Source organism: Phytoactinopolyspora halotolerans (assembly GCF_010550675.1).
GTDB classification, from domain to species: domain Bacteria; phylum Actinomycetota; class Actinomycetes; order Jiangellales; family Jiangellaceae; genus Phytoactinopolyspora; species Phytoactinopolyspora halotolerans.
Genome location: NZ_JAAGOA010000001.1, coordinates 1 through 57,671, shown reverse-complemented (window position 1 = coordinate 57,671; position 57,671 = coordinate 1). Strand labels below are relative to the sequence as shown.

Annotated in this window: 48 protein-coding genes (1 of these 48 running past the window's edge); 15 read left to right on the top strand and 33 right to left on the bottom strand. The window is 69.1% G+C overall.

The window, feature by feature from the left end:
- The 7 genes from G1H10_RS00240 to G1H10_RS00210 all read right to left on the bottom strand — a co-directional run.
- Positions 1-2,803, bottom strand: partial view of an ATP-binding protein gene (locus tag G1H10_RS00240; RefSeq protein ID WP_163731010.1) — the 5' portion only. 554 nt of this gene lie to the left of the window's left edge; 2,803 of the gene's 3,357 nt are visible here — the first part of the coding sequence; its start codon is at positions 2,801-2,803; its stop codon lies off the left edge, out of view.
- Positions 2,800-3,705, bottom strand: a complete 906-nt coding sequence (locus tag G1H10_RS00235) for a DUF4194 domain-containing protein (RefSeq protein ID WP_163731007.1) — start codon at positions 3,703-3,705, stop codon at positions 2,800-2,802. The genes G1H10_RS00240 and G1H10_RS00235 overlap by 4 nt, the downstream gene beginning before the upstream one ends.
- Positions 3,698-5,272 (bottom strand): DUF3375 family protein, encoded by a 1,575-nt coding sequence (locus G1H10_RS00230; RefSeq protein WP_163731004.1) that lies wholly within the window; start codon positions 5,270-5,272, stop codon positions 3,698-3,700. The genes G1H10_RS00235 and G1H10_RS00230 overlap by 8 nt, the downstream gene beginning before the upstream one ends.
- Before the next feature lie 161 nt (positions 5,273-5,433).
- A complete protein-coding gene (locus G1H10_RS00225; protein WP_163731003.1) occupies positions 5,434-6,042 on the bottom strand; it encodes a response regulator transcription factor in 609 nt (202 codons plus the stop codon).
- A complete protein-coding gene (locus G1H10_RS00220) occupies positions 6,039-7,250 on the bottom strand; it encodes a sensor histidine kinase (RefSeq protein ID WP_163731000.1) in 1,212 nt (403 codons plus the stop codon). Before G1H10_RS00220 ends, G1H10_RS00225 begins: the two co-directional genes overlap by 4 nt.
- An 87-nt stretch (positions 7,251-7,337) precedes the next feature.
- Positions 7,338-8,201, bottom strand: a complete 864-nt coding sequence (locus G1H10_RS00215) for an ABC transporter permease (RefSeq protein WP_163730997.1) — start codon at positions 8,199-8,201, stop codon at positions 7,338-7,340.
- The gene (locus tag G1H10_RS00210; RefSeq protein ID WP_163730994.1) at positions 8,198-9,157 is read right to left on the bottom strand and encodes an ABC transporter ATP-binding protein; all 960 of its coding nucleotides are present in this window, start codon (positions 9,155-9,157) and stop codon (positions 8,198-8,200) included. Before G1H10_RS00210 ends, G1H10_RS00215 begins: the two co-directional genes overlap by 4 nt.
- Before the next feature lie 349 nt (positions 9,158-9,506).
- Here G1H10_RS00210 and thrS point away from each other — a divergent pair, with 349 nt between their 5' ends.
- The gene (thrS, locus tag G1H10_RS00205; protein ID WP_163730991.1) at positions 9,507-10,733 is read left to right on the top strand and encodes a threonine--tRNA ligase; all 1,227 of its coding nucleotides are present in this window, start codon (positions 9,507-9,509) and stop codon (positions 10,731-10,733) included.
- Between the two features lie 141 nt (positions 10,734-10,874).
- On the opposite strand, the gene G1H10_RS00200 is transcribed toward thrS, so the two are convergent.
- Together G1H10_RS00200 and G1H10_RS00195 are read right to left on the bottom strand one after the other, a co-directional pair.
- A complete protein-coding gene (locus tag G1H10_RS00200; protein ID WP_163730989.1) occupies positions 10,875-12,497 on the bottom strand; it encodes a cobyric acid synthase in 1,623 nt (540 codons plus the stop codon).
- Positions 12,494-13,630, bottom strand: coding sequence for a cobalamin biosynthesis protein (locus G1H10_RS00195; RefSeq protein WP_163730986.1), 1,137 nt, complete (start codon positions 13,628-13,630; stop codon positions 12,494-12,496). The genes G1H10_RS00200 and G1H10_RS00195 overlap by 4 nt, the downstream gene beginning before the upstream one ends.
- Positions 13,631-13,943: 313 nt before the next feature.
- Here G1H10_RS00195 and cobT point away from each other — a divergent pair, with 313 nt between their 5' ends.
- The 3 genes from cobT to G1H10_RS00180 all read left to right on the top strand — a co-directional run bounded on the left by cobT (position 13,944) and on the right by G1H10_RS00180 (position 19,726).
- Positions 13,944-15,845 carry a nicotinate-nucleotide--dimethylbenzimidazole phosphoribosyltransferase gene (cobT, locus tag G1H10_RS00190; protein ID WP_216852744.1) on the top strand — a complete coding sequence of 634 codons (1,902 nt, stop codon included), beginning with the start codon at positions 13,944-13,946 and terminating at the stop codon, positions 15,843-15,845.
- A 209-nt stretch (positions 15,846-16,054) separates the two neighbouring features.
- The gene (locus tag G1H10_RS00185; protein ID WP_163730984.1) at positions 16,055-18,625 is read left to right on the top strand and encodes a winged helix-turn-helix domain-containing protein; all 2,571 of its coding nucleotides are present in this window, start codon (positions 16,055-16,057) and stop codon (positions 18,623-18,625) included.
- 270 nt (positions 18,626-18,895) lie between these two features.
- The gene (locus tag G1H10_RS00180; protein ID WP_174263947.1) at positions 18,896-19,726 is read left to right on the top strand and encodes an adenosylcobinamide-GDP ribazoletransferase; all 831 of its coding nucleotides are present in this window, start codon (positions 18,896-18,898) and stop codon (positions 19,724-19,726) included.
- Between the two features lie 9 nt (positions 19,727-19,735).
- On the opposite strand, the gene G1H10_RS00175 is transcribed toward G1H10_RS00180, so the two are convergent.
- The 5 genes from G1H10_RS00175 to G1H10_RS00155 all read right to left on the bottom strand — a co-directional run bounded on the left by G1H10_RS00175 (position 19,736) and on the right by G1H10_RS00155 (position 23,673).
- Positions 19,736-20,434: a DNA alkylation repair protein gene (locus G1H10_RS00175; RefSeq protein WP_174263946.1), complete on the bottom strand. Its 699-nt coding sequence runs from the start codon at positions 20,432-20,434 to the stop codon at positions 19,736-19,738.
- Positions 20,435-20,544: 110 nt separating this feature from the next.
- The gene (locus G1H10_RS00170) at positions 20,545-21,108 is read right to left on the bottom strand and encodes a macro domain-containing protein (RefSeq protein WP_246219019.1); all 564 of its coding nucleotides are present in this window, start codon (positions 21,106-21,108) and stop codon (positions 20,545-20,547) included.
- On the bottom strand, positions 21,105-21,701 hold the full coding sequence (locus G1H10_RS00165) for an isochorismatase family protein (RefSeq protein ID WP_216852743.1): 597 nt from the start codon (positions 21,699-21,701) through the stop codon (positions 21,105-21,107). Before G1H10_RS00165 ends, G1H10_RS00170 begins: the two co-directional genes overlap by 4 nt.
- A gap of 439 nt (positions 21,702-22,140) precedes the next feature.
- The gene (locus tag G1H10_RS00160; RefSeq protein WP_163730978.1) at positions 22,141-22,599 is read right to left on the bottom strand and encodes a DIP1984 family protein; all 459 of its coding nucleotides are present in this window, start codon (positions 22,597-22,599) and stop codon (positions 22,141-22,143) included.
- 174 nt (positions 22,600-22,773) lie between these two features.
- Positions 22,774-23,673: a LysR family transcriptional regulator gene (locus G1H10_RS00155; RefSeq protein ID WP_163730976.1), complete on the bottom strand. Its 900-nt coding sequence runs from the start codon at positions 23,671-23,673 to the stop codon at positions 22,774-22,776.
- Between the two features lie 80 nt (positions 23,674-23,753).
- Here G1H10_RS00155 and G1H10_RS00150 point away from each other — a divergent pair, with 80 nt between their 5' ends.
- Positions 23,754-24,728 (top strand): threonine ammonia-lyase, encoded by a 975-nt coding sequence (locus tag G1H10_RS00150; RefSeq protein WP_163730972.1) that lies wholly within the window; start codon positions 23,754-23,756, stop codon positions 24,726-24,728.
- A gap of 576 nt (positions 24,729-25,304) precedes the next feature.
- Here the strand turns inward: G1H10_RS00150 and G1H10_RS34330 are convergent.
- The 11 genes from G1H10_RS34330 to G1H10_RS00095 all read right to left on the bottom strand — a co-directional run bounded on the left by G1H10_RS34330 (position 25,305) and on the right by G1H10_RS00095 (position 37,932).
- Positions 25,305-26,126 carry an SWIM zinc finger family protein gene (locus G1H10_RS34330; RefSeq protein WP_163730970.1) on the bottom strand — a complete coding sequence of 274 codons (822 nt, stop codon included), beginning with the start codon at positions 26,124-26,126 and terminating at the stop codon, positions 25,305-25,307.
- Entirely contained in the window at positions 26,119-29,199 is a 3,081-nt protein-coding gene (locus G1H10_RS00140; protein WP_163730967.1) for a DEAD/DEAH box helicase, read from the bottom strand. The genes G1H10_RS34330 and G1H10_RS00140 overlap by 8 nt, the downstream gene beginning before the upstream one ends.
- An 85-nt stretch (positions 29,200-29,284) precedes the next feature.
- Positions 29,285-29,842 (bottom strand): gamma carbonic anhydrase family protein, encoded by a 558-nt coding sequence (locus tag G1H10_RS00135; RefSeq protein WP_216852742.1) that lies wholly within the window; start codon positions 29,840-29,842, stop codon positions 29,285-29,287.
- Positions 29,839-30,801, bottom strand: a complete 963-nt coding sequence (locus G1H10_RS00130) for an amidohydrolase family protein (RefSeq protein WP_163730963.1) — start codon at positions 30,799-30,801, stop codon at positions 29,839-29,841. The genes G1H10_RS00135 and G1H10_RS00130 overlap by 4 nt, the downstream gene beginning before the upstream one ends.
- Positions 30,786-31,559, bottom strand: coding sequence for an enoyl-CoA hydratase (locus tag G1H10_RS00125; RefSeq protein WP_163730961.1), 774 nt, complete (start codon positions 31,557-31,559; stop codon positions 30,786-30,788). Before G1H10_RS00125 ends, G1H10_RS00130 begins: the two co-directional genes overlap by 16 nt.
- Positions 31,552-32,790 carry a CaiB/BaiF CoA transferase family protein gene (locus G1H10_RS00120; protein WP_163731978.1) on the bottom strand — a complete coding sequence of 413 codons (1,239 nt, stop codon included), beginning with the start codon at positions 32,788-32,790 and terminating at the stop codon, positions 31,552-31,554. The genes G1H10_RS00125 and G1H10_RS00120 overlap by 8 nt, the downstream gene beginning before the upstream one ends.
- Before the next feature lie 168 nt (positions 32,791-32,958).
- Positions 32,959-34,308, bottom strand: a complete 1,350-nt coding sequence (locus tag G1H10_RS00115) for an ABC transporter substrate-binding protein (RefSeq protein ID WP_163730959.1) — start codon at positions 34,306-34,308, stop codon at positions 32,959-32,961.
- Positions 34,309-34,440: 132 nt separating this feature from the next.
- A complete protein-coding gene (locus G1H10_RS00110; RefSeq protein WP_163730958.1) occupies positions 34,441-35,349 on the bottom strand; it encodes a carbohydrate ABC transporter permease in 909 nt (302 codons plus the stop codon).
- Positions 35,346-36,314: a carbohydrate ABC transporter permease gene (locus G1H10_RS00105; RefSeq protein ID WP_163730956.1), complete on the bottom strand. Its 969-nt coding sequence runs from the start codon at positions 36,312-36,314 to the stop codon at positions 35,346-35,348. The genes G1H10_RS00110 and G1H10_RS00105 overlap by 4 nt, the downstream gene beginning before the upstream one ends.
- Before the next feature lie 2 nt (positions 36,315-36,316).
- Positions 36,317-37,237 (bottom strand): NAD(P)-dependent oxidoreductase, encoded by a 921-nt coding sequence (locus tag G1H10_RS00100; protein WP_163730953.1) that lies wholly within the window; start codon positions 37,235-37,237, stop codon positions 36,317-36,319.
- A gap of 2 nt (positions 37,238-37,239) precedes the next feature.
- A complete protein-coding gene (locus tag G1H10_RS00095; RefSeq protein WP_163730951.1) occupies positions 37,240-37,932 on the bottom strand; it encodes an RraA family protein in 693 nt (230 codons plus the stop codon).
- Positions 37,933-38,196: 264 nt separating this feature from the next.
- On the opposite strand from G1H10_RS00095, the gene G1H10_RS00090 reads away from it, so the two are divergent.
- From G1H10_RS00090 to G1H10_RS00080, 3 genes are read left to right on the top strand one after another with little or no spacing between them, the layout of a single operon-like run.
- Positions 38,197-38,868, top strand: a complete 672-nt coding sequence (locus tag G1H10_RS00090) for a GntR family transcriptional regulator (RefSeq protein WP_163730949.1) — start codon at positions 38,197-38,199, stop codon at positions 38,866-38,868.
- 23 nt (positions 38,869-38,891) lie between these two features.
- The gene (locus G1H10_RS00085) at positions 38,892-39,884 is read left to right on the top strand and encodes a C-terminal binding protein (RefSeq protein WP_163730946.1); all 993 of its coding nucleotides are present in this window, start codon (positions 38,892-38,894) and stop codon (positions 39,882-39,884) included.
- 25 nt (positions 39,885-39,909) lie between these two features.
- Positions 39,910-40,752: a fumarylacetoacetate hydrolase family protein gene (locus tag G1H10_RS00080; protein ID WP_163730944.1), complete on the top strand. Its 843-nt coding sequence runs from the start codon at positions 39,910-39,912 to the stop codon at positions 40,750-40,752.
- Positions 40,753-40,805: 53 nt separating this feature from the next.
- Here G1H10_RS00080 and G1H10_RS00075 read toward each other — a convergent pair whose 3' ends face one another.
- Entirely contained in the window at positions 40,806-41,612 is an 807-nt protein-coding gene (locus G1H10_RS00075) for an aldo/keto reductase (RefSeq protein ID WP_216852740.1), read from the bottom strand.
- Positions 41,613-41,715: 103 nt separating this feature from the next.
- Here G1H10_RS00075 and G1H10_RS00070 point away from each other — a divergent pair, with 103 nt between their 5' ends.
- A complete protein-coding gene (locus G1H10_RS00070; protein WP_216852739.1) occupies positions 41,716-42,141 on the top strand; it encodes a TIGR03668 family PPOX class F420-dependent oxidoreductase in 426 nt (141 codons plus the stop codon).
- Here the strand turns inward: G1H10_RS00070 and G1H10_RS00065 are convergent.
- Positions 42,138-42,995, bottom strand: a complete 858-nt coding sequence (locus G1H10_RS00065; protein WP_163730939.1) for a class I SAM-dependent methyltransferase — start codon at positions 42,993-42,995, stop codon at positions 42,138-42,140. The genes G1H10_RS00070 and G1H10_RS00065 overlap by 4 nt on opposite strands.
- Positions 42,996-43,072: 77 nt before the next feature.
- Here G1H10_RS00065 and G1H10_RS00060 point away from each other — a divergent pair, with 77 nt between their 5' ends.
- Both G1H10_RS00060 and G1H10_RS00055 read left to right on the top strand, forming a co-directional pair.
- A complete protein-coding gene (locus tag G1H10_RS00060; protein ID WP_163730936.1) occupies positions 43,073-43,663 on the top strand; it encodes a TetR/AcrR family transcriptional regulator in 591 nt (196 codons plus the stop codon).
- 2 nt (positions 43,664-43,665) lie between these two features.
- Positions 43,666-44,568 carry a proline dehydrogenase family protein gene (locus G1H10_RS00055; protein WP_163730934.1) on the top strand — a complete coding sequence of 301 codons (903 nt, stop codon included), beginning with the start codon at positions 43,666-43,668 and terminating at the stop codon, positions 44,566-44,568.
- On the opposite strand, the gene G1H10_RS00050 is transcribed toward G1H10_RS00055, so the two are convergent.
- Complete coding sequence (locus tag G1H10_RS00050) at positions 44,529-45,524, bottom strand: DUF2867 domain-containing protein (RefSeq protein ID WP_163730931.1); 996 nt, start codon at positions 45,522-45,524, stop codon at positions 44,529-44,531. The two genes, G1H10_RS00055 and G1H10_RS00050, sit on opposite strands and share 40 nt — an antisense overlap.
- Positions 45,525-45,619: 95 nt before the next feature.
- On the opposite strand from G1H10_RS00050, the gene G1H10_RS00045 reads away from it, so the two are divergent.
- The gene (locus tag G1H10_RS00045; protein WP_163730928.1) at positions 45,620-46,240 is read left to right on the top strand and encodes a TetR/AcrR family transcriptional regulator; all 621 of its coding nucleotides are present in this window, start codon (positions 45,620-45,622) and stop codon (positions 46,238-46,240) included.
- Between the two features lie 51 nt (positions 46,241-46,291).
- Here G1H10_RS00045 and G1H10_RS00040 read toward each other — a convergent pair whose 3' ends face one another.
- Positions 46,292-47,365 carry a putative endonuclease domain-containing protein gene (locus G1H10_RS00040; RefSeq protein ID WP_163730924.1) on the bottom strand — a complete coding sequence of 358 codons (1,074 nt, stop codon included), beginning with the start codon at positions 47,363-47,365 and terminating at the stop codon, positions 46,292-46,294.
- A 182-nt stretch (positions 47,366-47,547) separates the two neighbouring features.
- Positions 47,548-51,222, bottom strand: a complete 3,675-nt coding sequence (locus tag G1H10_RS00035) for a TM0106 family RecB-like putative nuclease (protein WP_163730921.1) — start codon at positions 51,220-51,222, stop codon at positions 47,548-47,550.
- 384 nt (positions 51,223-51,606) lie between these two features.
- Here G1H10_RS00035 and G1H10_RS00030 point away from each other — a divergent pair, with 384 nt between their 5' ends.
- The gene (locus G1H10_RS00030; RefSeq protein WP_281354056.1) at positions 51,607-53,241 is read left to right on the top strand and encodes an endo-1,4-beta-xylanase; all 1,635 of its coding nucleotides are present in this window, start codon (positions 51,607-51,609) and stop codon (positions 53,239-53,241) included.
- A gap of 270 nt (positions 53,242-53,511) precedes the next feature.
- Here G1H10_RS00030 and G1H10_RS00025 read toward each other — a convergent pair whose 3' ends face one another.
- Positions 53,512-54,393, bottom strand: coding sequence for a helix-turn-helix domain-containing protein (locus G1H10_RS00025; RefSeq protein WP_163730916.1), 882 nt, complete (start codon positions 54,391-54,393; stop codon positions 53,512-53,514).
- A 101-nt stretch (positions 54,394-54,494) separates the two neighbouring features.
- On the opposite strand from G1H10_RS00025, the gene G1H10_RS00020 reads away from it, so the two are divergent.
- Positions 54,495-54,845, top strand: coding sequence for a DUF1330 domain-containing protein (locus G1H10_RS00020; RefSeq protein ID WP_163730913.1), 351 nt, complete (start codon positions 54,495-54,497; stop codon positions 54,843-54,845).
- A gap of 14 nt (positions 54,846-54,859) precedes the next feature.
- On the opposite strand, the gene G1H10_RS00015 is transcribed toward G1H10_RS00020, so the two are convergent.
- Positions 54,860-55,474 (bottom strand): TetR/AcrR family transcriptional regulator, encoded by a 615-nt coding sequence (locus G1H10_RS00015; protein WP_163730910.1) that lies wholly within the window; start codon positions 55,472-55,474, stop codon positions 54,860-54,862.
- A 116-nt stretch (positions 55,475-55,590) separates the two neighbouring features.
- Between G1H10_RS00015 and G1H10_RS00010 the strand changes: the two genes are divergently transcribed.
- On the top strand, positions 55,591-56,436 hold the full coding sequence (locus tag G1H10_RS00010; RefSeq protein WP_163730908.1) for an SDR family NAD(P)-dependent oxidoreductase: 846 nt from the start codon (positions 55,591-55,593) through the stop codon (positions 56,434-56,436).
- 16 nt (positions 56,437-56,452) lie between these two features.
- On the opposite strand, the gene G1H10_RS00005 is transcribed toward G1H10_RS00010, so the two are convergent.
- On the bottom strand, positions 56,453-57,394 hold the full coding sequence (locus tag G1H10_RS00005; protein WP_163730905.1) for a beta-ketoacyl-ACP synthase III: 942 nt from the start codon (positions 57,392-57,394) through the stop codon (positions 56,453-56,455).
- Positions 57,395-57,671 lie beyond the last annotated feature (277 nt).

Here is a 57,671-nt window from a genome sequence, read left to right as displayed (position 1 = left end):
CGCGGAGCAGCGCATCGACCTTGCGGCGGAACTCCTTGACCTCGGCCGGCGGGTTGGCTTTGTAGGCGATCTGCAGGTGCGTGCCCGGGTTGAACTCGACCCGGGACAGCCCGGTGTTCACCATGGCGATCCGGTTCTCGATCTCCCCGGCCGCGTTCTCCACCGCACGCTGCAGCACGCTGATCGATGGGACCATGTCCTCGCTGATCATCTGCTGGAAGCGGCCCATCGCATGCGGCAGGCGCCGACGCACGATGTCGGCGTGGAGCGCTGCGAAGTCGGCGCCGGAGCGGTCGACGTCGCCGGTGGCGTCCGGCGCCGAATCGGGCCACTCCTCGATGAACCGGTCGATGGCCGACTTCACCCGAGCGTGGGCGTACCGGCGCTCGGCCTCGGCGGCATCTCGGCGACGCTCGAGCTCCTTGCGGAACGCGACCCGCAGCTGGGTGAAGTTCTCCGGGGTGACCGGGGCCTCGACTCCGGCGAACACCTCGTCGAGATAGCTTCGGTGTTCCTCGTTCTCCAGCGTGTGCGGTTTGGCGGACTCCCGCTCGTACGTCTCCACCAGCGTGTTCTGCCGGACGCTGTTGGCACTGAGCTTGTTGCGCAGTTCGGAGCAGGCGTCTGACACGGACTGCCAGCGTTCCTCGGCCGCGGCGCGCTCTTCCTCGATCCGCTGGAGGTCGACGTTGTCCGCCTTCAGCTGCTCGATACGTTCCGCGTACGACGCGGCCGCCGCCGCGCTGGTCCAATGGTCGAGTTGCGACCAGCCGGTGTAGTTCGCCAGCTGTGTCGCGGCGTCGACCACCGCCTCCAGCTCGCGATGGCGGCGATCCAGGTCGTCCGCGTCGGCGCGGGTGCGCTCCTCGGCGGCGGCCAGGGCGCTGACCTCGCTTTCCAATGCGGCCAGCTTGGCCGTGACGCTGCCGCCCAGAATGAACGAGGCCGGGTTGGCGGTCTCCGACCGGTCATCCTTGCGGTAGTGGCTGCCGGGCAGCTTCACGGTCCCGCGCAGGGTCACCGCCATCCGGTGCTGCTCCAGCTCCTCGGCGCTCTCCACGCAGGCGTGGTCGAACCGGTCGGCCAGCTGTTCGGCCAGCCACGGACCGCACGGATGATCCCAGTCGACGGTCAGCTTGGCGGCCAGCGTCTCCCGCCCCGGCGTGGCCGGCGCACCCGAGACGGCCGTCACCACGCTGTACTCGACGACGCCGCGCATGTCGTTGCCGTCGATGAAGGCCTGCACGGCTTTCTGATGCCGCTTCGGCACCAGCAGCCGCAGGCCGAACGAGCGCAGCACCTTCTCCGCCGCCGGGCGCCACCGCTCCTCCCCGTCGGCGATGTCGATCAGCTCGGCGGCATACGGCAATTCGGCCACCGGAACACCGGCGCCGTCGGCGATCAGCTCCCGCCGCCGCGCCGCATGGTTCGGAATCAGCGACTCGGTGGACCGCAGCGTGGTCAGCTCGGCCGCCTTGGCCTGGTGCTGCTTGCGCGCGTCCCCGGCCGCGGCGAAGATCGCATGCCGCTGCGGCTCCAGCTCCTGCTGGTCGGCGCGGGCCTGCTCCAGCACCTGAGGCAGCCGTTCCCGCAGAGCGGCGAACTCTTCTTCGGTTGCCGGCGTGGCCTCGCCGAGCCGATCCACGAGCGCGCTGTAGGTGCGGTAGGTACGCTCGCGCGACGCCGCCTCGCTGTTGGCGGCCTCCAGCCGCAGTTTCAGGTCCTCCAGGGCCTGCCCTTCGCGGCGCAGCTGCTCGTCGAGCGAGACGTAGGCCGCCTTGGCCTCCTCGTACTGCCGATCGCGCTCCCCGAGGTCGGTGTCGAGCGCCTTCTTTTCCCGCTCCAGCTCGTCCAGGGCGTCCTGCAAGGCATGGACGTGTGCGCCGCGCAGGTAGGTCTCCATCGCCTCACCCAGCAGCGTCTCGGCGAGGCTGTGGGTGCGGCCGGACACACGGTACGTCTCCCAGTTCGGCGGCAGGTCGCGCAGCACGCGTTCCTGTGCGTGGGCGCGACGGGCCGTCTCGTACGCCTCGTTGAGCGGGGTGAACGCGTCGAGCATCTTCTGCGCGGCGCCGAACGTCTCCGGTTCGTCCAGCATGTTGCCGCGGATGAACAGGTTCAGGTCGCCGACGTTCTTCATCGCCTTCGCCTTGCCGAGCAAGGACAGCGCGGTCTTGGATCCGCCGAGACCGATGCGTTTGGTCAGTTCCCGCATGTACGCGGTCTGGCTCTCCGGATAGTGCGCCGGGTACGTGGCCTTCAGCCAGCGGGTGTCGAAGTTGCGCTGCGCCCACTCCTCCATCAGTTTGAGGTTGAAGTGGCCGTGGTGCAACTGGTGCATGGTCTTCAGCGACGACCCGTCGGTCTCCGCCCCGGTGAACCACTTCACGACGACGGCCGTGGTGATCGAGTCGACGCCGTCCGCGTAGGTGGCGGCGATCGCCGACCAGGTGGGTTTGCCGCCGCGCAGGTAACGCACCTGAGACTGCGCGTGCTCGTCGTTCGTCTCCGACCAGGCACCGCGGACGTAGTCGGCGACGCTGCGGGTGGCCTGCTTGGCGCCCCGGACGTTCAGGTCCGCCGAGGCGTTGAACCGCTGGTCATGGGTGGGGAGCAGCACCGCCGAGTGGGCGTCCATCAGCGATGACTTGCCCGAGCCCGACGGCCCGGTGAACAGGACGCCCCGCTCGTCGATGGGGAAGTCCTTGTAGCCGCTGAACGTGCCCCAGTTGATCACCTGCAGCCGGATCAGCCGGAACTGGCCCAGGTAGATCGTGCGGGCTCCGACATCGGTGCCGGTCATCGCCCGTCGCCCCCTTCGTCGTCGCCGGTTTCGTCGTCGTCGGCGAATCCGTCGGCGGTGGTGAGTCCGTCGGCGTCAGCGAATCCGTCGTCGCCGTTCGTCGCGGAGCCCGGCTCGTCGTCGGGTGCAACGTCACCGAACGGGACGTCGCTGATCGGCGCGTCGTCGTCGGCCGGTGCCTCACCGCGAGCGATGGCCTGGTAGCGCCGGGTGAGTGCTTCCACTCGCTCCGCGGTCAGCAGCGACGTGATCACCCCGTAGACAAGGTAGCGGTCGGTGCCCTTGACCGGCTTGATGATGGCGGCGTCGTCCAGCGATTTGATCGCGGCGACCACCTTCTTCTGGAACGCCGCCTCGTCCGTGTCATCGGCGCGCTTGTACGCCATCATGTGGTCGATCATGTCCGCCGTCTCCACCACCGGGTTGTCCGGCGACGCCAGATACTGCTGATAGAGATAGAGCGCCAAGGTGCTGGCTGCCAGGCTGAGCGTCTTGGCGCGCAGAATCGTGCGGCTGTGCGGGCTCGGGTCGTCGGCCTGGCGGGTGAAGGCGTACCGGTGCTCATGGTTGATCTCGAGCAGCAGACCCAGCTCGGACAGACGGCTGCGTAGCTTCTTCTCGTGCTGCAGCATCACCGCCCAGTGCCGGCCGCTGCCCGAGATGTGCGGAGCGGCGACCAGCTCCTGCAGCGTCCAGCACACCTCGGGTGGCAGCTCGCTGGTGTCGCCGTCGAACCGGGGCTCGTGATCGCCGGCGCCGACGCGCGTACCGGGGGTGTCTTCGGCGCTCTCGTCGAAGACCTCCGTCGGGTCCAGAGTGGCCGCCGGGATCGCACTCTCCTCCGAGAACAACCCGTCGGCGTCGGCGGGGATGATGTCGGTGGCGTCTGGTGTCTCAGGCATCGACGGTGTCTTCCACGAGGCTGGCTTCGAGCAACAGCGGCTGCTTGCTCAGGGTGCGGTGGTGCTCGACGGCGATCGTCGAGTCGGGGACGGGTTCGGCGAACGTGATGGCCGGCAGGGTGATCTCCCGGGCGCCATGGCTGGTGTAGGCGACCGTAGTCACCCGGACCTCGGGGTCGACGTCGCCATGGCGGGTGGCCAGGGACCACAGGCCGATCACGTCGCCGGTGCGCGGCCGGTCGATGCGCTCGAGCACGTGCGGCAGCGTCGCCCGCCCTGCGTCGTCGGCGACCGCGTCCAACGCTGCGTTCACCGCCGAGCGCAGAGCCGCCCAGTCGATGGATTCCTGCCCGACGAGCGAGGCCGGGTCGACGGTGAACTCATCGGCGCCGTCGGCGAGCGAGTCGGGCGGGTCACCCGCCCCCTCGGAGAGCCGCAGCCGCCCGACGGACGACGTGTCCGCACCGCTCATCGGGACGGCGAAGCCGATGTCCCGGCCGCCGTGCGTGTGCTGGAACGCCTCGGCCGCGGCTGCCTGTGCCTCGCTGACCAGCGTGCGCATGCTGCGGTAGTGCAATGCGTCGCCGCCGCGGACGAAGTTGTTCATCCGGCGGAACGCCACGGCGCGAGCGTCCTCGACCTCCTGCACCCGGTTCCACATCGCGTCGATGAACCCGGACAGCGACTCGGCGATGTCCGGCGGCAGCGAGTGGACGTGCGAGATGACCTCCGCGATGTCGGACTCCAGCTGTGCGCGCTGCGACGGTGTGGCGATCAGGGTGGCGAACGCGCGGAACGCCTGTCCCTCGGCCGACTCCGAGATGACGTCATGGCCCTCGAACATCCGATCCAGCGACTCGGCGAACGCGGCCGGGTCGTCGGCCAGGCTCTGCCGGATCAGTGAGGTGGTGTTGGCCTGCATCTGCTCCCCGTAGCGGGCGATGTCCGACGGGATCCTCTCGGTCAGCTGGGTCAGGGCGGTGACCTTGTCCACCAGTTCGCGCTGGTCCACGGCCGGGGCCTCGCCACTGTCCAGCGCTTCGCGCTGCGCGACCAACATGGCGATCTGCTCGTCCAGCGCCTGCCGGCGGGCCTGTGGATCCGGATTGGCATCGGAGGCGATCTGGCGCATCTCGGCCATCACCATCGAGAGCGCGGACTCGGTGGCCAGCGAGGTCTGTCGGCGCAGGTTCCGCATCTGCCGGACCGCCTGGCTGGCGCCGGAGGTCAGCTGGTAGCGCTCCAGCCGCGTCTCCGGGTCGATGCTCCGATGCACCCACCCCTTCTTCGTCCACCGCGTGAGCAGGGCGTCCGCGTCCGGCGCGGGCCCGAAGACGGGATCGTCATCGGAAGGTACATAGCTGCGCAACGGCCCGGCGAGGTCTGCCTCGATCCTTCCGGTCAGGGTCTCCCCGTCGACGATCTGCCCGTCGCCCAGGTGCGCCGCCATCAGCGCCAGGTGGAGGAGCGCGTCGTTCGAGCGCAGCAGGGACATCGTCACGTCGGCGGCGGCGTTGGCGCGGAACTCGTGCCACAGGTGCTCGGCGCTCCGGTCAGTCCCCCTCACGCTGGGACACGATAATCCATCACCCGCTCCACACACGATTCGAACGCGCATCCCCGACGTCCGGCCTCGGACACGCCGACTTCTTGAGTCTGGGTAGCGTTTGGCGTGCTTCAGCGGGCTCCAAGCGTCACGTACGCTCAGGAAGCGAGAGGTGACACCGGTTAGATCCAGCCGTGGCGTCGGGCGATCTGCACCGCTTCGTGCCGATTCGCTGCACCCAGCTTCTGGCCGGCGGAGGAAAGATGGTTGCGCACGGTGCCCGGAGCGAGCGCCAACCGGGCGGCGATCTCCTCCACTGGGGTTCCGTCGGCTGCCACCTCCAGGATGTCCGCCTCGCGGGCGGAGAGCGGGCTGTCACCCGCGCTGATCGCATCCGCGGCCAAGTCCGGGTCGATGTAGCGGCCCCCGCCGTGTACGGTGCGCACCACATCCGCCATCTTCTCCGCCGGCACCGTCTTGGGCAGGAAGCCGCGCACCCCGGTGCTCAACGCCCGACGCAGGTGGCCCGGACGGCCGTGGCCGGTGACGATGATCACCTGGCACTCCGGCACCTCGGTGCGCAGAGCCTCCGCGACGGCGATCCCGTCCAGCCCCGGCATCTGCAGGTCGAGAACGGCGACGTCCGGGCGGTGCTTGCGTGCCATCGCCAGCGCCTCGTCGCCCGATGCCGCCTCTGCGACCAGCGCCAGGTCGTCTTCCAGCGCCAGCAGCGCCGCCAGCGCGCCGCGGATCAGGTGCTCGTCGTCGGCGAGCATGAACCGGATGGTCATGGCTGCTCCTGCTCATCCACCGGGAGCGTCGTGGTCAGCCGGTAGGTACCGTCCGGCCGGGTCCCGGCACCCAGCGTCCCGCCGGCGGCCTGGACGCGTTCGCGCAGGCCGACGAGGCCGTTGCCGGGCGCGCCGGCGGAGCTGTCGCGTACGCGGTCGTTCTCCATGGTGAGCATGACGGTACCGCCGTCGCGGCCGAGCGTGATGACGCAGCGCGTGGCGTCGCTGTGCCGGAGGACGTTCGTCGTGCCCTCGCGCACCACCCAGGCCAGCGTCGACTGCACGTCCGGCGGCAGATGCTCGGCGGCACCCGTGATGGTGCACCGCACGCCGGCGGCCTCCAGGACCGCGCGCGAGCCCGCCAACTCGGTGTCCAGATCGGTGGCGCGATAGCCGCGGACCACGTCGCGCACCTCCTTCAGCGAACTCTCCGCGAGCCGTCGGACCTCCTCCGCCTGACGCGCCGCTTCGTCCGGGTCGCGCTCGATCAGCTTGCCCGTGAGCTGGCTCTTCAGGGCTACCACGGACAGGTTGCGGCCGAGCACGTCATGCAGATCCCGGGCGAAACGCAGCCGTTCCTCGGCGACGGCGAGCCGGGCCTCCGTCTCCCGTGATCGATCCAGCTCCCACAGGACCTTGGAGATCCACACGAACGTCGGAAAGGTCGATGCGAAGAACGCTGCGACGAAGGCCCAGATGACGGCGACGGTCGGCGCGGCCCCACCACTCGGCACGTGCCCGCCCGTCCAGCCGATGCCGAGCAGAGCGGCGAGACCCGCGAGAGCCAGCCACCGGCCGTCGCGGGCGGGCATCCCCGCGGCGAGCGGACCGCCGTAGAAGACCAACAGCACCGCGAGCGCCATATAGCCGAGATCCGGCGTGTCCGGGTCGGAGAGCTCCAGATACTCCCGCCACACCTGGACCATCGCCACTCCGGCGAGCGTGACCACCCCGGCGACGACGCGCAGCAGGTCTGGCCGGGGAGCGGCCCCGAGGCGGTACCGCATGCTCGCGCGCAGCAACAGGAGGCAGGCGATCGCGTGCAGCGCGCTCAGTCCGAGCATGGAGATCAAGACGTGTGACGGGGCGTCCACGGAGACTTGCCCGATGAGTGCGAGGGCGAGGACCGGCTCGATGACGATCAAGCCGTACATGCTGACCCGGTTGTACAGATCGACCCGACGTGGACCGCTACGCGTGAACTCCATGCCGTCAGTCCTCGATCCGTTGTGCACTGCGCTGGACATTATGCCTGTGGCCCCGTCCTGATGCCTGCGGAACCGGCATCGGGGCGGTCAGGTTCGCGGTTCCCAGCGGAACCAGCGCCGCACGGCGTACACGCCGAGGTAGATCCAGACCAGCAGTACGGCCGATGGGGCCAGGGCCTCACTGAACGTCCCGGTGAAATCGGCAGCAGCAGCGGTCCCGTCCGTTCCCTCCAGCCCCAGCTGGATCAACTCGACGACGGGCGTCAGCGGCAACAGCCGAGCGGCGTCGCCCAGCATGTCCGGGTAGGTGTCCAACGGAACCATCATCCCGGACAGCACCATCGAGACCAGAACCAGCGGAAGCGTGCTCACCTGCGCCGACTCGACGGTGCGGGTGAATGCGGTGCTGGCCGCTGCGAGCAGGACGAAGACGGCAGCCCCACCGAGAACGCCCACCACGACGAGGATCGGGTTGACCGGCACGCCCAGATCCAGCAGCGCGGCGGACGCCACGGCCACCAAGATCACCTGAACCATGCCGATCAACAGGGCGGGAACCGCGGTTCCGGCGAGGATCTCGAAGTCCGTCGCCTCGCTCGTGCGCAGACGTTTCAGCACCAGTTCCTCGCGACGAGCGACGTAGGACGAGACCAGGTTGTAGTAGACCACGAACAGCAGCACGAAGCCGGTCATGGCGACGGTGATGAACGAGCCGAGTTCCATCCGTTCGCCGACGGCGTCGTCGGAGGTGGCGTAGGTGAAGACCACGAGGAGTGCCGGCATGGCCAACGCGGTCACCATGGCCATCGTGTTCCGGGTCAGAAGACGCACTTCGGCGCGGCTCATCGCACGGATCCGCCGGCCGGCGGCGCGGACGGCGGCGAAGGCGCTGGAGCTGGGGCTGGGAGTGGGGGTCGAGGTGGGGGTGTGGCTCTGGTTCGGGGTGGTCATGCGGTGATCTCCTCGCGGTGCTCGCCGGATGCCACGGCGAGAAAGGCCTGCTCCAGGGATCCGGATCGGACGTTCAGACCGGTGAGTGCGATGCCGCGCTCGTTGGCCCAGCCGAGCAGGTCGGTCAAGGTCTGCTGGACCTCGTCCGTGTGCACGGTGACGCGCCGGCCGGTGGTGTGGAACTGGGCGTTCAGCGGCGGCAACTGCACGCGCGGGGAGACGGCGCCGTCGTCCGCACGGAGCAGGGCGTCGTCGAGCTCGAACGAGATCCGCGCCGGGTGGGCGGCCGCGATCTCGGCGGCGGTGCCGCTCGTGACGATCCGGCCCGCGTCCATGATGGCGATCCGGTCGGCCAGTTCCTCGGCCTCCTCCAGATAGTGCGTGGTCAGCACGATGGTGGTGCCGTCGTCGAGCAGGCCGCGGATGAGCTCCCAGGCGGCCCGCCGGCTCTGCGGATCGAGCCCCGTGGTCGGCTCGTCGAGGAAGAGCACGTCCGGGCGTCCCATCAGGGCCAACGCCAGGTCCAGGCGTCGTCGTTCGCCTCCGGAGAGGGCACGGATCTTCACGTCCGTGCGGGAGCCGAGGTCTACCACCTCCAGCGCCTCGGAGATCGGGCGGTGGTCGGCCATCATCCCGGCCCACATCATGGCCATCTCCGCCACGGTCAGGTCGGAGGGGAAACCGCCCTCCTGCAGCATGATCCCGATCCGCGGACGGACGTCGGCCCGGTCGATGTACGGGTCCCTGCCGAGCACGGCCACCGAGCCCGCACCTGCAGGAGCGAGCCCTTCGATCATTTCGAGCGTGGAGGTCTTGCCGGCCCCGTTGGTGCCGAGAAGTGCGAACAGCTCGCCCTTGTGAACCGTGAAGGACACGCCGCGCACCGCCTCGAAACCGTCGTCGGTGCCGCCGTAGCGCCGACGCAACCCGTCGACGTCGATGATGGTCTCTGTCATACGTCCACGATCGCCCGGCGACCCAGCGTTCGACCGTTGACCACGTCACCGGATCGCGTGGGTCCTTCAGGAGTGCACCGTGACATGCGTCATGGGTCGGAAGACGCGGAGCATGCCGACAGCCACGTAAACCAGGTGCGTCGGGGGCCAGGCCCGGGGTACCGTCGTGGGCATGGCACACCACCAGCATCTGACGACGACGCCGGGCACTCTGACCCGGCGTGGCTGCGGTGTGACCTGACGTTTCTCTCACCCACGAGCCCAGGGGCCAGAGGTCCCGAGGTTCCGTTGAGGCGGGCCGTCGTGGGTCTGGTCTTCGGGCTCCATACCTGCGAAGGAGCCCACCATCATGTCGATCGACCACCGCGAGCTGGGCCGCTCGCTTGACCTGTTCGCCACCCACCCCGATGTCGGTTCAGGGTTGCCACTGTGGCTGCCGGACGGCGCCGTCATCCGTGCGGAGCTGGAGAGGTTCGCCGCCGAGCAGGCGGCCCGTGCCGGTAGCCAGCACGTCTACACCCCGGTGCTGGCCAAACGTGCGCTGTTCGAGCGCTCCGGCCACTGGGGCAAGTTCGCCGACGACATGTTCCCGCCGATGCGCGTCGGCGGTGAGGAATTCGTCCTGCGGCCGGCCAACTGCCCGCACCATGCCCTGGTCTACGCGTCGCAGCAGCGCAGCTACCGAGACCTGCCGGTACGCCTGTCCGAGCTTGCCCCGATGTTCCGCAGCGAGCTGTCCGGGGTATTGGGCGGGCTGTCCCGGGTACGTCAGATCAACCTGGACGACACCCACGTCTTCTGCGCGCCGGAGCAGATCGCCGACGAAGTCGAGTCGGCGCTGCGCCAGATCCGTCACGTCTACGACGTGCTCGGCATCGAGGTCGCCTACCTGCGGCTGTCGCGCCGCGGCGAGGCAGGGAAGTATCTGGGAGACGCGGCGCTGTGGGAGCGCTGCGAGGAGATGCTGCGGGACGCGCTGGCGGCCGTCGGCGCCGAGTACGTCGAAGCCCCGGGTGAGGCCGCCTTCTACGGGCCGAAGATCGACATCGAGGTAAGGGACTCGGCTGGGCGGGAGGAGTCGCTGTCGACCGTCCAGCTCGACTTCAACCAACCTGAGCGATTCGATCTACGCTATGTGGCCGCCGACGGAAGCAGCCGACAGCCGGTGATGATCCATCGTGGGGTCATGTCGGCGATGGAGCGGCTGGTCGCGCACCTGATCGAGCTGTACGACGGGGCGTTCCCGGTCTGGCTGGCGCCGGTGCAGCTGGCGATTCTTCCGGTCGGAGAGGCGCATGCGGCCGTCGCGGGGAAGATCTACGACGACGCGGTGGCGGCGGGGCTGCGGGCTGACGTCGTCGGCGCCGAGGCCACCGTTGCGCAGCGGATCCGGCGGGCACATGAGCGGCGGGTGCCGTACGTCGCGGTGGTGGGTGATCGCGAGGTCGACGCCGGCCAGGTGGCGTTGCGGCTACGCGATGGGCGGCGACGCAACAATGTGGATATCGGGGTGCTGCTGGGCGAGCTCAGCCGGGTCAGCCGCGAGCGCTCACGCGACCTCGGGTTCTCCGGCTGACTGGGCGGCGCCTGTCAGGCGTCGCGACACTCCGCGGCCAGGTCGCGGTAGCCCGATTCCTCGAGCGCGCGCTGCGCCGAGTCCACGGCTTCGGACGCGGTGGCCCAGTCGCGCTCGATCGCGTCGGCCGTCGGGGAGCGGTCAGCCGGTGGAGGGCCTGACGAGCGGAAGGCCGTCGGGAACACCGCTCTCGATGAGCGTGAGCAGGGCGGCCGTGTCCAGGTGCTGCGCGACGGCGTCGGCGAGGTGGTCCAGCATCAGCTCGCGCTGGGCGGCGAATCCGGGTGCCGCCGCCGACGGCCGCCAGCCGTGACCGATCGTTTCGGCGACCTCGGTCAGCCAGGCACGGCGGAACCCGTCGTTCTCGAACGCACCGTGCCAGGTGGTTCCCCACACACTGCCGGCCCGGAAGCCGTCGAGGAACTCCTCATAGGATCCGGTGGAGTGTGCGCTCCCGCCCACACGTGGACGGAGGCCATCAGCGTCGGCGCGTGTCATGCGCGCCGGGTCGTCGTGGAGCGTGGCGATGCCGTGGTGGATCTCGTAGGCGTGCACGTCGTGGCCGCGCCATGACCCGAGCGGACGGCCGAGCATCTTGGCGGCGCCGAACGTCACCTCGGTGGGGAGTAGCCCGAGCCCATCCACGGTCTGTCCCGACTCGATGGGGTCGACGATGCGCTGGGCGAGCATCTGGTAGCCGCCGCAGATGCCGAGAACCGGGCGTCCGCCGTCCGCACGTGCGGCGACGGCATGGTCCAGCCCGCGTCGTCGCATCCAGTCCAGGTCGGCCACGGTGGCGCGGCTTCCGGGAAGGACCACCAGGTCGGCCGCGGCGACGACGTCGGGATCGGCCGTCAGCGTCACGGTCACGCCGGGTTCGCACGCCAGCGCGTCGACGTCGGTGGCGTTGGACACTCGCGGAAACCGCACCACGGCGACGGACAGGGTCTGCCTCGAGCCGTTGCGTCCGGCGGGGTGTGCGCCGTGACCCGCACACTGCGGGTCGTCGCCGTGGGCACCGGCCGCCCAGCCGCCGACGGCGAGTGCGTCCTCGGAGTCGATCCACACCCCGTCCAGCCACGGCAGCACGCCGAGCACCGGACGCCCGGTCAGCTCCGCGATCCGGTCCAGCCCGGGGCGGAGCACGTCGACGTCGCCGCGGAATTTGTTGACCACGAAGCCGACGAGAAGCCGTTGGTCCGCCGGCTCCAGCAGTGCGAGCGTGCCGTACATGGCGGCCAGCGAGCCGCCGCGGTCGACGTCGGCGACGACCACCACGGGCAGGTCCGCGTGCCTGGCCAGGCCCATGTTGACGTAGTCGCCCGCGCGGAGGTTGATCTCCGCCGGGCTGCCCGCGCCCTCACAGATGACCGCGTCGAACCGGCTGCGCAGGTCGGCCAGCGCCTCGAACGCGGCCTCGGCGAGCACCTGCCGGCCGCCCGCGTACTGGCCGGCACGGAGCGTCCCGTACGGCCGGCCGCGCAGCACGATGTGCGATGTGCGGTCGCTGCCCGGCTTGAGCAGCACCGGGTTCATCGCAGCCTCCGGCACCACTCCGGCCGCCATCGCCTGCACCCACTGCGCCCGGCCGATCTCCGAGCCGTCCGGGCACACCATCGAGTTGTTCGACATGTTCTGCGCCTTGTAGGGCGCCACGCGCACGCCTTGGCGGGCGAGCCAACGGCAGATGCCTGCGGTCACCAGGCTCTTCCCGGCGTCCGACGTGGTCCCGGCCACCAGCAGACCACCCCGGCGCGCGTTCATCGACGCCTCCCGTTCCTCATGGCTGCCTGCCGACGCCTCCCGCGAAGCTGCGGCATGGTGTGTTGAGTGCTCGCCCATGGTGCGGTGGTTGCTCGTCGGCGTGTCCGTTTTGTCTGGATCGTGGCGTCACTCAGCGCACCATGCGCGAGCCGGTCTCGACGGCGAACGAGCGTGCCGACCGCAAGCCTGGCCGCGACGACCGTGGCCAGGGTGCCGACCTGCACGGCGCGGGAGAGCCGCACCGCTCGTGGGATGTCCTCCACTGTGGTCTCAGGGCCGGAGCCGAGCAGTGGCCGCTCGTCGACCCCGTACGGGTAAACCGTCCGTCCACCGAGCCGTCGGCCGAGCGCACCGGCGAATGCCGCCTCCACCACGCCGGCATTCGGGCTCGGATGCCGACGGGCGTCGTCGCGCCACGCGCGCAGGGCATCGGCGGGACGGCCGCCGACGAGCGGTGCCGACGCGGCGGTCAGCAGGCCGGAGAGGCGGGCGGGCAGGAGATTGGCGGCGTCGTCCAGCCGCGCCGAGGCCCAGCCGAAGTTGCGATGACGTGCACTCTTGTGGCCGACCATCGCGTCCAGCGTGTTGACCGCGCGGTATGCGACCAGGCCGGGGAGTCCGCCGACGGCACCCCACACGAGCGGGGCGACCACGGCGTCGGATGTGTTCTCGGCGACGGATTCCACCGTGGCGCGGGCCAGCCCGTCGGCGTCGAGGCTCGCCGGGTCACGTCCGCACAGGTGCGGCAGCCGGCGTCGGGCAGCGTCGATGTCGCCGTCGTCGAGCGATCGGCCGAGGAGCGCGGCCTCCCGGGTCAGGCTCTTGCCGCCGAGGACTGCCCAGGTGGCGGCGCCGACCGTCGTCGTTCGGATCAGTGGGCGCACGGGAGCCGAGCCGGGTCGGCGGCTGCCGCCGGCGCACATCCGGTCCAGGAGTGCGGCCGCGAGCGCCGGCGCACCGACTGCGACACCCGTGTAGAGGGCGCCGCGTACCTTCGAGTCCGTCCACCAGCGGCGTTCAAGGCGGTCGGCCACGTGTCCGAAGCCGGCCACGGGATGCCCGCGGCGTGGGTCTCCGACGATCGCGTCGGCGATCGCACCGGCGGCCAGGCCGGTCGTCGTCGCCCAGGTCACTGTTCTCCTGTCGGGTCGGGTCCGTTGGGGGTCGCCGTCGCCAGCGCACCACCAGGGTTTCTCGTGCCGTACCACCTCTGCAGGCCTGTTGGGGCACGAAGAAACCTACTTCACATGATCATTTAGGCCGGGGGTTTTGGGGTGGGGTGGTGGGATGTGGCATTGTTCCATCTTGGTGGGCGATGTCGTGCCGGCGCCCGGCGGGGGTCGGCGAGGACACGTTCACCGAGGTCTTCCGCGTTCGGGGAAAGCCGGTCCGAGTCCGGCGCTGTCCCGCAACCGTAGACCGCCCGCGTGCTCGACGATGCGGGTGGTGAGCCGGAACGCCCGGCGTGGAAGCGGCTCGAAGCTCGTCGAGGACTGCGGGTGGGCCGGGAGGGACCACGTGCACATCGGTGCCCCTTTCCGTCTTGACTTCACAAGTCCGCTGGCCGGAAGGGAAGTGGTGTCGATGGAGAAGGTCCTGGTGCTGGGCGGCGCGCGTTCGGGGAAGTCGACGTTCGCCGAGAACTGGGTGCGTTCGCTCGCCGAGCCGGGCGTGGTCACCTACGTCGCGACCTCCCGGCCGGCCCCCGACGACGCGGAATGGGCCGAACGCATCCGCCGGCACCGGGAGCGGCGCCCGGCGTCCTGGCAGACGCGCGAGACCACCGACGTCGCCGCCGTGCTCCGCGCCGCGACCGGCACGGTGATCGTCGACTGCCTGACCCTGTGGTTGACCACGGTGCTCGACGACGCGGGTGCCTGGGATGACGACGACGCTGTGGCCGGCCCCGCAGCCGGTGCGGCCGATGCCGACGCCGGTGCGGCCGCTGCCCTGGATCCGGCGGTGGAGGTCGCGGTCGACGCGGCGGTCGCGGAGCTCGTGGACGCGTGGCGCTCGTCGTCGGCGACGATCGTGGCGGTGAGCAACGAGGTGGGCTGGAGCGTCGTCCCCGCGACCCCGTCCGGCCGGCTCTTCCGAGACCTGCTCGGCACGCTCAACCAGCGATTCGCCGCGGAAGCGGACCGCGCTGTGCTGTGTGTCGCCGGCCGGGCGCTGGAATTGCCGGGGCGGACGCCGTGGCCGGACGCGGCGTCGGGGCACGCGGCGGCGACCGTGGTGGACGGTGGCCAGACGGGTGCCGGGCGGGCCGAAGCGACGCCGGGGACACCGGCGCCGATCGATCGAGACGTCGAACGGCACGCCCGCGAGAAGGTCGATGGCCTGGCCAAACCGCCCGGCTCGCTGGGCCGGCTGGAGGAGATCGGCATCTGGCTCGCCGCCCGGCAGGGCACATACCCGCCACGCACACCGTCCCGCATCGGCGTGACGGTCATCGGGGGCGACCATGGCGTGGCCACGCAGGCGTCGGCATATCCACCGGCGGTGACCGGGGCGATGGTCCGCACCGTGCACGCCGGACGTGCCGGGATCAGCGCGCTGGCGGCCGCGCACGGCGCCACGGTCCGCGTCCGCGACCTGGGTGTCGACGCGGAACTGGAGGATCTCCCGGCCGAGATCACCGAGCACAAGGTATGCCGCGGAACCGGGCGGATCGACTCCGAGGACGCGCTGACGATCGACCAGGCGCGGGCGGCTATCGCGGCGGGGCGTGCGCTGGCCGCCGAGGAGCTGGCCACGGATGGTCGGGCCGCCGAGGAGCTGCGCGCACCGGGACGTCCGGCGGCAGACCTGCTCGTCGTCGGGGACCTCGGGATCGGCAACACCACCGTCGCCGCGACGTTGATCGGTGCGATCACCGGCCTGGACGCGCGGAAGGTCACCGGCCGCGGCACCGGCGTCGATGACGCCGGCCTGGCACGCAAGACGGCGATCGTGGCGGCCGCGATCGAGCGGGCGACGGCGGTCCGCGACGATCCGGAAGCGCTGCTGGCGACGGTCGGCGGTGCGGACTTCGGCGCGATGGCGGGGTTCCTCGCCGCGGCGGCCGAGCACGGCGTGCCGGTGCTGCTGGATGGCGTCGTCGTGACGGCGGCCGCGCTGGTCGCGGAGTTGATCACGCCAGGCGCCGCCGCGTGGTGGCTGGCCGGGCATCGCTCCGTCGAACCCGCGCACGACGCCGCGCTCGACCGTCTGGGCCTGGAGCCGATCGTCGATCTGCGGATGCGGCTGGGCGAAGGCACGGGCGCGCTGGCGGCGCTGCCCACGGTGCGGTCGGCGGTGGCGATCTGCACCGGTATGGCCGCCCTGAACGACCTCGACCTTGGCTGAAACCGGCCGGTCGCCGACGCTCATACGAACGAGTCGGGCCAGACGGCCGACATTACCGGTAATGGCTTGCGCGGTGCTGATACGTCAGTAAATATCGGCGTGTGGTGGGTGCTCCCATGGAGGGGGTGCGTGCGGCGGTCCTTGGTTCGAAACTGCGAGTGCCTCGCACGCCGGGAGTGGCTGTCCACCGAAGTCGGCTCTTGCGGGCCATGGCGGCCGAAGAGGCCCAGGGCTCCGCCGTCTTCGTGCTCTCCGCACCGCCCGGTGCCGGCAAGACGATGCTGATGACGCAGCGCTGCCAGGAGTTCGATGCTCGCGGTATCCCGGTGGCGTGGCTCTCACTCGATACCGAGGACAATGACCCGTACACCTTGTGGTCCGGCGTCCTCGCGGCGTGCGCGGCGGCGGTCGGCAGTCGGCAACGGCAGGTGCAGCGCGCACTCGCCTCGATGCGTCCGCTCGGCGGCGAGGTCGACAAGGGCTTTCTGCGCACCTTCTATGCGGCGATCGAACCACTGCCGGACGGGTTGCTGCTGGTCCTGGACGATCTGCACGAGGTGGTGTCCCACTCCGCGTTGGCCGGACTCGGGCGGCTGCTCAAGACGTTGCCGCGCGGGCTGAGGGTCATGCTCGGCTGCCGGCGAGATCCCGCCCTGCCGATCCCGCGGATGATCCTGGATGGATCCGCGACGGAGATCCGGGCTGCCGACTTGGCCTTCGCCGATGACGAGGCGCGGGAGCTGCTTCAGGGCCACGGCATCCAGCTGGCCGACGATGACCTCGCCATGCTGCTGGAGCGGACGGAAGGCTGGGCGGCAGGCCTGAGGCTGGCGACACTGTCGCTCGCTCAACGAGAAGACAAGCGCGGCTACATCGCGACCTTCGCCGGTGAGGACCGTCCGGTCAGTGACTACCTGGTATCCGAGGTGCTGGCGCAGCAGCCGGCCGACATCGAGGCGTTCCTGCTCGACACGGCCGTGGCTGAGTGGTTGCTCCCGGAACTGGCCGGAGCCCTGTCGGGCCGTCCCGATGCGGGCGCCGTACTGCGCCGGCTCACCCGGGACAACATCCTGGTGACCGGGCAAGACGTCGCCGCCAGGTCATACCGCTACCATGCGTTGCTGCGCAGCTATCTCCTGGCGGAGCTCGACCGGCGAGACGTGACGGCGCGGCCCCGGCTGCACCGGGTGGCGGCGGACTGGTTCGCCCACCACGACATGCCGTCGATGGCGCTCGACCATGCCGTCGACGCCGAGGACTGGGATCTGGTGGCAGAGCTGCTGGACCGCGAAGGGTTGCGGTTGCTGATGGCGGGCGAGGGCGCGAGCCTGACATCGAAGCTCGACATGCTGCCGGCGGAGGTGCTGGCTCGGCCTGTGGTGGGGCTGCTCGCCGTGATCTGCGCCGCGCAGAGCGGAGATCTGGCTCGTGCCGGAGATCACTTCGACACGGTCGGCCGCGATCCATACCGGCACGCCGACGCGCGGCTGCGCAGACTTCACATGGCCGCCGTCCTCTGCGAAGCACGGCTGCGTGGGGTGCGCACACCCGCGGTGATGGACGCTCTCAACACGATCAGTGCGCCCATGGACGGCGTGCGTGACCGGCCGTTGGAGCTGTTCGCGCTGGCCAATAGCGGCATGCTCCGGACGTCGATGGGTGACGTCGATAGGGCGGAGGCCGATCTCTCCGCCGCGCTGGGGTTGGCCCGTGAGCTCGGCTGCGACTTCCTGGCGCTGGACTGCCTGGCGCATCTGGCCGGGAGCGCCGCGAGCCGACAGGACTTCGGGACCGCATCCGCATGGTCGGCTGAGGCCTTGAAGCTCGCCGCGGACCGTGGCTGGCGTTCGTCCAGCCGGATGTTGCCTGCGTACCTGGTGGCAGCCTGGGCGGCCTGGCAGATGCACGACATGGCCGCAGCCGCGGAGTACCTCGCGCTCGCGGCGGCGATCGACGCCGACGTGGAGCCGGAGGTGGTGTTCGCCACCAGGCTGTTGCGGGCGTTCGTGGAGTTCGTGGAGTCCCAGGATCGCCGCGCCGTCCTGACCCGGCTGAGGTCGATGTGGGCGGACGCCGAGCCGACGTGGCTCGCCCCGTTCGCCGTCTGTTCCTACTGCCTGACCGAGGTTCAGATGGCGCTGGCGATCGCGGACTCAGGATGGGCGGCGCAGGCCGCGGCGCGAGCGAGGCGCCTGGTCGGGAAGAGGGGCGATGTCCTGGTGATGGACGCGTTGATCCACGCACACAACGGTGCGGAAGGGCCGGCCCGGCAGGCGCTCGCATCCGTGCTCGCGGGCGAGGCACCCTGCCAGGTACGCAGTTCGGAGATCGCGGCCTGGCTCTTGGAGGCTCAGATCGCCGATGGGAGCGGCCAGCCCGCGCGTGCCTACGAGGCCTTGCGGCGTTCGATCGACCTGGCCGCGCCGGGCCGCGCCATCCGCGACGTGGCCAGCGCGTCGGATCGGGTGCGCGCACTGTTGATCCACAATCTGGGTCGCTTCGGGGGCCACGACGGCTTCGTCGCGGAGGTTCTCGACGTGACGCACCGCGCCGTCGGCGGAGCTGACGCGACGGGCGGGGCGGCCCGAGACACCCTGACCGCACGCGAGCTGGAACTCCTGCGGGACCTACCGTCGATGCTGACGCTGGAGGAGATCGCGAGCGCACGCGTGGTCAGTGTGAACACGGTGAAGTCACACCTACGAGCGCTGTACAGAAAGCTGGGCGTGAACAGCCGGCGAGAGGCGGTCGAGTGCGGGCGAGGGCTGGGACTGCTGTAGCGCGTCGCCACGGCCGGCATTTCTCACCCCTTTCGGGTGGTGACCGCTGACCGTGGCGACGGCAGTCTGGTTACCGGCGCTATGCCCCATCGCGCCACCATCCGGCCACTCCCACCATGGTCTGCGTGGTGGGAGTGGTCGTGGCCGGGGCAAGAGGGTGCGCATTCACGGGGGAGCGCACCTTCTTGCCTTCGGCGAGGACCATGGCGACACGCATGGTGCCGCACCGGCCCGATTACGGTGGGTCCGTGCGATGGACGGCATTCCGGCATGAGTGACCCGTGGCGACTGGCGGTCGGGACCTTGACGACCGTCCCCGTGCGAGCACCGACCCAGGTGACGCGGCGGACGGCGGGGGCGGCGATGTTGCTCGCGCCCGTGGCCGGGCTGCTGCTGGCGGTGCCTGCCGGCGTCGTCCTGTGGGCCGCGCTGGCGTTGGGTCTCGGTTCCGTGGTGGCCGCCGCGCTGGCGGTCGCGGCGTTACGGCTCGGCGACCGCGCCCTGCACCTGGATGGGCTGGCTGACACCGCCGACGGCTTGGCCGCGTCGTATGACCGGGAACGTGCGCTCGCGGTGATGCGAACCGGCGACGTGGGGCCGGCCGGAGCGGTCGCACTGGTGCTGGCGCTGCTGGTGCAGGTCGGGGCCGCTGCCCGGCTGGCCGAGCTGACCGTCGGCGCGGACGGCCCGGCAGCCGCCGCGGGTGCCCTTGACGGCGGCACCGTCGGCGCCGCGGTGACCGTGATGGCCGGCGTCGTCGTCTCTCGCGCGATGCTGGCGGTGGCATGCCTGCGAGGCGTGCCTTCGGCCCGGCCGGACGGGCTGGGCGCGGCGATGGCCGGGTCGGTGCGGTGGGCGGCAGCCCTGGTGATGCTCACGGCTGTCGCGGGCGTCCTGGCTGGGGTGCTGGCCGTGCTGCCGGACGCTGCACCGTGGTGGTCGGCACCGTCGGCGGTGGCGGCAGCCGTGCTGGTGACCGCCGTCGTCCTGCGTCGATGTGTCCGGCGGATCGGCGGCATGACCGGTGACGTCCTGGGCGCCGTCGTGGAGGTGTCGCTCGCCGCGGCGTTGGTCGCGTTCGCGGCTGCCGCGGCGTCCTGACGTGCCGGTTCAGGCTCTCGACAGCAGTTCTGTGCGGAGATCGGGCGGCAGCTTCTCCGTCGCGTGGCGGAGCGTCACCCGGCTGACCGCGTCCGTGTGTGCACGCAGGAAGTCGACGAGCCGGTCCTGGTCGACCCGGCCGACCTCTCGTAGGGCGGTGCCGACTGACTTGTGGATCAACTCCTCCGGGTCCTGCAAGAGGATCTCGGCGATGCGCAGGGCGTCGTCGATCTCGCCGTGCCGCACGAACCAGAACGTCGCCGTGATGGCGGTGCGCCGTTCCCACACGTCGGATGAGCGGGCGAGCACGTACAACGGGTCGCGTGGCTTGTCGAGCAGGTACCAGCCGACGACGCGTGGGGCGGCGCGGTCCACGAAGTCCCAGCTGTCGATCCGGTCGTGCCGGCGCATGTACATCTCGTAGAGCGCACGGCGGTCGTCGTCGGTGATTCCCTTGCGGCGCGCCTTGAAGTCCAGGATGCTCATCGCACCCATCCGCGCTTCGTAGTACGGCGAGTCGAGCAGCTTGTCGACCTCGGTCAGCGGCATCGCGGTGAACCGGGCGGCCGTGTCGAAGGTGTGCTTCATCCGGACACCGATGACGTTGGTGCCGTCGTCGCCGCGGTAGTGCCGACGGATCTTCTCGCGTTCTTGGTCGGACTGCAGCCCTCGGAGAGTCTCGAGGAACGCCTGTGCGGTCAACTCCATCACCAGAGCATCTCACCGGCGGATCAGAGCGTCTCACCGGATGCGAATCTGAGCATCGCGCCCGACTCGGCGAGCGGTCCGGCGTCCCTGATCCTCGCCGAATGACGGGCTCACGACGGCCGGTCCGCCCCAGGACCGAGTTCAGCGAGGACGTCGGTGTGCACGCTCAACGCGTCGCCGTCGAACAGCACGAACCGGATGCGTTCCACCGATCGGAGGGTGGGTGCGACGTCCAGTACCGTTCGCATCGCGATCTCCGTCGCCGCGCGCAGCGGATAACCGAAGGCGCCGGTGGAGATGGCCGGGAACGCCACGGACCGCACCTCGTGCTCGTCGGCGATCCGCAGCGCTTCGCGGTAACAGCTGGCCAGCAGCTCGTCGCTGGGTTCGTCGACGCCGTAGACGGGGCCGAGGCAGTGCAGCACGTGCGGGTTCGGGAGATTGTGACCGCCGGTGATCACACACTGCCCGGGTCGGATCGGGGCGAACGGCCGGCACTCCTCCGCCAAGCCGGGGCCGGCGGCGCGGTGGATGGCGCCGGCGACTCCGCCCCCCGGCAGCAGCTGCGCATTCGCGGCGTTGGTGACCGCGTCGATGTCCGTCTGCTTGGTGATGTCGCCGCGGGTCAGTTCGATCGTCACGCCGCCGACGCGGTACTCGTGCATCGATGTCATCGGACCACCGCGCCGGCCGTCGTCATCTGGGACAGGGCGCGCTCGCCGTCGCCGGGTTGAAGGTCGACCGGGCGGGTGGCGTCGGCGATGACCGTCGACGCAAAGCCGAGCCGTTGCGCGTCCAGCACCGTCTCCTTGACGCAGACGTCCTGCGCCAATCCCACCACCACGACCTGGTTCACCTGCCGGGCATGGAGGATGCCCTCGAGCTCGGTGCGCGCTTCGGCGCCGCTCTCCGGGTCGCGGACACTGAAGCCCGAGTACCCGTCCTCTCCGCCGGTGCCCTTGCGAACCACCGGGCCGTCGACGACACGCAGCGCGGGATGCAGCTGCGCACCCCAGGTGTCGCGGACGCAGTGCGTCGGCCAGGTCCCGCCGTCCTTCTCGAAATGCGGCGTGGACGGCGGATGCCAGTCCTGGGTGTAGACGACGAGTGCGCCCGCCTGCGTGGCGGCGTCGATCTCCCGATTGATCGCCTCGATGGCTTCGTCGCCGCCGGAGACGTACAGGTTGCCGTCCGGATCGGCGAAGTCGTTCTGCACATCGACGACGACTAACGCGGTTTGCGAGTCATAGGTCATCGCATCGGTCATGATCGCCCCTCTACGCCAAGAATGGTCGCTCTCCTGCCAGTAGACCTCTGGAACGGTCCTGGGTTCAACGAGAAAATGCGGCATGACCGAGTCAGACGACATGGGCTCGGTGACGAGCGACGAACGACGGCGGCCAGCCGATCGAACAGCGGATGTCGGAGCGGGCCGTCGTCGACGATCTCCGTCAACGGCGGCCCGCCTTGTCCCAATAGAAGGTGGGTCCCCTTACCCGCCCTCACCGTAGTTCACCAGGTCGACACGTGGTAGTGATCGATCATCAGTGCGCGGTCCACATGTGCGCGATGCGCGGGCTGCACAATGCACGGCGCCGGCCCGTCCGACCTCCTGCTAAGGATGCTGTTGATGGCAGCGGTGGATGGGTTGTGTCCGCTCCGTGGTGACCTTCGGTTACCGACTTATCCACCTTCAGCGTGCTGTGCTACTCGACCAGATCCGCGTTCCAGTTCACCTCCTGCATCCGCGTATCAAGGGCGCGCAACTCTGCGGCCACTCTGTCCGCCTCATGACGCAGTTCCCGGACATCAACCGCGGACACCATTTTGATCTCGGAACGCATCCAACGGTCGACACGCGCGACGCCGGAATCGGCGAGCTCCGAACGGAAGGCACGGCGCTTGCGCAGCACGTCCCGCTTGGCCAGAGCGTCCGTCATGGTGATTCCGGGCTCGACCTCAGTGACCAGGTTCGTGGCATTGATCTGCCGGATCAGCTTCTCGAGTTCGTCTGCTACGCGATCGGACTCAGCGAGCAACTCGCGAGCGTCCTCGGCCGGCTCTTCGCCCTCCTGGAAGCGGGCGGACTGCGTCGCTCGCTTCTGCAACTCGTTGAACCTCGTGGTCAGTTCGGCCCGCCGCGCGAGCGCCTCAGCAAGCTTCATCTTCCTTCACCTCCCTTCCTTGCTTGCCGACTGGATTCACCCTTGCATGGGCAGAACCATGAGATCAAACGGGTTTTCATCCGTGAAGATGTGGTAGCGCCAGTACGCTGCTCACTGCTCTCGTGTGCGTGATGACGCGGTGTATAGTGGCCGATATCTCTGCTTGCTTGCGTTCTACTGTGGCCAGGCGGGGGCGGTGACCGTGGCCGTGAGAGCGTCGAGGAACGCCTGGACGGGGAGCGGCGGGGGCGGCTTGCCGTAGGTGAGGGCCAGTACCCGTCGTCGGTCGTCCGGGATACGGTCGATCCGCACGTCCGGGTGACGGTTGGCCAGCAGGGCCAGACCGGGCAGCGTGGTGACGCCGATGCCGGCGGCGACCAGCGCCTGCGCCGCGACGTAGTCATCGGTCTCGAACTCGATGGTCGGCGTGAATCCGGAGTGCTCACAGGCGCGGAGGAGGTGGGCGCGGCAGCGCTCGCACCCGGCGATCCAGCGCTCGTCGGCGTAGGTCGCCAGCGTCCACGACGGCCCGGACCAACGTCGGCCGGCCGGCGTCACGATGTAGAGCGGCTCGTCCAGCAGCACGGTCGCGGTGGTGGCGGACGCCGCCGGCACGTCGGGGTCGGGGTGTTCGAAGACGAGCGCCACGTCGACGTCGCCGTTGCGGAGTGCGGCTAGGGACTCAGGCGGTTCGCTCTCGGTGAGCGCCAGCTCCAGCTGTGGGTGGTTCCGGGCGAACTCCGCCGCTGCCGGCGGTACCAGCGTGGCGAGCGCCGAGGGGAAAGCGGCGAGCCGGACGCGTCCGGTCTGCAACCCGGCGTGAGCGGCCAGTTCGGCGCGGGCGGACTCGACCCGCCCGAGGATCTCCTCCGCGCGGGCGACGAGCATCCGGCCGGCCTCCGTGAGCCGTATCCCGCGTCCGACGCGCTGTACCAGCGGAACCCCGGCCTCCGCCTCCAACCTGGCCAGGTGGTGGCTGACCGACGGCTGTGCGTAGTGGAGCGCGTCCGCGGCGGCGGTGACCGAGCCCTCACGTGCGACCGTGACGAGCACTCGGAGCCGGTTGAGATCCACAACCGAATCATAGACAACATCGATGGTTAGTGAGAAAAGCTGTATTAGACCTATCTATCTCTGGCTGCCAGCATGGAGACATGTCTGCTCCTTCCATCGGTGATGTGTTCCGGGCCCGTCGTGTGCTCGGCGGCCTGCTGCCGCCGACGCCGACGTGGAGCTATTCGGCGCTGAGCGCCACGCTTGGCGCCGATGTGCTGGTGAAGCACGAGAACGTGCAGCCCACCGGCGCATTCAAGGTGCGGGGCGGGCTCAATCTGCTGGCTGGGATGTCGCTCGAAGATCGACAGCGGGGGATCGTCGGGTACTCCACCGGCAACCATGCCCAGTCGCTCGCCTACGCGGCCGGGCACACCGGCGTCTCCTGCACCATCGTGATGCCGGAGAATCCCAACCCGGTGAAGGCGGCGGCGGTGCGTGCTCGCGGCGCCGAGGTGGTCGAGCACGGGCAGAACCTGGACGGCGCCTGCGAGTTCGCCGCCAAGCTCGCGGCGGAGAGCGGGGCCCGTCTGGTCAGTGCCGGCGACGAGCCCGCGCTCGTCGCCGGTGTGGGCACCGCCTACCTGGAACTGTTCGAGCAGGCACCGGACGTGGACGTGGTGGTCGTGCCGGTCGGCGGCGGCAGTGGCGCGGCGGCCGCCTGCGTCGTCGCGGCCGCGGTCGCTCCGGGGTGCGAGATCGTGGCCGTGCAGGCGGCGGCGTCGCCGGCCGCGCATGACTCGTGGCGCAGCGGGAAGGTGGTCACGCGGCCGAACCGGAGTGTGGCCGAAGGGCTGGCGACGGGGACCGGGTTCGAGCTGACGCAGGGCCTGATGCGGGATCATCTCAGCGATTTCCTGCTCGTCGACGACGACACCATCGCCGAGGCGCAGTGGATCATGCTGCGCGACGCGCACACCCTCACCGAGGGCGCGGGCGCGGCGTCCGTGGCGGCGCTGCTGGCCCATCCGGAGCGGTTCGCCGGCAAGCGCGTCGCCGTCATGTGCACCGGCGCGAACGCCAGTGAATCGGAACTTCGCGCGGTCACCAGGCTCCCGGCAGCGCAGGCAGCCTGACGCGGACGTTCCGTGCGGGTGGAGCGGGCTGACCGTACGGGTGGAGCGGGCGACCGTGCGGGTGGAGCGGGCGACCGTGCGGGTGCAGCGGGCGACCGTGCGGGTGCAGCGGGCGACCGGACAGGAGATCGCTGCCTTCCTCGACCGGGCCTGACGATTCCTCGGCGTCTGGGGCGGCGAAGCCCAAACGTATTCCTGCCGCGCGATCCGTCTGGCGGGGATTGTGAGCCCGGCCGTGGAAGTTCTGGCCGGTCAGATGGGGGTCGTGTGCCCGGCCGTGGGAGTTTGGTCGGTCCGGCGGGGGTCGTGTGCCCGGCCGTGGGAGTTCTGGCCGATCTCAGCGGTCACGTGGCACACGACCGGTCGCACGGCTGACAGAACCTGCCCAAAGGCGGCGCAAGTTCACACGGCCGGGCACACGACCGTGCCTGAACCGGCCTAGACGCACACGACAACCCGCACGAGACGGTTGTGTTCCGCGTCGTGTGAGAAATAGCCGCCTCACGGCCCGACCGTGCAGTCTGTCGTGCGGTAAGGAGCGGTCAGCCTGCGATGACCGCAGCCAGCCTCAACTGATCACGGCGTTTCGCCGGTCCGCGCTATCGCATGGTAAGCGGGGCGGAGCAGATCGGCCAGCCGTGTGCCGCGGACGCTGACGTCGACGGCCGGTGCTTGGTGGAGTACGGCATCGGGCGGTGTGGACGTGGCGGTCCGGTGTGGGACCGCAGCTTGGTAGGAGAAAAACGAACCGAGGCAGTCCGCCAGTGAGGCGGCGCCGTCGGTGCTGTCGTCGCCGGCCACGGATGCGCCGCCCGAACGGAGATCGCTGAGCGTGCCCAGGAGTTCGTCACGGTTCCGGCCGCGCCACGCGAGGATGGTGAACGGATCGTCGTCGAAAGACTCCGCGAGCAGGTAGAACACCGCGGCGATGTGCTTGCAGGGCCCGTCGGGATCAGGGCACGTGCAGTCCATGCTCAGATCGCTTGAGCCGGCCGGGAAGAGCGACAGCCCGACAGCGGTGAACACGTCCTCGATGTCGTCCGGCATCTCACCGGCCAGCAGCTTCGCCGTGTACCAGGCGTTGTCGACGAGCGCGCCCGCCACCTGGCCCCAGTCGGCATCGTCGAACGGCGTCAACCCGATCCGGACGCGGTACGGCCGAACCCGGCTGCCCTGGACGGATGCGGTGACCGTGCCCGCTCCGAGCTCCATCTCGATCACCTGGCCGTTGCGGGCGTAGGTCCGTCCGCGCTGCAGCCTGCCACCGACGACGATCGTCTGCAGCACCTCGATGAACCGCTCCGACCACCACTTCTGGGCGATGGCGCCACGCTTGCTGCGCGCCTTGAGGCCATCCTTAACCGGTAAGGGCTTGGACGGCGGGAACCAGCTACTCACCGACGGCCTCCTCGGACAGCGCGAACACCTCACGCAGCGCGCCGGTGGACAACTCGGTCAGCCAGCGCTCGCCGTCGCTGATCACCAGGTCGGTGAGGGCCTTCTTCTGCTCGATCATGTCGTCGATCTTCTCTTCGAGGGTGCCGGTGCAGATGAACTTGTGCACCTCGACGTTGCGCCTCTGCCCGATCCGGAACGCCCGGTCGGTGGCCTGGTCCTCCACGGCTGGGTTCCACCAGCGGTCCAGATGGATCACGTGGCTGGCCGCGGTGAGGTTCAGCCCGGTGCCGCCGGCCTTCAAGGACAGCAGGAAGACCGACGGGCCGTCGTCGGACTGGAACCTGGCGACCATCTCGTCGCGGCGCTTCCTGGGCGTACCACCGTGCAGGTAGAGCAGGTCCTGGTTGAACCGGGCGGCGAGGTGCGGCATGAGCATCTCGGCGAACTCGGTGAATTGGGTGAAGCACAGCACCTTGTCGCCTTCGGCGAGGATCTCGTCGAGGATCTCCTCCAGCCGCAACACCTTGCCGGACCGCTTACCCATCGGCGACCGATCGTGCAGCAGCTGCGCCGGGTGGTTGCAGACCTGCTTGAGCTTGGCCATGGTCGCCAGCACGTTGCCGCGGCGCTCGATGCCCTCGGAGTTCTCGATCTTCTCCATCATGTCGTCGACCACCGACTGATATAGCGAACCCTGCTCGGTGGTCAGCCGACAGTACTGTTTGATCTCGATCTTCTCCGGCAGGTCCTGGATGATCCGCTTGTCGGTCTTCAGCCGGCGCAGGATGTATGGGCGGGTGATGGTGCGCAGCCGCTCCGCGGGTTCGGTCTGGCCGTACCGCTCAACCGGAATCGCATACCGGGCACGGAACTCCTCGCTGCTGCCCAGCATGCCTGGATTCAGGAAGTCCATGATCGACCACAGTTCGCTGAGCCGGTTCTCCATCGGCGTGCCGGTCAGGGCCACCCGGTGCCGTGCGTCGAGCCGCCGGACCGCGCGGGCGGCCTGCGAGTGGCGGTTCTTGATCGCCTGTGCCTCGTCCACGACGACCCGGTCCCACCGGTGCTCGGCCAGCTCGTCGAGGTCCCGGGCGACGGTGGTGTACGTCGTGATGACGATGTCCGTGTCGGCGAGGCGGACATCGAGGTCGGCTCCCCGGAGACGCTCACGTCCGTGGTGCGCGTACAGGCGCAGCGCGGGCGCGAACTTGGCTGCCTCTCGCTGCCAGTTGCCTACCAGCGACATCGTGCAGACCAGCAGTGTGGGCCGGACGTCGTCGGTTGATGCAGAGCGCCGCGACAGCTCCAGCGAGAGCAACTGGATCGTCTTGCCCAGCCCCATGTCGTCGGCGAGGCAGGCGCCGAGGCCGAGATCGGAGAGGAACGCCAGCCAGGACAACCCGCGCCGCTGGTAGTCGCGCAGCGTCGCATGTAGACCGCCGGGTGGCGGCGCCGGCTCCAGCGTCTGGTCAGCCCTCCCCGTCAGCAGCTCACCGAGCGTGCCGTCCGCCTGGATAGAGGTGACCGGCAGCGGCGTGTCGAGGCCGGTTGCGTCCGTGGTGGCCAGCGCGATGACGTCGCCGGCGGTCTTCTCGTCGCCGGATTCGCGCCGCAGGAACTCCAGCCCGCGCCTGAGCTGCTCATGGTCGACGGTCACCCACGTGCCGCGAAGCCGGACCAAGGGCGCCTTGGTAGCGGCGAGTGCGGCGAGCTCGTCCTCGGTGAGTTCCTCGTCGCCGATGGCCAGCTTCCATTCGAATTGGCACAGCGCCTCCCGGCTCATCCCGCCGGCACGTTCGGCCTGGTCGGAGGCCGTGCCGGTCGGACGAGTGCCGGCTCTTCCGACGAGCCCGAGCTTGCGGCGGGGGTTCCACCACGACGGCAGCTGAACACCGAAGCCTGCCTGGTCAAGGAGGCCGGCCTTGGTGGCGAGGAAATCATGGGTGCCCTCGGTGTCCAGTTCGAGTGCGGTCGGCCTGGCCTGCCGCAGTGCGTCGCCGATCGCCGGATAGATCGCGCTGGCGCGCCCGAGTTCGGCCAGAAGCAGTTCGTCCGGGCGGTTCAGCCACCGGCGAAGCTCCCCACCGGATGTCCACACCTGCTCGGCCGGAACCAGGAGGCTGGGATCCTCCACCGACTGCAGCAGAAACTCCAGCCGCCATCGGCCGTCGTCGTCGACCTCAGCCAGCCGGAAAGCCGCCCGGGCGGGCCCGAGCTGCCCGCTGCCGAAGCCTGCCCATGGCGCCAGCAGCCGCTCGAGCTCGGCGATCTGGTCGGTATCGGCATCGAACCGTCCATCCGGAGTGGTCAGGGCGGTCAGCCAGGATTCCACCACCGGGGCGCGTTTCGGGCGACGTCCTCGTCGGGCCGGGACCAGATCGATCGGAGACATTCGCTGGGATGACAGACGTCGCCGCACCGCGGCGTCGACCAGGGCATGCAGCGCATCCGTGGCGAGGTCCGTCGGTTTCTGACCGCGGGTGTCCGCCGCGTGGTCGGTCTCAGCCCGGCAGACCGGCGGCATCGCGGCGACGAGGTCGTGCACGGCGGCGGCGTCTGGGCCCTGCAGAACGGCGCGCCACCGTGCCACGTGCTGTGCGGGTTCCGCGCCGGGACGTTCCTGATGTCCGGCGTCGAACGTCGGAAGCAGCTGGCCTCGATCGGTCAGCTCGCGTGCGAACGCCGCCAGCTCGGAGAGGAACCGCACGGACGCGCCGTAGCGGGCAGTCTCGGCCGGCTCGTCGACGACATCGAACGCGGCCGCGGGATCGACCTCCAGGATCGGCACCGTCCATGCCGCGAGTGCTGGATCATGTCGGGGCTCCGGGCGCGGCGCCACCCGGACCAGTTCCGGGGAGTCCAGCGGCGACGTCGACAGGGACGGCAGTAAGAGTATGGCGCTGCTGGGCTTGCCCGGATGGAGGTCGGCGAGCTGGTCTGCCGGCACCGCGAAGGGATGGGGCCGCGCCCGGCGAACCGCCTGACTTCGACTGGTGACCTTGAGCTCGGAGTCCTCCGCCCACAGGCACATGGCGCGCCGACGGCTCGACCAGAAGCCGTGTACAGCAAACATGCGACGAGCCCTCCACCCGCGATCTGCCTGGCACGCTGCCGTCGCAGTCGCGCCGTCGGACCTTTCGGTTCGGTCGCCAGCAACCCTACCGAGGCGTGGCATCCCCCGGACGCCGTGTTCCGCTGTACGACGTCGCGCCGCGTGCGTAGCGCTGTGCCAGGTCGACGTAGGCGCGCGCGTTGGCGCGTATGCCGTCCAGCTCGTTCTCGTTGAGCTCGCGGCGGATCTTGGCGGGCACGCCGGCGACGAGCGACCCCTCCGGTATCTCGGTTCCCTCCAGCACCACCGCTCCTGCCGCGATCAGCGAACCGGATCCGATCCGGGCGTGGTTCATCACGGTGGCACCCATCCCCACCAGCACGTCGTCGCCGATAGCGCAGCCGTGCAGTACGGCCCGATGCCCGACGGACACTCCGCGGCCGAGTGTCAGCCCGACGCCTGGATCGGTGTGCAGCACGCATCCGTCTTGGATGTTGCTTTGCGGCCCAATCGTCATCGAGTCCCCGTCGCCGCGCAGCACCGCGCCGTACCAAACGCTGACATCCTCGGCCAGTGTCACGTCGCCGACGAGCGTCGCGTTGTCGGTCACCCAGCAGCCGTCCGCGACGGTCGGCGCGATGCCGTCGAACTCGATGATGCTCACGTTGCAGACTCCTCTCTTCGATGCGTTCCGTAGCTCGGCGCGGACCCGAGAACCGTGCGATACCAGCGCCGCGCCGTTCCGCCCCGTATATCCGCGATCTCGGAGCGGCTGAGCCCGATCCGGGCCAATGTCTCGATCAGGCCGTTCCACGCGTCCGCGTAGTTCTGTCGGAGCAGCACCACCGGCCAGTTGCTGGCGAGCATGAGCCGGGACGGTCCGAACTGCTCGACCGCGCACTGGACATAGGGGGCGAGCGCGTGCGGGTTCCAGCCGCCCCATGCGGTCAGCACGTCGATGCCGACGGAGACCTTCATGGCGACGTTCGGACAGGACGCAAGTGCCCGCACCGACGACGCCCACGGTTCCCACCCGCCCGCCTCCACCGGCGGCCGTCCCAGATGATCGACGACGACCCGCAGCTGCGGAACCTGCCGCGCCGCGGCCACTACGACGGCCGACTGCGCGGCGGTCACGGGGACGACATCCCAACTCAGCCCAAGGTCGGCCAGCATCCGCAGAGCCTGCAGCGCTGGCGGTTCGGTCAGCCAGTCCAGGCGCTCGCGACCTACCAGGCAACGTACGCCGCGGAGCCGCGGGACGATCCTGACCATCCGGTCGATCTCGGCCGCGGCTGCCCGCGGGTCCCGCAGCGGGGCCCAGCCGACGACGCCGGCGATGAACGAGGTGGTGGCTGCGTACGCCGCTAGCCGATCGTTCTCCTCCGCGGAGTCGACGCTCTGGATGAGGATGGTCGCGTCCACGCCGGCCTCCGACATCGGACCGGCCAAGTCCGACGGCTCGTAGTCGGCGGCGATCGCGCCATGGTCGGCGGTCCGCCAGGTCTGCTCCTGTAACTGAAGGCGCCAGAAGTGCTGGTGTGCGTCGATGACCGGCGGTGCGCCACCGGTCAACGGCGTGGTGACGTCGTCGTCCCGCACCACCTTCACCTGCCCCGCCATGTGGGCCGGCGACGCTCGAGAAATGCCTGTACCCCCTCGGTGAAGTCGGCGCTGGCATAGACCTCGCGCACGACGTCGTCGGTGCCGACCTGGGAAATGGGCGCGTGCAGCCGACGATCGACCTCCTTCAGGGCCGCGAGCGTCATCGGTGCGCAGCCGGCGATCCGCTGGACGGTATCCGCGACTACGGTGTCTAATTCGGCAGGCGCGATCACCTGGTGCACCAGGCCGGCGGCGGCCGCGTCGGCGGCGCTCAGCAGGGTGGCGGTCAGTAACATCGCCATGGTGGTGGAACGGCCCAGCCGAGATTGGAGCTGTGCCATGACCTCGCCGGTCAGACAGTTGCCTAAAGTGCGGCCGATCGGCACACCGAAGGTGGCGTCGTCGGAGGCCAGCACGACGTCGCAGCTCGCCGCGATCGCCAGCCCGGCGCCGACGGCCGGCCCGTCGACCACGGCCACGACGGGTACGCGGACCGACATCAACGTGTGCAGGACCGCCCCGACCCGGCGCTCGTACGCGACCCCGTCGTCCCCCGAGGTGAAGTCGGCGAACTGCTGCACGTCGGTGCCGGCGGCGAACCCGTCGCCGGACGCGCCGCGCACCGTCACGACGCGGACCGTGCCGTCGTCATTCACCGAACGCAAGATCTCGTCGAGCGATTCGTACATACGCCACGTGAGGGCGTTGCGCCGCCCCGGGTTGGAGAGGACGACGTGTACCGCGTGGCCGTCCCGGTCCGCGATCACCTCAGCCATCGACGTCTCCCGCTGCGCTATGCGCGCGGCCTGCGCTGCCCTGCGCGCCGGCGTCCATCCCGTGGCCGTGACTCGATGGCCGACGGCTCTGCGGTCCGGGTTCGTCCGTCCATTCGGCGAACACCTCGTCGGCATGCTCGCCGAGCAGTGGCGGTGGCCGGCGGATGGTGGCCGGCGTCGCGCCCATCCGGACCGGGGAGCCGAGTACCTTCACTCGCCCCTCGACCGGATGCTCGACCTCTTGGACCAGGCCACGCGCCTGCACGTGCGGGTCTTCGTCGAGGACGTACCGGTAGTCGTGGATCGGCCCGGCCGGCACGCTCGCGTCGAGCAGGATCTCCACCCATTCGTCGGCGTCCCGGTCGGTGAGCCGCGCCTCGAGCACGGCGGCCAGTATGTCCCGGTTCTCCATGCGACCAGTGTTCTCGGCGAATCGCGCGTCGTCGATGAGATCCTCTAGATCGAGCGCCCGGCACAGCCGCTCCCACAGCCGCTGGTTGTTGGCACCCACGGTGATGTAGCCGTCCCGGGTGCGTAGTGCCTGGTACGGCGCGGACATCCGGTTCGCCGATCCGAGCGGTTGCGGCACCCGTCCGGTGGCCCACCACTCGGTGGACTCCCACACGGACATCGCGATCGCCGCCTCGAACAGGCTGGTCTCGACTCGCTGTCCGATCCCCGTCACCAGCCGGGCGCTGTAGGCGGCGGTGATCGCGTACGCGCAGAACAGTCCGGCGCCCAGGTCACCGATCGGCAGGCCGCATTTGATGGGCGTGCCGCCGGGCTCCCCGGTGATGCTCATGACGCCGGACATGGCCTGGGCGATGAGGTCGTAGCCGGGGCGGTCGGCGTAGGGGCCGGTCTGTCCGAACCCGGAGATGCTCGCGTAGATCAGTCCGGGATTGTGCTCGGCGAGTGTCTCGTAGCCGACGCCGAGCCGGTCGGCGACGCCGGGCCGGAAGTTCTCCACGACGACGTCGGCCGCTGCGGCCAGCCGGTAGAACGACTCCCGATCCGCCGGATTCTTCAGGTCCAGGCAGACACTGCGCTTGTTCCGGTTGAGCGCCAAGAACGCCCGGCTGTCCTCTCCGTTCACCGGGTACCCCCACGAGCGGCGGGTCTGGTCGCCTGCATCGGGGTGTTCGATCTTCACCACGTCGGCGCCGAGGTCGGCGAGGAGCATGGTGCAGAACGGTCCCGCCATGACCTGTGTCAGATCCAGGACACGCATCCCGCCCAGGGCAGTGGACGCAGCCTGCGTGCCCTCGGCGTCACCGGCGGCTGTCTGTTCGGTCACGTCATCGGCCTCCAAGTTCCTCGGAAGCCCATGATCATCAACGGTTGGCCGTATCCGCGCCGGTTCAACGGTTGATGATCATGGGCGTGGTGGGTGGGTGGGTCAGCCCAGGCCGGCGTTGGCCTCGGCGAAGAAGTCGTCCACGGCTTGCTCGATGCTCTTGCGGCCGAACGCGATCTCCTCGTACGCGCGGGTGAACGCCGCCTCGAACGTGGCCTGGTATCCGGGCGGGTAGATGATCACCGGCGGCGACATGCCGACGATCTGCTCGTAGACCTCGAGTTCGTGGCGTTTCAGTTCCGGCAGCTCGGGGTTGTCGATCTGCTGCTGTAGGTGGTCGGCGTTGGTGACGGCACCGTTCGAGGACGAGAACACCTCCGCACCTTCGTCGTCGTTGATCCAGAAGTCCACGAACGCGGCCGCCGTGGAGACGTTGTCGCAGCTGGCCGGGATGGAGAAGCCGGAGGTGATCAGCACGTTGCCGGATCCGGCCGGCCCGGACGGCAGGGGTACGGTCACCAGCTGCTGGCCCGTGTCCTGCCCGTCCATCGTGTCTTGCGCCGGTGTCAGGTAGTTCCCCGGTTGGACGTCCGCCATGACCGCACCTTGCGCGACGTAGCTCTGTTCGGACGCGGACGGCTCCTCCGCCCATTGGTCGGCAGTATTGGTCACGCCGGATTCACGTAACTCCTCCCATTCGGTCCAGAAGTCGACCAGTAGCTCGCGCGGAAAGCCGATCTGACCATCGGCGAACATCTCCTCACCGTGTGCCTGCACATAGGCGATGAGGTAGTTCGGTCGTCCGCCGCCGACGTTCGCCGCGGCGACGTCGTCCGGTAGGTCATCCTGGGCCTCGGCCAGCCAGTCGAAGAAGTACTCCCAGTCATAGCCGTCCGGCGGCACGCCGGCCCCGGTCTCCTCGGCTAGCGTCTGGTTCACCATCAGTGCGTCATACGCCGCGCCGTAGGGCACCATGTACAGCTCGCCGTCCGGGCCGCGTCCACTGTCGAGAACGTCGTCCGGGATGGTACTGACGTCGATCGCGCCGGACTCGACCATCGGATCGAGGGGGAGCAGCAGGTTGCGCGAGGCGAAGTCATTCAGCTGGCGAGCCTGCGTCTGCGTGACACACGGCATGTTTCCCCCCGACGCTTGGACGTTGAGCCGGTCCCAGTAGTCACCCCAGTCCGCCGATTCGCGGCTGACCGAGACATCCGGGTTGGCCTCCTCGAACAGGTCGGCGACGGCGTTGGTCACCTCGTTGCGGGCGCCGCCGCCCCACCAGGCGAAGACGATGTCGCCTTGAACCTCGCCGGTGCCGTCGTGGGTGTCCTGACCGTCGCCGGTCTCGCCGGTGGCCGAGGTGCCGCCGCACCCGGCTGTGACCAGGACGGCGGCTGCGGTGATGCTCGCGCCCGCCAGGAACCGCCGGCGCCCGATGTATCTGGTCATCGTGCATTCCTCCTGCAGTGGTTGCGTCATTGCATGGCTGTGGGGTGCGGTGTCACGTCTTGGGATGACGCGTCACGTCGTCATGGGTGTGGCATCGCCTCCTCGTTCGCGTGCTGAGGCGTCGCATCGGCGTCACTTCAGGCCGCTGGTCGCGATGCCCTCGACGAGCAGGCGTTGTGTGACCAGGAAGAAGCCGACGATCGGCGCGATGGACAGCGTCGCCATCGCCAGCAGGGGACCGAATGCCGACTGGCCCGTGGCGTCGACGAAGTTGTTCAAGCCCTGGGCGACCGTCCACATGTCCGGGCGGCTCAGATACAGCAGCGGCCCGAGGAAGTCGTTCCAGGTGAAAATGAAGGTGAACATCGCCACGGTGCCCATCGCCGGCAATGACAGCGGCACGATGATGCGGCGGAAGATGCCCCAGTACCCGCATCCGTCGATCCGCGCGGCGTCATCCATTTCGCGCGGTAATACCCGGATGAACTGCACCATCAGGAAAATGAAGAACGCATCCGTGGCGAGGAACTTCGGTATGACGAGCGGCAGGATGGTGTTGATCCACTGCAGCTCACTGAACATGATGTACTGCGGCACGAGCGTGACGTGGTACGGGAGCAGCAGGGTCCCCAGCATGATCGCGAACAGGACCCGTTTGAACGGGAAATCCAGTCGTGCGAAGGCGTATGCGGCGAGCATGCAGGCCACCACGTTCCCGACGACGGACAGCCCGGTGATCACCAGCGAGTTGAGGAAGTACCGGGAGAAACTGAACTGTCCGCTGGTCCATCCCTCGGTGTAGTTGTCCAGGGTGAAGTTCGACGGCCAGATCCCCAGCGTGGTGAAGACCTCGTTGTTCGGCCGGAAGGACGCACCGACCATCCAGAACAGCGGGTACAGCATGATCGCGATTACGGTCAGCAACATCGCGTGACGGACGACCGCGCGGCCGAGCGGGCTCCGGACCGGCGTGCGGCCGAAACGCAGCCGGGGGGCCCGTGGCGGTGTGCGGGTGGCGGGGGTGTACGTGGCACGGCTCATCGTTCGTCTCCGTAGAAAACCCAGTAGCGGGCGGACGCGAACAGCAGGGCGGTTCCGATTCCGAGTGCGACCACCAATACCCACGCCATCGCCGAGGCGTAGCCCATCTCCAGCCGGGTGAAGCCCTGCTCGTACAGATAGAGCGTGTAGAAGAGCGTCGAGTTGGCGGGGCCGCCCGTGCCCTCGCTGATCACATACGCGGGAGTGAACGCCTGGAACGCGTTAACCGTGGTCAGGAGTATGTTGAAAAAGATCAGCGGAGTGAGCATCGGCAGCGTGATGCTCCGGAACTGGCGGATCTTCCCGGCTCCGTCCACGGCGGCCGCCTGGTAATACTCCGTGGGGATCTGTCTCAAGCCCGCCAGGAAGATGATCATCGTCGCGCCGAACGTCCAGATGTTGAGGACGATCAGCGTGTACAGCGCGGTGTCCGGGCTGCCGATCCAGCTGCCCATGTGGATACCGATCCGGTCCAGCACCGCGTTGACGGCGCCCTGATCCCCGAATACCTGCCGCCACAGGATCGCGATCGCGACGCTGGAGCCGAGCAGTGACGGCAGGTAGTACGCCGCACGATAGGCGGAGAGCAGGCGGAAGCCTTTGTTCAGCGCGAGCGCGACGGCCAGTGAGACGATCAGCACGCCAGGGACGCTGAACAGGACATATGTCAGCGTGACGCCAACGGAGGCGATCCAGCGTGGGTCACTGAACAGCTGGGCGAAGTTGTCGAACCCGACCCATCGTGGCGCGGTCAGCAGGTCGTAATCGGTAAAGGACAGGTAGAGCGACGCCACCATTGGGCCGATGGTGAGGAACAGCAGGCCGGCCAGCCAAGGTGAGAGGAACAGGTAGCCGGCGACGGCCTCGCCGGGCGCTCGCCGTCGCTGTCGCCGTCGGTGACTCAGCGACGGCGTGGCCTGGTCCGACGTGCTGGCCCGGGCACGGGTTGAGTCCGTGATCGACATGCCTACTCCTTTCGGTATCTGTCCGGGCCGTCGCTCCCGGCGATCGTCGGGCCGCGCGGTTGCGCCGACGAGCGCGCGTGCACTTCGACGCGATCCGCCATCACGTCGGAGAGGAGGGTGGCAAGGGGCAGGTCCAGCCCTGCCCCTCGTGCCGCCTGCAGAATTTCCACCAGGTCCTTGCGCCATGGCCGGTCCTCGACCCGGGTTCCGCCACGGTCATAGGCCGCGGCGACGCGGTCGAAGAATCCCCAGCTGCGTGCCGCCCAGGAGTCTCCCGTGCTGGTCGCTGTGGCGTCGAGGATCGCCCGTTCCCCGACGCCGTAGGCGGTGGCAAGGTCCAGCGCTTCGTGTACACCGAGCAGCGAGGCGAACATCATCAGCTGGTTGGCGAGTTTGGTCGCGGCGCCGGCGCCTGGAGGACCGAGGTGGTGGATCTCCGAGGCGACGGTGTCCAGCAACGGCCGGGCTCGCGCGAGGTGTTCGAGTTCGGCGCCCGCCATCAGCGTGAGCTCGCCGCGGAGCGCGCGCTCGTCGCCGCCGCTGACCGGTGCGTCGAGGAACGCGATCTCGCGCTCGGCGGCGAGTCCGGCCAGTCGTCGGGCGCTGGACGGTAGCACCGTACTGTGCACGATGACGGACGAGCCGGGTGCCAGGCCTGTCAGGAGTCCACCGTCTACGAGCACACTCTCGACGGCCGCGTCGTGGGAGACGGCGATCGACACCGCGTCGCAGCCGTGCAGGTCGAGCGGGCCGGAGGCCGCCGTGGCCCCGTCGGCGAGCACCGGCTCGACCTTCGACGGCACAGCGTCGAGTACGGTGACCGACCAGCCGCCGGCACACAGCGCGCGCGCCATCGGCTGGCCGAGATTGCCGAGACCGACGAACCCGATGTGCGCGCGGCCCGGATCGAGCACCGACGTCATGGTCAGCGGACCGTGTCGTCGAGCGGCCAGCCGAGCTTCTCGTAGAGCTTGCGCCGACCGGCCTTGTCGTTCTCCAGCTCTTGGCGGGCGTAGCGGGCGACGGTCTCGGCGTGCTCGACGGGCACCGCGATGACGCCGTCCCCGTCGGCGACCACGACGTCGCCCGGACGGATCAGCACGCCGCCGATATTCACCGGAACCTGCGTGGTGTCGAACTCGACGCGGCCTTGCACCATCTTCTGCACTCGCAACCGGCAGAACGTGGGGACGCGCTGGTGAACACACTCGTCCCGGTCGCGGACACCGCCACTGGTGACGACACCGGTGGCGCCGGCCGCGTACCACTCCAGCGAGTTGTTCGATCCGACCTCGCCGACGTCCAGGCCGGCGGACTCGATGACGACCATCTCGCCTGCCTGGAGGTTGTCGGTCAGCGGCCGGGAGCTGTAGAGCTCGCGGTACCAGTAGTTGTAGGCCCAGTCGGTGTAATCCTCGGGTGGCATCGACGGCACCGACTTCTCGGAGGGCTTCATCCGGACGGTGTGTGCGACTCCGACCGCGTACGCGCCCTGGAAGAGCGGCGCGATGTCGGGTGAGACCGTGCCTTTGTGGTGCAGGCCCACCCAGTCCATGCCGTCGCGTACGTCCGCGACGCGCAGCCCTTCGAACAGCGCGACCAGTTCCTTCGTCGTCATGTGCAGCCCCTTCCTGGCTGGGATCGCCGAAACCCACGGCGTGTTTCGGTGCCGTTAGGCGTGGTGTTGGACTATTGTCTACAATAGTTTGTATGCTGTGGCAAGGGTTGATCTGAAAACGATCTGCGGGATGATCATCCCTAGGGCCGGTCGTGCGGGAATGGGCCGACCGGATCGTGCGGGATGGTCCGCGGCGACAGCCAGGGACGCGCGGCTCATATGAGGCGTGGGCATGGATGAGAAAGGTGGACCATGGTGTCGGGGATGAGTCAGGTGGATGATGCAACCGGTTTGGGCCGGTTGGAGCCGAAGAGTCTGGTGCAACTCGCCGCGGACGCCGTGCGGAAGAAGATTCTCGCGGGCGACCTCGAGCCGGGCGAACGGCTGATCGAGGAGCGGCTGACGAAGGAACTCGGCATCAGCCGGCCCCCGTTGCGGGAAGCGCTGCGCCTGCTGCAGCAGGAAGGGCTCGTCGTCAACCAACCGCGGCGCGGTTCCACCGTGGTGGAGCTGACCAGCGAAGACGTGTACGAGATCCTGACTCTGCGGTCCGGGCTGGAACGGATGGCGGTGGAACTCGGCGTGCCGGTTCAAGACCCGGCACGGCTGGAAGTGTGCCGGCAGGCACTGGCACGGATGCGGGCGTGCGCACAGGCAGAGGATCGCGGTGGCCTGGTGGAGGCGGGCTATGCCTTCCACGCGTCGATCGTCGCGCTGGCCGGTCACGGTCGCCTGAGCGCCATGTACAACTCGCTGTACCAGCAACTCCTCCTTTGCATGGCCCGCAATCTCTACGTCCGGGAACGGTTCTACGAGGACCTGGAGACGCACGTCGACCGTCACCAGGAGCTTCTCGACGTCGTGGAGAGGGGCGACCCGAAAGCGGTGCTCGAGGCGCTGGCCGCACACGGCGAGCGTTCCTTCTCGTCCATGTGACCGGCTGCCCGGAGATTCGGCCAATGAGCGAACGTGCCCGAACGGTCCTGATCACCGACTGCGACATGGGGGAAGCGACATTCGAGCGCGCCGTGCTCGAACCGGCGGGCTTCGACGTGGTGCACGAGAGGTGCCGGACCGAGGACGAGATCATCGACGCGGCCCGAGCCACCGGCGCGTGCGCCCTCTTGGTGCAGTACGGTCCGATCACCCGTGGCGTTCTGGAATCCTGCCCCGACGTGCGGGTGGTGGCGCGGTACGGCGTGGGCATGGACAACGTCGACGTCGACGCAGCGGCCGAGCTCGGCGTCGAAGCCCGCAATGTGCGCGGGTACGGTTCGGCCGAAGTCGCTGACCAGGCGATGGCGTTGCTGTTGCCGCTGCTCCGCCGGGTGCCGGCCTGGTCGCAGCCGGTGCGTGCGGGTGAATGGCCGGTCCGCGGCGACGTGCCCGACCCGCGCGAGCTGCTGACGTGCGCACTTGGGCTATTCGGATTCGGCGCCGTCGCCCAGGCGGTGGCGGCCCGGGCGAAGGCCTTCGGCATGACCGTGGTCGCGCACGATCCGTATGTCGACGGGTCGGCAGCCGGGGAGGCCGGTGTCGAGATGGTGAGCTGGGACGATCTGTGGGAACGCAGTGACGCGGTCAGCGTGCACGCCCCGCTGACCGAGAAGACGCGGGGGACGGTCGACCGGCGTGTCCTCGCATCGCTCGGACCGGACGGGATCCTGGTCAACACGGCGCGCGCGGGGCTGGTCGACCGCCCGTCGCTCGAACGTGCGCTGGATGCGGGTGACGTGACCGGGGTCGGGCTGGACGTGTGGTGGGAGGAACCGGCGCACCCGGATGATCCGCTGCTGGCCGACCCGCGCGTGCTGACGACGCCTCACGTAGCGTGGATCTCGCCCGGTTCAGTGCAGCGGCTACGGACGGCGGCAGCACAGATCGCGCGTAACGTCCTGCAGAAGGAGCGTGGGAACGCTCACAATGCGGGGCACAACACGGTGGCAGGTTGATCTTCACGGAACGGAGACGGACGCGATGAGCTCGCTGGTACAGGTCGAACTTGATGGTGAACGGGTGTGGGCGGTCCAGCGTGACGGTCGGCTCTCCCGGCTGGGCGTGTCGCTTGCGGAGCTACTCGCGCTGCCGTTCGACGATGCCCGTCGTCGGTGCGAGGACGCGACGGAGGCCAGCGACGCGCTCGACGGGGCCCGCCGGTTGCCCCCGGTGGACCGGCAGGAGGTCTGGGCGTCCGGGGTGACGTACCTGCGCAGCCGCCAGGGAAGGGTCGAGGAATCCGGCCACGCGGACGTCTACGACCGGGTGTACGACGCGGACCGGCCGGAGCTGTTCCTCAAGTCCACGCCCGAGCGCGTCGTCACCGATGGCGAGGCGGTCGGGATCCGCGCCGACTCGGGCTGGGACGCCCCCGAGGCCGAGCTGGGCTTGGTGCTGAACAGCTCGGGTGAGATCTTCGGCTACGTCGTCGGCAACGACATGAGCAGCCGGTCTATCGAGGGCGACAACCCGCTGTACCTGCCGCAGGCCAAGGTGTACGAGCGTGCCTGCGCGCTCGGCACGGAGATCGTGCCGGTGTGGGAGGCCGGGGACGGCCCGTTCGACATCTCGCTGCGGATCGAGCGCGGCGGGGAGGTCGTGTTCAGCGGCAAGACCTCGACGGACCAGATGCGCCGGCAGCTACCCGAGCTGGCCGGCTGGCTGTTCCGGGCGCTGGAGCATCCCGTCGGCGCCGTCCTGCTCACCGGTACGGGCATCGTGCCGGAACGGGACTTCACCCTGGCCGAGGGCGACGTCGTCACGATCGACATCGCCGGCGTCGGCACCCTGACCAACCCCGTCACCGTCGTCGGCACCCGATGATCATGAACAGTAACCGTCCTATGTGCACGGTTACTGTTCATGATCATGGGGGTTTACTCGTACATCGGGGACTGGCCGAGTGACGACCAGTGCTCGTTGAGCCGGTTCAGCTCCTCCATGTGCTCGTCGCTGATCTCGAAGTCGAAGACGTCCAGGTTCTCGGCCAGGTGCGCCGGGTCGTTCGCCTTCGGGATCGGCACCACGCCGAGCTGCAGGTCCCAGCGGATCAGCAGTTGTGCCGGGGTCTTGTCGTAGCTCGCCGCGATCTCGTTCAGCCGGCGGTCGTCGAGACGCTCGGTCCGGGTGAGCGGGCTGTAGGCCTGGATCACGATCTCCCGGTCGCGGCAATAGTCGAGCATGTGGGAGTTCCAGCCGAACGGTGTCCACTCGATCTGATTCACGGCCGGGACCTCGCCGCTGGCATCGACGAGCTCTTCGAGCTGGTCCACGGAGTAGTTGCTCACACCGATGTCCCGCGTCAGCCCGTCCTCGCGTGCCCGGATGAGGCCTTCCCAGAGCTCATGGCCCGGCGAGCGCCCCGGCGGCCGGTGGATGAGCATGAGATCGACGTAGTCGAGGTCGAGCTCGTCAAGGTCGCGGACGGTGCCGTCGTACGCATCCTCGTTCTCCTCGACCTTGGTGACGATGTACACGTCCTCGGGCCGGGTACCGCTGCGGTGCATCGCCTCGCCGATAGCGGGTTGGGTGCCGTAGTCCACCGCGGTGTCGATCATCGGATAGTCCATCTCCAGCGCCTGCTGGACGGTACCGGTGGTGTCCTTGGTGAGCTGCCAGGTGCCCAGTCCGATGACCGGCATCTGGCTGCCCGTACGCAACGGGACGGTCGAGCGGACGTCCATGCTTCTCTCCTGCCGTGGCGGAGTGGGGTGGGGACACGTTCCGTTGTTGCCATCGGCCGCCGATCCAAACGGGGTGTCCGGCCCGCGGTCCTACAGTGGAGGCGTGGGGCGACTCGATATCGCGGAGTGCCGTCGGCGGGTGACGACGAGCCGAGTGGCGCGCCTGGCCACCACCGGAGCCGACCAGCGTCCGCACCTGGTGCCGGTGACCTTCGCGCTCGACGAGGAGCGGCTCGTCGTCGGGATCGACCAGAAGCCGAAGTCCACGATGAAGCTGCGACGGCTGCGCAACATCGCGGAGAATCCGCAGGTCGCCGTCCTCTGTGATGAGTACGACGAGGACTGGACACAGTTGTGGTGGGTCCGGATGGACGGGCGCGCCGCAGTCGTCGAGGACGGGCCGGTGCGCGAGCACGCCATACAGCTGCTCGTCGCCAAGTACCCGCAGTACTCCGACGACGCCGCGCCGCGCGGCCCGGTGATCGTCGTCGACGTCGAACGCTGGTCCGGCTGGGCGTATGCGGCCTAGCGCCGGCCGGCCTGGGGCGCGCCGCCGCTGCGTACGGCAGTGACCACGACGACCGTCTCGTGCACCGTGAAGCTCCCGCCTCTCCTGTCGACGGCCGCGCCCACGGAGGCGAGCACGGCCGTGACCGCGTCCGCGGGGAGCCGGGTCAATGCGCCGGACGTGGGAAGCGCGTCCAGCCACTGCTCCCGGGTGTAGACCCGTTCCTGGTCGAACCGCCATTGCTCAGGCTCGTCGAATGATCCTGCCTCGCGGATGCCGTCGGCTGCGGTGGTGAACAGCGCCTGGTAACCGTCCAGTGCGTTCGACCCGGCATCGAGGGTGAACGGTGCGTCCGGCGCTGCCTGCCGGTACGCCGTGGCGAAGGCCGCGACCACGTCGGTGGGCGGTTGGGCGACGTGCCAGAACGCCGCGATCCGGCCGCCCGGCCGGAGTACGTCCGCCGCCTTGCGCGCGCCCGATACCGGATCCACCCAGTGCCATGCGGTCCCGGAGATGACCACGTCGAACGTCCTGCCGGCGGTTTCCCAGGCCTCGAACGTGGCCACCTCGGTCTGCACGCCGCCGCGCCGGGCGAAGTCAGCCATCCGCGCGTCGGGTTCGATGCCGAGCACGCGGCAACCGGCTGCCTGGAATTGGCGGGCCTCGATGCCGGTGCCGGATCCGACGTCGAGCACGTCCGAACCGGGACTGGCGGCGACGATCCGCGTGACCATGGCGTCCGGATAGCGGGGCCGGGCGCGGTCATAGCGTTCGACGTCCACGCCGAACGACTCGGCTATCTGCCGTGCTTGATGGGGCTGAGGATCAGGTGCGGGCCGGGAGGCTTGCTCCCGCTGTTCCGGGCTAGTGGGCATGTGCCCACTATGAGTGGGCGTATGCCCACTCGTCAAGCGCGGCGGTACGATGCGCAGATGACGCGAGAGGAGGCCACGTGCCGACGGGGGTAGCCATGCGCGACGCCCGCCGGCAGCTGTTCGATGCCGCGGAGCGCGTTCTGCTCCGAGACGGTCCCACCGCGTTGACCAGCCGAGCGGTCACCACCGAAGCGGGCTGCGCCAAAGGTGTGCTGCACCGGCACTTCAGCGACTTCGACGATTTCCTCGCCGCGATGGTGCTGGACCGCGTCACCTGCATCGAGCGCCAGTCCGAGGCGCTGCACGACGCCTCCGGGGCCGGCACCGTCGCCGGCAACCTTGCCGATGCGCTCGTCGTTCTCTTCGACTCGGTCGCGGTGTCGATCGTCGGCCTGGTCACCTTCCGGGACGGGCTGCGCGCTCGGCTGCGTCAGGTTCGGCCGACCGGTGTACCGGTGCTCGCCGAAGCCACGGACATGATCGCCATGTACCTGAGGGCCGAGCAGGATCAGGGACGCGTGGCGGCGGACGCCGACGTCGACACGCTGGCGCCGACGCTGATCGGGGCAGTGCACCTCCAGTTCGCCGACCGGGAGAGCGGCCCGCCGGACACCGAGGCGGTGCGGAACGTGGTCGCCACCGTACTCGCGGGAGCGTTACCACACTGACGGTGCGTGCGCCTGCTACGTTGATCAACGTGATGCCTGCGCTGTCCCGCCGAGCGCTGTACGCGCTCGCCACGAATGCACGATTCGAGTCGGCGGTCCGGTCGAACCGGGTCACCGAAGACCTCGCGTACACGGCGGCACGTCGATACGTGGCCGGTCGCACCCTCGACGAGGCGCTGAAGACCGTCCAGCGGCTCGTCGACGCCGGCTTCAGCGTCAGCCTCGACCTGTTCGGCGAGGCCAATGACGAGGACGGCGTGCAGCGCGTCGTCGCCGGATACCGCGACGCCGCTGCGGCGCTTCAAGCGGTGAGCGGGGACGTATGCCTGGAGATCGTTCCGTCCAACCTCGGCCTTGACCTTGGCGTGGACTCCTGCCGCCGGCACGTCGAGCAGCTGCTGGAAGTGCTGCCCGCCGGGTCACGGCTGGAGATCAGTGCCGAGGAGCACTGGCGCACGCCCGCCATCATGGACCTGACTCTGGCCCTCGCCGAGGCGGGTGCACCGGTTCTGGCGACGGTACAGGCCAACCTGCGCCGCAGCTCCGGCGACGTCGATCGGCTCCTGGCGGCACAGGTGCCGATCCGTCTGGTGAAGGGCGCATACCTGGAGCAGACCGACGTCGCCTACCCGTGGGGAGAGCAGACCGACACCGCCTACATACGGCTGGCTCACCAAGCCGGCGCAGCGGGCGGCGACGTGGTCGTGGCCACCCATGACCCGGTCATCCGGGAGGCGCTGCTGGCCGCCCTCCCCAGCGCCTCCGTGGAGATGCTGCTCGGCGTCCGGGAGGACGACGCGCGCGCCCTGATCGGCCGCGGCGTTCCGGTGCGCATCTACGCGCCGTACGGTGAGCAGTGGTTCCGCTACTGGATGCGCCGGGTGGCCGAGGCCCAAGGCGGCTGAGGTGCGGCGCCGCGTTCCGGGTCGGCCGCGAGCGTGCGGAAAGCGCGCTTGAACATGCTCCTGACCACGAGCGGGTGGAGCCGCCACACCAGCGCCATGTAGAGGCGGCCGCGGCGATTGTGCACGGTGACCACGGTGGAGAGCGTCACGGCGTGGTCCTCGGTCAGGATCGATGCGCGGAAGTCGAGATGACCGGCGTCGGTTCCGAGCAGGATCTCGTCGCCGTCGCGGTCCACCGTGTCGAAGGCGGTCCGATCGCCCTGCTCGATGCCCACGAGTCGGACCAGCTGGTTGCGGAGCAGCAGTGCCGCACCCACCCAACGCGGCGGATCCCGGAAGATCGCATCCGCCCAGACGGCAGGATCGCGGGGCATGCCCGGGAGCATCGGCAGCTGCCACGCATCTTCGAGCATGACCTCGGCCAGTGCCGCGCGAGCGAGACGGGCGTCGGCGGGGATCGGAACGGCCGTCGGCTTCGGGAACTCGAGAAACCGGCGCAGGAACCTGACCCAGGGCGACCAGCGCGCCGGCTGCCGTACAGTGCCGGTGGCGGCGCGCTCTGCGTTGTCCAGCAGGTCTTCCAGGACGGCGTCGTGTGCCCAGCGAACGGCCAGCGGGACCAAGACGCGCATCGCACCGCGCGGCTGCGCGTCGAGGACGTGACGCACGGTGCAGCGTTGATCGTCGAGAGGTTCGACGGACAACTCGTGGTAACCCTCGATGCCGCCCTCCGGGTGGAATGCGAAGCGTACCCGCCGGCCGGGTTCGTACTCGGTGACCCAGTAACGGATCGGGCCGTGACCGCCGTCCGCACCGACTTGAACCGGCCGGTCCAGCCGCATCGGCACCCACGCGGGCGATGGCCAGAGGCGATCGCCGTCCTGGCCGATCCCGTCGAGGAACGGACCGACCACCGCGGCCGGGGCGTCGATGGTGCGCACGTGGATGTTCCGCATCGTGATCCTCTCCCGCGTGACTGCCGAAGGTCTGACCTGCTCTACGACTCCGTACGGTGGCGTATGGTGCTGCTCCATACGGTACCGTACGGTGAGTGAATACGGAATCGACGAGGGCCGGCGCAGCAGGACGAGGGGGGACTCGTCGGCGATTGTCGGGGGATGACTGGGCACGCGCGGCGCTCACGGCGATCGGCGAAGGCGGCCTGGGCGCGGTCGCGGTGGAGCCGCTCGCAGCCCGGTTGGGCACCACCAAGGGCAGCTTCTACTGGCATTTCGCCAACCGGGAGGCGCTGATCGAGGCGGCGCTGAAGCTCTGGGAACACGAGCACACCGAGTCACTGATCAGCCGCATCGAGGCGGACTCCGATCCTTCAGCACGGCTGCGTCAGCTGTTTGCCCTGGTCGTCGGCTACAGCCGTAACGACAGCATCGAGGTGGCGCTGCTGGCTACAGCCGACCATCCGCTCGTTGCCCCGGTGATGCGACGAGTAACCGAGCGCCGGGTGAGCTACGTCGCGTCCCTCTTCGAGGAACTGGCCGTTCCGCCTGCCGAGGCCCGTCGCCGCGCGCTGCTGGCGGTCAGCGTCTATCTGGGCCACATACAGTTCGCCCACGCCGCACCGGACACGTTGCCGACCGACCCGGACGAGTGGCGCCTCCACATCGAGGAGATGAGCGACACGCTGCTCCCCAAACCGGGACAGACACGGTGATGGGATGCGAGTTCAGGGCGCTATAACGCCCTGAACTCGCATCCCATCCGTCTATGCGGCCTGGTAGGCCGCCTCGATCTCCGCGAGCAAACCGGCAGGATCTTGACGGATCCGCTGCGGCGTCACCGGCAGCACCCGCCAGCCGAGCCTCGCATACTCGGCGCGCCGGCGTTCCGTCCTGCCGGGCGCGTCCCCGAACCCGTGGAACGATCGCGAGTCGACCTCGATCACCAACCTCGCCTCGGGCCAGCATGCGTCCGGGTAGATGCCGCGCGCACCGGGCAACGGACGATTCCACAGCGGCTCCGGGAGGATGGAGCTGGTCCGGATGAGATCTCGCAGCTCGCACTCCGGAGCAGATCGGCACCCGATGTCCAGGTCGTCGAGAACGCGGCGCGCAAGCGCGGTGTGTCGACGCCCGGCTTGATCGAGCGCACGACGTAGCCCGTCCACGGTGCAGGCGTCGCGCTGCACCGCCTCGCACATCAAGGCGCGGACGTTCCGCAGAGCATCGGCGGCGTGGGAACGGCCGCCACGGCAGGCTGGACACCCGTCGTCGTGGGCGCACGTCGCAGACCAGCCGGCCGGTAGCAGGCGGGGCCTGGTGATCGTGTCGACAACGGCGAGGGCGGTCGGCAGCATCGGGATCACCCCAGGGCGTGCCGTCCCCGCGAGTCCATCGGGCGCCTGGTACGACATCGCTATGGAGACCCCCAGGTCGCCGGCTGCCTCGGTATCGATCCAGGAATCGTGGTCGAGGTCCGCGCGAGCATGCCGTGTCACGACGACGAAGCCGTTCGAGCCGACGCGGCGGCGCTGTGGCACCGAGACCAGGATGAGCTCGCTCCGAGCCGGCCCATACCGCAGCCCGTGCATCCAGCATGCCCATGCTCCCGTGATAGCGGCATCGGGACCCGCGTGCAGGATGGCGGCTCGTAGCCGGTGGATGTCACCCAGCGGCCCGGTGAACGTCGCATACACGGCACGTACGACGCGTCGCCATCGACCGCCCGGCCGGGTGGCGTGTTTCCACGCGTCGAGGGACATGCCGGCCGCGAGCGCCTGCTGCCGGGTGACGAGCCCATCCTGGCGGCGGATGACGTGCAGGAGCAGCTCCGGAACCATGGTCGAACAGTGTGCTCATCGCTGCCTCGCTCCGCCAGGCTGAGTGCGTCGGTGTGGATAACTCAGCAGAACTGGCGGCAAGTCTCACTCATTGAGATACGTTGTGGATAACCGGGCACGGGGCTCGCCCGGGTTCGCCTATGTGCCCGGACACGCCGCAGATGAGATGCGTGTTTAGGGCGCTATGACGCACCAAACTCGTATCTCATTGAGGACGGAGCGTGCTCGACGAGGCGGCAGAGCGTGTTGATGCCCTGCAGTTGGCCGACGCCGGCGGCCGGTGCCGTGAGCAGGGCCGGGCTTCCCACCAGGATCGCCAGCGAACGGGCACGGGAGACCGCCACGTTCAACCGGTTCCGGTTCGCCACGAAGTCGATGCCGCGCGGCGCCTCCTCGGCTGAGGATGTGGTCAGCGAGACGATGACGACCGGCGCTTCCTGGCCCTGGAACTTGTCCACGGTTCCGACCCGGGCGCGGCCGTCGAGCCGGTTGATCAGCTGACCCACCTGGGCGTTGTACGGGGCGACGACGAGGATATCGTCCGGCCCCAGCGGCGACGTCTGACCGTCCGCGTCGATCCAGGGGCGCCCGACCAGCCGGTCGACGAGACCCTCGACGACGTCCACCTCCGCATCGCTGCGGACGGAACAACCGGTGTGCTGGACCGGATACCACCTGATGCCGGCACCAGTGAGCGGATCGTCGGCCGCCGTGGCCGCCATGGCCGCCGGTTCCAGGAACCCGTCCGGGGACTCGCCCACATCGAAGAGGGATAGCTGAGCGGTGTCTGCCGACGTGTCGCGCGCCGGAGCGGGAGCCGGATGCGCCGGATCTGGCCGTGCCGGATGTGGCTGGACCGGCTCCTCCGGCGACGCGACGTCGACGCCCACCACCTGGTTCTCCAGGCCGCCGCGGGCGTGCAAGAGGCCGTCGTAGGAGAGCTCGGAGATCGGCGCACAGACGGCGGGATGCATCCGCCACGTGACATCCAGGAACAGGCCGCGGTCCGGCGGCACCGTGTCGTGCTCGCCCAGCACGTGCTCGAGTGCGGACACGCCCGCGCCTTCCGGATGGATGCCCTTGCTGGGCTGGGCGAGCTGACGTGGGTCACCGAGCAGGATGAGCGAGTCCGCGGCGGCTGCGGCGGCGACGGTGTTGGCCAGCGAGAACTGTCCGGCTTCGTCGACGACGAGGGCGTCCACACGCACCTTCTCGCGTGCGAACAGCCACGCGGTTCCGGCCACGAGATTGATCGAGCCGTCGGCGAGCGACGCTTCGATCTCGTCGTTCGAGGCCACCACGGTGACGCGATCGTGCCTGCTGCCGTTGCTCTCGTCGGCCTTCTGGGCGGCACGTACGACGGGGCGTGCGGTGCTGTCGGCGGCCATGACCGCGTCCAGGAGATTGGTGATCGCGCGGTGGCTCAGCGCCGTGATCCCCACGGTCTTGCCGGACCGCAGGAGCTGGATGATCGCATGCGACCCGGCGTACGTCTTCCCCGCTCCGGGCGGCCCCTGCACGGGCAACGCTCCGGTCAGCGCCGGCGCCGCCCGGCACAGCGCGTCCGCTCCAGGCTCTGGTCCCGGCCCCGGACGGCTGCCGGTGGCAGTGGCGACGGCAGTGCCAGTGGTGGTGGCAGCGGTGGCGGTGGCGGAGACGAGGCGTAGCGGCACGTCGTCGGGGAGTCGTGGCGGCAGGCCGAGGAGAAGATCACGGATACCGCGATACGGTCCGTCGGCTTCGATGCCTTGCTCCGCCACCCAGATGCCGACCCTGCGCAACGCCTTCTCCAGCGTCTTCGTCGGCACCGGGCCGGACGGCAGCAACCCGTCCGGATGTGCGTCTTTCCGATCGAGCGAGCGCTTGAGTTCGATCTGTCCGAGGTCGGGGTCGAGCCGTACGACGGTGCTGGTCCCGCCGTCGGCGTCGGCATGCTCCACCTGTTCGCCGATGCGCATCCGGCATTCCTGCGGTGGCATCTGGTAGCGCCACACCCCGGAGCGCTTCTCGGTGCGGACGAGCTCCGGCGAGTGCAGGCCGCCGATGGTAGCCGGGTCCTCCACCAGCTCGTCCAAGCTGAGCATGCGGGTCCGGAAGTACTCCCACCACTCGGCGCGATTCTCCCGCCGGTGCCATTCGAGGAGGTTGACCAGCAGAACGCTGGCCTGCTGGGTCGCCGTGCGGGCGTCGGGATCGTCCGGCACACCGTCGAGCAACCGGGCCTCGATCGCCTCCAGCTCGGGGTCGCGCTCGGCGAGGTGCTGTTCCGGCCCGGTGCCCAGGTCCCCTGGCCGGAGCATGGGACCGGTGACGGCGATCAGCTCGTCTCGACGCTGCTCCAGCCAGTCCCGCAGCCGTCGCGTGCTGACGCAGTCGTCCCGGTTGTAGGCCTCGATGGCGTCGAGGATGGATTGGTCTCGCTCAATGAGCCACCGCTCGTATTCGACGATGCTGGACCCGGCGTCCTTGACCGACGCGCCGGTGCGCGCGTCGGGATCGTAGAACTGCTCCAGCGCCTTGATCGAATAGGACTCGGTCCCGATGCGCAGGCCCTGCCGGACGACGGCGTACAGGTCGACGAGACGCTCGCCGCGGAGCAACGCGTCCACCTCGTCCACCCGGGTGGAGTAACGCTGAGAGAGCGTCTTCAGTCGGCTCGGCTCGTACGGGGCGTAGTGGTACACGTGCATACCCGGGTGCTGCTCCCAGGTCTGCATGATGTGGTCGACGACGTGTTCGAACGCGCGTCGCTCGGCGTCGGCATCGTGAGCCCACCAGGCGGTGAAGGCGTCCCGGGCGTCCGAGATGCCCCACAGGTATTCGATGCCGTGATCGCCGAAGAAGGGGTCGCCCTCCAGGTCCAGGAACAGGTCGCCGTCGTCCGGCTCCGGCAGCATGGCCAGGCCGCGTCCCGGCTCCGGAGGGGTGATCAGGTCGTATGGCGGCACCTGCTGGGCGCGCGCACCGACCTGCAACCGGGCCTGCGCCGCCAGCCTGCGTCTGGTGGCGGCCCCGATGCCGGTGATGGCCGCCAGCGCGTCGTCGTCGGTGGCGGCGAGCTCTTCCACTGTGGTGACGCCGGCGTCGTGGAAGGCGTCGCGCTGGTCGCGGCGGAGGAACGGAACGAGGACGAGGTCGTCGTCGGCGCGCCACTGCTCCTCGCAGGTATCCGCCCACGGACAGATGGCACAATGCGCGATCCGGACCGGGTACGTGTCCGGCGGGTCCGCCAGCCACGTCTCGAACTCGCGCATCGCGTGGCGGGTGTATGCGGCGACGTCGACGTACGGGACGCTGACGCTTTCCGAGGTGCCCAGGATGACAGTGAGCGTTTCGGGCGGGACGCCCTGCAGCTGTTCCAGCCGCTGGGCGTAGACGGCCATCTGCAGCAGAGCGGACGCCTTGACGTGCTTGGCGAGTTTGGTGTCGGCGATGTCATAGGACCATGCGCCGAGGTGACTCGGGCGGGCGTCGTTGCGGATCAGGAAGTCGGCGTGGCCGCGCCAGCGTCCGTCGTAGAAAGTGGCCTGGAAGATGCGGTCGGCGCCGTCCTTCATCGCGGCGACGGTGAGCTCCTCGGCCTCGGCCGGACCTGACCCGCGGGGAATCTCTACGACGCGGTGCGCCGCCGACATCTCCGCCAGCACGGCCGCCTCGTGTGCGTCGCCGCGGGTGCGAACCACCTGCGCACTGGCGTCGTCATTGTGGGGGCGTGGCCGTCGGCCCTCGGCGACATCGCGGTTGAGCGTGGTGAGATGCGGGCACTCGAGGTGCGCCACGAGGTCCGTCGGGCTGAGCACGAGATGCTCCGTGCCGGCGAGGTACATGGCTACCACCCCCTTGACGAGGTCAAGCATGCATCATGCCACTGACACAACTCGCCGTCGGCACACGGCTCAACCCGCCTTTGCAATGCACACATATACGCATCATGTCGAGCGTGGAGCCCGCTGCACGCGTATATGTGTGCATTGCAAAGGCGGGTCGAGGGTGGGAGGTTCACGGCGAATACGCCTCGATCGGGGCCGTGGAGTGAGGGTCGGGTGGGAGGCCGTTCAGTGCGGCCGCACCTTGCTGGCGCCGGCATGGAAGCCGAAAGTTTCACGATAGTTCCATGTGAACGCGCACGTCAGACGGTTGCGCACAGTTTCGTCACCCTTGCTGTAGTGACGGTGAGCGGCGTCGTCCGTACCGTGTCGGCCATGATCACTCGTCACCGCCGCCAAGCGATCTTGGCTAGTATGGCCCTGGTGGGAGCCACACTCGTAGTACCGATCGGCGCGGCCCAGGCGCAGGACACACTGCGCGGGGCGGCCGACGCTCAAGGCCTGCGGATGGGAGCCGCAGTCGCCAACGGCCCATTGTCCAGCGATGCACAGTACCGGAACATTCTCGGAACCGAGTTCAACTCGGTCACGGCCGAGAATTCGATGAAATGGGAGTCGCTGCAGCCGAGCCAAGGCCAGTTCACCTTCTCCCAGGGTGACGCGATCGTCGACTTCGCACAGGCCAACAACCAGGCCGTCTACGGACACACACTGGTCTGGCACAACCAGACTCCGAGTTGGGTGCAGAACCTCTCGGGTCAGCAGCTCGACGACGCCATGCAGACGCACATCACCACGGTCTTGGACCACTACGAAGGCCAGGTGGAGGCCTGGGACGTCGCCAACGAGGTGATCGACGACGGCGCCAACCTGCGCAACTCCTTCTGGCTGCAGGGACTTGGCGAGGGCTACATCGCCGACGCCTTCCGATACGCCGACGCCGCCGACCCGAACGCCAAGCTCTACATCAACGACTACAACATCGACGGCATCAACGCGAAGAGCAACGCCTACTACGACCTTGTCTCCGGGTTGCTCAACCAGGGCGTCCCGATCGACGGCATCGGCCTGCAAGCACACATGATCCTCGGTCAGGTACCCAGCTCACTGGAGGACAACATCCGCCGGTTCGCGCAGCTCGGGCTGGAGGTCCGCATCACCGAGCTGGACATCCGCATGGACCTGCCGGTGACCCAGGCCAAGCTGGAACAGCAACGCCAGGACTACGCCGCCGTTGTCGACGCCTGCATGTCGGTCGACGGCTGCGTCGGCGTCACGACCTGGGGTTTCACCGACGCCCACTCGTGGGTTCCGGATCAGTTCGGCGGCCAGGGTGCGGCGCTGCCGTTCGACGAGAACTACAACAAGAAGCCGGCGTACTACGGCATCCTGGACACGCTCGACGGCGGGACGCCGAACGACACGACGCCGCCCACCCAGCCGGGCGCCCCCCAGATATCCGACGTGACCTCGAACTCTGCCTCGCTGACCTGGTCCGCGTCGAGCGACTCCGGGGGAAGTGGGCTCGCCGGGTACTCCGTGTACCGGGAGCAGTCCGGCAACGACCAGCTGCTCGCGTCGCCCTCGACCAACTCGGTGACATTGACCGGCCTGGACCCGCAGACCCAGTACAGCGTCTATGTGGTCGCCCGGGACGGCGCGGGGAACACGTCCAGCCCGTCCACCGCCGCGAGCTTCACGACCCAGGAAGGGCCGGGCGGCGGTGGCGCGTGCGACGTGGAGTACACGGCCAACAACTGGGGCGGCAGCGAGGGTTTCACCGCCTCGGTGACCATCACCAACACGGGATCCAGCCAGCTCAACGGCTGGACGCTCGGGTTCACCTTCCCCGGTGACCAGAGTGTCCGGGAAGGCTGGTCGGCGACCTGGTCGCAGAGTGGCGCCGACGTGACGGCCGAGAGCATCGGCTGGAACGACGCGCTCGCTCCGGGCGGATCCACCACCGTCGGCTTCAACGGCACGTATTCAGGTAGCAACCCCGAACCGACGGAGTTCACGCTCAACGGCGAGCCGTGCTCGGTGAGCTAGCCGGGACCGGACGCTGGGGCGGCGGATCGTCGTACCTGCCCAGCCCAGCACTGCCTCGGCCAACGGGAGGCGGGACGCCGGGAGCCCCGCCTCCCGTATGGGCGTCCCGCGACCGTGCCGTTGCTGAGGGAAGCGATGATTTCCGCCCAGCGCGCGTGTCCGTATATACGACGACGGGCGCCGAAGCCCCGGGAACGCGGCCCGCGTGGAACAGGAGACGTCACCGCGTTGTTGAGGTTCGGCAAGCGTCGAGGTAACGGTTGGCCGACGTCAGGGGGGCGTGCCATGTACTACCTGATCGCACCCGCGCCGATGCGATGGCGCGGACTGACGCTGGAAGTAGCCGGCGGTGATGTCGTCTTCGGGGTAGAAGGATTCGATCGCGAGCTCGGAGACGGTGACGTCGGTGGGGGTACCGAACACGGTGGTCATACTGAACAGTGAGATCACGCCTTCCGCGGTGCGCAGACGCATCGGCACCACCAGCGCCGGCGGCGTGGCGGTACCGGTGCCCACCTGCGATGCGGGTGCGGACGGTGCGGGTGCGGAGTAGCCGCGGAGTTCGGTGAGCAATTGCTCCAGGTGTGGGTCGGCGGTTGCGTCGCAGTCTTGCCGGAGCCGGGTCAGGATGTGCGTGCTCCACTCCGTCAGGTTGACGATGCGCGGCGCCATCCCTTGCGGATGCAGCGTCAGCCGCAGCACGTTGACGGGCGGTTCCAGCAGGAAATCCGCAGATCCGGCAGTGAGCAGGTCAATCGCGTCGTTGGCGGCCACCAGGTTCCATTGCCGGTCGACGACGACGGCCGGATACGGTGTGTGCGCGTCAAGGATGCGGTTGATCGCGTCGTTGACGACGGCCAGCGACGGCTCGGTCAGCGGGCGCTGCGTATACGCCGGCGCGAACCCGGCGCGTAGCAACATGGCGTTCCGGTCCCTAAGAGGGACGTCCAGGCATTCCGTGAGCCGCAGGATCATCGACGCGGTCGGAGTCGACCGACCCGTCTCGATGAAGCTGATGTGCCGCGTGGACACCTCGGCTCGCGCGGACAGCTCGAGCTGCGTGAGTCGCCGTCGTTCGCGCCACGCACGCAACGCCTGGCCGACGGCGGCGGCCGCGTGCGCGGTGGGGTTCGTGGACCGTGTGACGGTCATCGGGTCCCTCCCGGCATGACGTCAGAGGTAATCGACCGGCCGCAACTCCGCGGTGAGGATGGACCTGTCGATGCGCACGGAATGATCGAGAGGACGACTACATGGATAACCGAAACGACGGCCGGCCGGCGCGGGCATACGCGATCGCGCACCTCGGTGAGGTGCGGATGGGTGAGGAGATCGTTTCCTATCTGCGCGGCATCGACGCGACGCTCGCGCCGTTCGGGGGCCGGTTCATCGTGCACGGCGGTGCGCCGACGGTGCTGGAAGGCACGTGGTCGGGCGATCTGGTCATGATCGAGTTCCCGGATCGCGACAGCGCCCTGGCCTGGTACGAGTCGGAGGCTTACCAGAGGATCCTGCCGCTGCGGACGCGCAATGCGAGCGGGCCGGTGATCGTGATGGAAGGCGTCGGGGCGGATCACGTCGCCACGGATATCCTCTCGTCCTAGCCTCGGCGCGGACATCATCCGCGCCGCCGCAACCCGGCAAGGGCGGTCGCCAGTACGGCGTCCGCGTAGGCGTGGGTGAGCGGTCCACTCCGCGTCATCCATCGGTTCATGATCGGACCGAAGATCATTTCCACCGCCACGTCCAGGTCGGCTTCCGGGTCCAGCTCTCCGGCGAGCTGGGCTCGGTGCAGCCGAGCCTTCTTCGCCTGATGCAGTGGCCGTTCCAAGCGCTCGCCGTACTCGGCCGCGAGCTGGGCGTCCTCGACGATCGCAACCGTGAGTGAGCGCATCGGGCGGTCGTAGTGAGGGTCGTTCAGCTCGTCGACGGTGGCGTGCAGGACGGCGCGCAGGTCGGTCTCGAGGTCGCCGGTGTCTGGGAGTTGCAGATCGCCGTCGTCGCCCTGGCTCCAGGTCAGAACCGCGTCCAGCACGACGGCCGCCTTGGAGGGCCACCACCGGTAGATGGTCTGTTTTCCGACGCCGGCGCGCGCGGCGATCGCTTCGATGCTCAGCCGCGAGTACGGGAGTTCCCCGGCGAGTTCGACGGCAGCGGACACGATGGCCTGGTGCGACGTGGGACTCCGGCGAGGTCCTTGGGAGTGGCTTGGCGAGGAGTTCTGGGCGGGCATGGGGACATCGTAGCCGTCTGAGACGAGACGGTTCGTCTTGACTATGCGGCTCCCATCATGGATAGTCGACTCATGCGAGACGGACCGTCTCGTCTCACGATTTGGAGGAATCGCTCATGATCATCGCATCCGGACCGCGGGTATGGCTCATCACCGGTGCCAGTCATGGCCTCGGCTTGGCGTTCGCGCAGGCCGCGCTCGACGCCGGTGACCGCGTGGTCGCCGTCTCGCGAACCATGGACGAGGCGTCGGAGCTGTTCCCCGGCTCGCAGGACCGCGTTCTCCCGCTCGCCGTCGACGTCACCGACCGGGCAGCGGTGTTCACCGCGGTGGACAAAGCCGTCGCTCAGTTCGGCCGGCTCGATGTGGTGGTCAACAACGCCGGAAACATGTGGCTCGGCGCGATCGAGGAATTCACCGAGACCGAGGCCCGAGCACAGATGGAAGTGAACCTGTTCGGGGCGCTCTGGGTCAGTCAGGCGGTGGTGCCGCAGCTCAGGCGTCAAGGCTCCGGCCACATCATCCAGGTCTCCAGCATCGCCGGCCTGGGCGGCTTCTCGACCACTGGGATGTACAGCGCCAGCAAGTTCGCCCTCGAAGGCATGAGTGAAGCGCTCGCCGCGGAAGTGAAGCGGTTCGGTATTTCGCTGACGATCGTCCAACCCGGCGGCTACTGGACCGATCTGTACACGTCGATGCAGACCACCTCCCCGAACGCCGCCTACTCCGAGATGCGGAAAGAGCTTGAACAGCAGTTCAGCGAAGGTAGCGTGGACAGCCCGCCCGAGTTGGCGGCGCGGGCGATCATGACGCTGGTCGACAGTGACGATCCTCCGCTGCGCCTGCTGCTGGGCAGCATGGTCTACGACGTCGCGTTCGACGTGACGAAGCAGCGCATGGCGACCTGGGCGCGGTGGGAGCAGGTCAGCCGGGCCGCTGAACGTGCGATTCCGCAGCCATGACCCGGGCCGCGACTGTTCACGGCGTGGTGACCACCTGTCCGGCCCAGGAGAGTCCGCCGCCGAAGCTGAACAGCAGCACCGGCGACCCGCTGGGAAGGTCGCCGCGCTCCACCAGCTTGGCCAGCGCCAGCGGGACGGATGCCGCCGATGTGTTGCCGGAATCCACGACGTCGCGTGCGACGACGGCCTGGTCGGCGTCGAGCTGCCGGACCAGCGCTTCGATGATGCGCAGGTTCGCCTGGTGGGTGACGATGCCGCCCAGATCCGCCGGCGTGATCCCGGCGCGCGCACAGGCCTCGCGGGCGATGGGCGCCAGCTCGGTGGTCGCCCACCGGTAGACCGACTGTCCCTCCTGCTGGAAGCGGGGACGCCAGTCGTCGTTGATGCGGACCGTCTGCGCGCGGGTGGGATCAGATCCCCAGACCACTGGGCCGATTCCACCCTCGTCCGACGCCAGGGAGATGATCGCCGCACCGGCGCCGTCGCCGAGCAGGACGCACGTCGACCGGTCGGTCCAGTCCGTCACGTCGCTCATCTTCTCCGCGCCGATCACCAGGGCATGTTGTGCCGCGCCGGCCCGGACCGAATGGTCGGCCGTTGCCAGCGCCGTGCAGAACCCGGCACACCCGTTGTTGAGGTCGAAACACACCGCCGCCGGAATGCCGAGCGTGCCGGCGACCTGGGCCGCGTTGCTCGGACACCGGTCCATGGCCGAGCAGGTGGCGACGACCACCATGCCGATCTCGTCCGGCTGCAGGCCGGCCGAGGACAGCGCCTTCTCCGCCGCAGCGGACGCCATGTCGGCGACCGTCTGATCGCGAGCGATGTGCCGAGTGGCGATGCCGGTGCGTTGACGTATCCAGGCGTCATTGGTGTCCACCATGGTCGCGAGATCGTCATTGGTCAGGACGTGCTCGGGCTGATAGTGGCCCAGCGCTGCGATACGGGTCTGCGACACGATGGCTCCTCGACGGTCGGCAACACCTCGAACCTATAGCGCCCGACTGCGGTGGGCCTAGTGTGGCGTGTCGTTAGTTACTGAATGGTTGGTTTCTGGGACCATGTCGTATGGCGAATCGTCCTGCTCCTGCATTGGCGCTGCGAGATAGTGATCGTGATGAGTTGGTCCGGTTGACTCGCTCGACGGCGGTGCGTGCTGGGCTGGCTCTGCGCGCGCGGATTGTGCTGGCGGCTGCGCGCGGGGAAGCTAACGAGCACATCGCCCAGAGCGTGGG

Coding starts and splice junctions, on each gene's coding strand:
- G1H10_RS00225 (WP_163731003.1), bottom strand. CDS start 6,042: ATGACCATCCGGTTCATGCTCGCCGACGACGAGCACCTGATCCGCGGC.
- G1H10_RS00120 (WP_163731978.1), bottom strand. CDS start 32,790: ATGCGTGTCCTGGATCTGACACAGGTCATGGCGGGACCGTTCTGCACC.
- G1H10_RS00185 (WP_163730984.1), top strand. CDS start 16,055: ATGGCGGCCGAAGAGGCCCAGGGCTCCGCCGTCTTCGTGCTCTCCGCA.
- G1H10_RS00040 (WP_163730924.1), bottom strand. CDS start 47,365: ATGGTTCCGGAGCTGCTCCTGCACGTCATCCGCCGCCAGGATGGGCTC.
- G1H10_RS00150 (WP_163730972.1), top strand. CDS start 23,754: ATGTCTGCTCCTTCCATCGGTGATGTGTTCCGGGCCCGTCGTGTGCTC.
- G1H10_RS00030 (WP_281354056.1), top strand. CDS start 51,607: ATGGCCCTGGTGGGAGCCACACTCGTAGTACCGATCGGCGCGGCCCAG.
- G1H10_RS00210 (WP_163730994.1), bottom strand. CDS start 9,157: ATGACAGAGACCATCATCGACGTCGACGGGTTGCGTCGGCGCTACGGC.
- G1H10_RS00110 (WP_163730958.1), bottom strand. CDS start 35,349: ATGAGCCGTGCCACGTACACCCCCGCCACCCGCACACCGCCACGGGCC.
- G1H10_RS00180 (WP_174263947.1), top strand. CDS start 18,896: ATGAGTGACCCGTGGCGACTGGCGGTCGGGACCTTGACGACCGTCCCC.
- G1H10_RS00115 (WP_163730959.1), bottom strand. CDS start 34,308: ATGACCAGATACATCGGGCGCCGGCGGTTCCTGGCGGGCGCGAGCATC.
- G1H10_RS00220 (WP_163731000.1), bottom strand. CDS start 7,250: ATGGAGTTCACGCGTAGCGGTCCACGTCGGGTCGATCTGTACAACCGG.
- G1H10_RS00085 (WP_163730946.1), top strand. CDS start 38,892: ATGAGCGAACGTGCCCGAACGGTCCTGATCACCGACTGCGACATGGGG.
- G1H10_RS00090 (WP_163730949.1), top strand. CDS start 38,197: ATGAGTCAGGTGGATGATGCAACCGGTTTGGGCCGGTTGGAGCCGAAG.
- G1H10_RS00160 (WP_163730978.1), bottom strand. CDS start 22,599: ATGAAGCTTGCTGAGGCGCTCGCGCGGCGGGCCGAACTGACCACGAGG.
- G1H10_RS00050 (WP_163730931.1), bottom strand. CDS start 45,524: ATGCGGAACATCCACGTGCGCACCATCGACGCCCCGGCCGCGGTGGTC.
- G1H10_RS00125 (WP_163730961.1), bottom strand. CDS start 31,559: ATGGCTGAGGTGATCGCGGACCGGGACGGCCACGCGGTACACGTCGTC.
- thrS (WP_163730991.1), top strand. CDS start 9,507: ATGTCGATCGACCACCGCGAGCTGGGCCGCTCGCTTGACCTGTTCGCC.
- G1H10_RS00020 (WP_163730913.1), top strand. CDS start 54,495: ATGGATAACCGAAACGACGGCCGGCCGGCGCGGGCATACGCGATCGCG.
- G1H10_RS00065 (WP_163730939.1), bottom strand. CDS start 42,995: ATGCCCACTAGCCCGGAACAGCGGGAGCAAGCCTCCCGGCCCGCACCT.
- G1H10_RS00010 (WP_163730908.1), top strand. CDS start 55,591: ATGATCATCGCATCCGGACCGCGGGTATGGCTCATCACCGGTGCCAGT.
- G1H10_RS00170 (WP_246219019.1), bottom strand. CDS start 21,108: ATGACATCGATGCACGAGTACCGCGTCGGCGGCGTGACGATCGAACTG.
- G1H10_RS00105 (WP_163730956.1), bottom strand. CDS start 36,314: ATGTCGATCACGGACTCAACCCGTGCCCGGGCCAGCACGTCGGACCAG.
- G1H10_RS00015 (WP_163730910.1), bottom strand. CDS start 55,474: ATGCCCGCCCAGAACTCCTCGCCAAGCCACTCCCAAGGACCTCGCCGG.
- G1H10_RS00235 (WP_163731007.1), bottom strand. CDS start 3,705: ATGCCTGAGACACCAGACGCCACCGACATCATCCCCGCCGACGCCGAC.
- G1H10_RS00140 (WP_163730967.1), bottom strand. CDS start 29,199: ATGTTTGCTGTACACGGCTTCTGGTCGAGCCGTCGGCGCGCCATGTGC.
- G1H10_RS00075 (WP_216852740.1), bottom strand. CDS start 41,612: ATGGACGTCCGCTCGACCGTCCCGTTGCGTACGGGCAGCCAGATGCCG.
- G1H10_RS00095 (WP_163730951.1), bottom strand. CDS start 37,932: ATGACGACGAAGGAACTGGTCGCGCTGTTCGAAGGGCTGCGCGTCGCG.
- G1H10_RS00025 (WP_163730916.1), bottom strand. CDS start 54,393: ATGACCGTCACACGGTCCACGAACCCCACCGCGCACGCGGCCGCCGCC.
- G1H10_RS00130 (WP_163730963.1), bottom strand. CDS start 30,801: ATGGCGGGGCAGGTGAAGGTGGTGCGGGACGACGACGTCACCACGCCG.
- G1H10_RS00035 (WP_163730921.1), bottom strand. CDS start 51,222: ATGCTTGACCTCGTCAAGGGGGTGGTAGCCATGTACCTCGCCGGCACG.
- G1H10_RS00100 (WP_163730953.1), bottom strand. CDS start 37,237: ATGACGTCGGTGCTCGATCCGGGCCGCGCGCACATCGGGTTCGTCGGT.
- G1H10_RS00165 (WP_216852743.1), bottom strand. CDS start 21,701: ATGACCGATGCGATGACCTATGACTCGCAAACCGCGTTAGTCGTCGTC.
- G1H10_RS00175 (WP_174263946.1), bottom strand. CDS start 20,434: ATGGAGTTGACCGCACAGGCGTTCCTCGAGACTCTCCGAGGGCTGCAG.
- G1H10_RS00200 (WP_163730989.1), bottom strand. CDS start 12,497: ATGAACGCGCGCCGGGGTGGTCTGCTGGTGGCCGGGACCACGTCGGAC.
- G1H10_RS00215 (WP_163730997.1), bottom strand. CDS start 8,201: ATGACCACCCCGAACCAGAGCCACACCCCCACCTCGACCCCCACTCCC.
- G1H10_RS00080 (WP_163730944.1), top strand. CDS start 39,910: ATGAGCTCGCTGGTACAGGTCGAACTTGATGGTGAACGGGTGTGGGCG.